56 protein-coding genes and 1 other RNA gene are annotated in these 43,477 nt (G+C 39.5%); 48 read left to right on the top strand and 9 right to left on the bottom strand.

Translation table 11 applies throughout. The features are described from left to right. The first annotated feature begins 52 nt into the window (after window positions 1–52). Complete coding sequence (locus N8M09_RS08895) at window positions 53–4,882, top strand: SIALI-17 repeat-containing surface protein (RefSeq protein ID WP_419991730.1); 4,830 nt, start codon at window positions 53–55, stop codon at window positions 4,880–4,882. A gap of 301 nt (window positions 4,883–5,183) precedes the next feature. Here N8M09_RS08895 and N8M09_RS08890 read toward each other — a convergent pair whose 3' ends face one another. Together N8M09_RS08890 and rsmG are read right to left on the bottom strand one after the other, a co-directional pair. Beyond that, complete coding sequence (locus N8M09_RS08890) at window positions 5,184–6,467, bottom strand: uracil-xanthine permease family protein (RefSeq protein WP_261064927.1); 1,284 nt, start codon at window positions 6,465–6,467, stop codon at window positions 5,184–5,186. A 204-nt stretch (window positions 6,468–6,671) separates the two neighbouring features. Next, window positions 6,672–7,385, bottom strand: coding sequence for a 16S rRNA (guanine(527)-N(7))-methyltransferase RsmG (rsmG, locus tag N8M09_RS08885; protein ID WP_261064926.1), 714 nt, complete (start codon window positions 7,383–7,385; stop codon window positions 6,672–6,674). A gap of 93 nt (window positions 7,386–7,478) precedes the next feature. Between rsmG and N8M09_RS08880 the strand changes: the two genes are divergently transcribed. After that, window positions 7,479–8,039: a LemA family protein gene (locus tag N8M09_RS08880; protein WP_000219846.1), complete on the top strand. Its 561-nt coding sequence runs from the start codon at window positions 7,479–7,481 to the stop codon at window positions 8,037–8,039. Window position 8,040: 1 nt separating this feature from the next. Further along, on the top strand, window positions 8,041–8,940 hold the full coding sequence (htpX, locus tag N8M09_RS08875; RefSeq protein WP_261064925.1) for a zinc metalloprotease HtpX: 900 nt from the start codon (window positions 8,041–8,043) through the stop codon (window positions 8,938–8,940). Window positions 8,941–9,372: 432 nt separating this feature from the next. Here htpX and rlmB read toward each other — a convergent pair whose 3' ends face one another. Next, the gene (gene rlmB, locus N8M09_RS08870) at window positions 9,373–10,101 is read right to left on the bottom strand and encodes a 23S rRNA (guanosine(2251)-2'-O)-methyltransferase RlmB (protein ID WP_000855742.1); all 729 of its coding nucleotides are present in this window, start codon (window positions 10,099–10,101) and stop codon (window positions 9,373–9,375) included. A gap of 44 nt (window positions 10,102–10,145) precedes the next feature. Next, window positions 10,146–10,757, bottom strand: a complete 612-nt coding sequence (gene def / locus N8M09_RS08865; protein ID WP_261064924.1) for a peptide deformylase — start codon at window positions 10,755–10,757, stop codon at window positions 10,146–10,148. A gap of 373 nt (window positions 10,758–11,130) precedes the next feature. Here def and N8M09_RS08860 point away from each other — a divergent pair, with 373 nt between their 5' ends. The 4 genes from N8M09_RS08860 to ssrA all read left to right on the top strand — a co-directional run bounded on the left by N8M09_RS08860 (window position 11,131) and on the right by ssrA (window position 14,345). Further along, entirely contained in the window at window positions 11,131–12,450 is a 1,320-nt protein-coding gene (locus tag N8M09_RS08860; protein WP_314726063.1) for a CapA family protein, read from the top strand. Window positions 12,451–12,471: 21 nt separating this feature from the next. After that, window positions 12,472–13,299 (top strand): HAD family hydrolase, encoded by an 828-nt coding sequence (locus N8M09_RS08855; RefSeq protein ID WP_261064923.1) that lies wholly within the window; start codon window positions 12,472–12,474, stop codon window positions 13,297–13,299. 1 nt (window position 13,300) lies between these two features. After that, window positions 13,301–13,936: an SGNH/GDSL hydrolase family protein gene (locus tag N8M09_RS08850; protein ID WP_261064922.1), complete on the top strand. Its 636-nt coding sequence runs from the start codon at window positions 13,301–13,303 to the stop codon at window positions 13,934–13,936. Between the two features lie 61 nt (window positions 13,937–13,997). Next, window positions 13,998–14,345, top strand: a transfer-messenger RNA (tmRNA) gene (gene ssrA / locus N8M09_RS08845). Window positions 14,346–14,481: 136 nt separating this feature from the next. Here ssrA and N8M09_RS08840 read toward each other — a convergent pair. From N8M09_RS08840 to N8M09_RS08830, 3 genes are all read right to left on the bottom strand, one after another. Continuing rightward, window positions 14,482–15,564 (bottom strand): tyrosine-type recombinase/integrase, encoded by a 1,083-nt coding sequence (locus N8M09_RS08840; RefSeq protein ID WP_261064921.1) that lies wholly within the window; start codon window positions 15,562–15,564, stop codon window positions 14,482–14,484. Between the two features lie 124 nt (window positions 15,565–15,688). After that, window positions 15,689–16,720 carry an Abi family protein gene (locus N8M09_RS08835; RefSeq protein ID WP_261064920.1) on the bottom strand — a complete coding sequence of 344 codons (1,032 nt, stop codon included), beginning with the start codon at window positions 16,718–16,720 and terminating at the stop codon, window positions 15,689–15,691. Window positions 16,721–16,873: 153 nt separating this feature from the next. Beyond that, window positions 16,874–17,650 (bottom strand): S24 family peptidase, encoded by a 777-nt coding sequence (locus N8M09_RS08830; RefSeq protein WP_261064919.1) that lies wholly within the window; start codon window positions 17,648–17,650, stop codon window positions 16,874–16,876. Between the two features lie 152 nt (window positions 17,651–17,802). On the opposite strand from N8M09_RS08830, the gene N8M09_RS08825 reads away from it, so the two are divergent. The 7 genes from N8M09_RS08825 to N8M09_RS08795 all read left to right on the top strand — a co-directional run bounded on the left by N8M09_RS08825 (window position 17,803) and on the right by N8M09_RS08795 (window position 19,924). Further along, entirely contained in the window at window positions 17,803–17,940 is a 138-nt protein-coding gene (locus tag N8M09_RS08825) for a hypothetical protein (RefSeq protein ID WP_153192915.1), read from the top strand. Between the two features lie 628 nt (window positions 17,941–18,568). Beyond that, complete coding sequence (locus N8M09_RS08820; protein ID WP_194282332.1) at window positions 18,569–18,712, top strand: hypothetical protein; 144 nt, start codon at window positions 18,569–18,571, stop codon at window positions 18,710–18,712. Between the two features lie 22 nt (window positions 18,713–18,734). After that, the gene (locus N8M09_RS08815) at window positions 18,735–18,941 is read left to right on the top strand and encodes a helix-turn-helix transcriptional regulator (protein ID WP_261064918.1); all 207 of its coding nucleotides are present in this window, start codon (window positions 18,735–18,737) and stop codon (window positions 18,939–18,941) included. A 119-nt stretch (window positions 18,942–19,060) separates the two neighbouring features. Continuing rightward, window positions 19,061–19,258 (top strand): hypothetical protein, encoded by a 198-nt coding sequence (locus N8M09_RS08810; RefSeq protein WP_261064917.1) that lies wholly within the window; start codon window positions 19,061–19,063, stop codon window positions 19,256–19,258. 9 nt (window positions 19,259–19,267) lie between these two features. Further along, entirely contained in the window at window positions 19,268–19,408 is a 141-nt protein-coding gene (locus N8M09_RS08805) for a hypothetical protein (RefSeq protein ID WP_261064916.1), read from the top strand. A gap of 51 nt (window positions 19,409–19,459) precedes the next feature. Then, on the top strand, window positions 19,460–19,621 hold the full coding sequence (locus N8M09_RS08800) for a hypothetical protein (RefSeq protein ID WP_261064915.1): 162 nt from the start codon (window positions 19,460–19,462) through the stop codon (window positions 19,619–19,621). Between the two features lie 33 nt (window positions 19,622–19,654). Beyond that, window positions 19,655–19,924 (top strand): hypothetical protein, encoded by a 270-nt coding sequence (locus N8M09_RS08795; RefSeq protein WP_261064931.1) that lies wholly within the window; start codon window positions 19,655–19,657, stop codon window positions 19,922–19,924. Here the strand turns inward: N8M09_RS08795 and N8M09_RS08790 are convergent. Further along, complete coding sequence (locus tag N8M09_RS08790; RefSeq protein WP_261064914.1) at window positions 19,921–20,628, bottom strand: hypothetical protein; 708 nt, start codon at window positions 20,626–20,628, stop codon at window positions 19,921–19,923. The two genes, N8M09_RS08795 and N8M09_RS08790, sit on opposite strands and share 4 nt — an antisense overlap. A 53-nt stretch (window positions 20,629–20,681) precedes the next feature. On the opposite strand from N8M09_RS08790, the gene N8M09_RS08785 reads away from it, so the two are divergent. Genes N8M09_RS08785 through N8M09_RS08775 form a run of 3 tightly spaced genes read left to right on the top strand, consistent with a single transcriptional unit; the run spans window position 20,682 to window position 21,734 of the window. After that, on the top strand, window positions 20,682–21,395 hold the full coding sequence (locus N8M09_RS08785; RefSeq protein ID WP_261064913.1) for an ORF6C domain-containing protein: 714 nt from the start codon (window positions 20,682–20,684) through the stop codon (window positions 21,393–21,395). A gap of 10 nt (window positions 21,396–21,405) precedes the next feature. Next, window positions 21,406–21,558, top strand: a complete 153-nt coding sequence (locus N8M09_RS08780; protein WP_261064912.1) for a hypothetical protein — start codon at window positions 21,406–21,408, stop codon at window positions 21,556–21,558. 5 nt (window positions 21,559–21,563) lie between these two features. Then, window positions 21,564–21,734, top strand: a complete 171-nt coding sequence (locus N8M09_RS08775) for a hypothetical protein (RefSeq protein WP_194251983.1) — start codon at window positions 21,564–21,566, stop codon at window positions 21,732–21,734. Here the strand turns inward: N8M09_RS08775 and N8M09_RS08770 are convergent. Continuing rightward, on the bottom strand, window positions 21,717–22,190 hold the full coding sequence (locus tag N8M09_RS08770) for a hypothetical protein (protein ID WP_261064911.1): 474 nt from the start codon (window positions 22,188–22,190) through the stop codon (window positions 21,717–21,719). The two genes, N8M09_RS08775 and N8M09_RS08770, sit on opposite strands and share 18 nt — an antisense overlap. A 117-nt stretch (window positions 22,191–22,307) precedes the next feature. Between N8M09_RS08770 and N8M09_RS08765 the strand changes: the two genes are divergently transcribed. The 31 genes from N8M09_RS08765 to N8M09_RS08620 form a co-directional block, all read left to right on the top strand. Further along, window positions 22,308–22,451, top strand: coding sequence for a hypothetical protein (locus N8M09_RS08765; protein WP_261064910.1), 144 nt, complete (start codon window positions 22,308–22,310; stop codon window positions 22,449–22,451). Between the two features lie 86 nt (window positions 22,452–22,537). Continuing rightward, complete coding sequence (locus N8M09_RS08760) at window positions 22,538–22,816, top strand: helix-turn-helix domain-containing protein (protein WP_261064909.1); 279 nt, start codon at window positions 22,538–22,540, stop codon at window positions 22,814–22,816. A 13-nt stretch (window positions 22,817–22,829) separates the two neighbouring features. Next, complete coding sequence (locus N8M09_RS08755) at window positions 22,830–23,144, top strand: hypothetical protein (RefSeq protein ID WP_261064908.1); 315 nt, start codon at window positions 22,830–22,832, stop codon at window positions 23,142–23,144. 12 nt (window positions 23,145–23,156) lie between these two features. Further along, complete coding sequence (locus tag N8M09_RS08750) at window positions 23,157–23,495, top strand: hypothetical protein (protein WP_261064907.1); 339 nt, start codon at window positions 23,157–23,159, stop codon at window positions 23,493–23,495. Continuing rightward, window positions 23,488–24,423 (top strand): phage replisome organizer N-terminal domain-containing protein, encoded by a 936-nt coding sequence (locus N8M09_RS08745; protein ID WP_261064906.1) that lies wholly within the window; start codon window positions 23,488–23,490, stop codon window positions 24,421–24,423. Before N8M09_RS08750 ends, N8M09_RS08745 begins: the two co-directional genes overlap by 8 nt. After that, complete coding sequence (locus N8M09_RS11260; protein ID WP_314726062.1) at window positions 24,423–24,617, top strand: hypothetical protein; 195 nt, start codon at window positions 24,423–24,425, stop codon at window positions 24,615–24,617. The genes N8M09_RS08745 and N8M09_RS11260 overlap by 1 nt, the downstream gene beginning before the upstream one ends. Next, a complete protein-coding gene (locus tag N8M09_RS08740) occupies window positions 24,617–24,844 on the top strand; it encodes a hypothetical protein (protein WP_261064905.1) in 228 nt (75 codons plus the stop codon). Before N8M09_RS11260 ends, N8M09_RS08740 begins: the two co-directional genes overlap by 1 nt. A gap of 108 nt (window positions 24,845–24,952) precedes the next feature. Then, window positions 24,953–25,633: a PcfJ domain-containing protein gene (locus tag N8M09_RS08735; protein WP_261064904.1), complete on the top strand. Its 681-nt coding sequence runs from the start codon at window positions 24,953–24,955 to the stop codon at window positions 25,631–25,633. A gap of 5 nt (window positions 25,634–25,638) precedes the next feature. Beyond that, on the top strand, window positions 25,639–25,836 hold the full coding sequence (locus tag N8M09_RS08730; RefSeq protein ID WP_261064903.1) for a hypothetical protein: 198 nt from the start codon (window positions 25,639–25,641) through the stop codon (window positions 25,834–25,836). 58 nt (window positions 25,837–25,894) lie between these two features. Further along, complete coding sequence (locus N8M09_RS08725; RefSeq protein ID WP_261064902.1) at window positions 25,895–26,758, top strand: SPFH domain-containing protein; 864 nt, start codon at window positions 25,895–25,897, stop codon at window positions 26,756–26,758. Window positions 26,759–26,788: 30 nt separating this feature from the next. Further along, entirely contained in the window at window positions 26,789–27,214 is a 426-nt protein-coding gene (locus tag N8M09_RS08720; protein ID WP_261064901.1) for an ArpU family phage packaging/lysis transcriptional regulator, read from the top strand. Between the two features lie 134 nt (window positions 27,215–27,348). Further along, on the top strand, window positions 27,349–27,918 hold the full coding sequence (locus tag N8M09_RS08715) for a site-specific integrase (protein ID WP_261064900.1): 570 nt from the start codon (window positions 27,349–27,351) through the stop codon (window positions 27,916–27,918). Window positions 27,919–28,130: 212 nt separating this feature from the next. Continuing rightward, window positions 28,131–28,475 (top strand): HNH endonuclease signature motif containing protein, encoded by a 345-nt coding sequence (locus N8M09_RS08710; RefSeq protein WP_261064899.1) that lies wholly within the window; start codon window positions 28,131–28,133, stop codon window positions 28,473–28,475. 208 nt (window positions 28,476–28,683) lie between these two features. Then, window positions 28,684–29,952, top strand: a complete 1,269-nt coding sequence (locus N8M09_RS08705) for a hypothetical protein (protein ID WP_261064898.1) — start codon at window positions 28,684–28,686, stop codon at window positions 29,950–29,952. After that, a complete protein-coding gene (locus tag N8M09_RS08700) occupies window positions 29,942–31,177 on the top strand; it encodes a hypothetical protein (RefSeq protein WP_261064897.1) in 1,236 nt (411 codons plus the stop codon). The genes N8M09_RS08705 and N8M09_RS08700 overlap by 11 nt, the downstream gene beginning before the upstream one ends. Further along, window positions 31,177–31,416, top strand: coding sequence for a hypothetical protein (locus tag N8M09_RS08695; protein ID WP_261064896.1), 240 nt, complete (start codon window positions 31,177–31,179; stop codon window positions 31,414–31,416). Before N8M09_RS08700 ends, N8M09_RS08695 begins: the two co-directional genes overlap by 1 nt. Window positions 31,417–31,467: 51 nt before the next feature. Beyond that, a complete protein-coding gene (locus N8M09_RS08690; RefSeq protein WP_261064895.1) occupies window positions 31,468–31,734 on the top strand; it encodes a hypothetical protein in 267 nt (88 codons plus the stop codon). A gap of 63 nt (window positions 31,735–31,797) precedes the next feature. Further along, entirely contained in the window at window positions 31,798–33,210 is a 1,413-nt protein-coding gene (locus tag N8M09_RS08685; protein ID WP_261064894.1) for a terminase, read from the top strand. An 80-nt stretch (window positions 33,211–33,290) separates the two neighbouring features. Continuing rightward, window positions 33,291–33,752 carry a capsid assembly scaffolding protein Gp46 family protein gene (locus N8M09_RS08680; protein ID WP_261064893.1) on the top strand — a complete coding sequence of 154 codons (462 nt, stop codon included), beginning with the start codon at window positions 33,291–33,293 and terminating at the stop codon, window positions 33,750–33,752. Window positions 33,753–33,766: 14 nt separating this feature from the next. Continuing rightward, complete coding sequence (locus N8M09_RS08675; protein ID WP_261044751.1) at window positions 33,767–34,663, top strand: phage major capsid protein; 897 nt, start codon at window positions 33,767–33,769, stop codon at window positions 34,661–34,663. A 3-nt stretch (window positions 34,664–34,666) separates the two neighbouring features. Beyond that, window positions 34,667–34,885 (top strand): hypothetical protein, encoded by a 219-nt coding sequence (locus N8M09_RS08670; RefSeq protein WP_261044752.1) that lies wholly within the window; start codon window positions 34,667–34,669, stop codon window positions 34,883–34,885. 20 nt (window positions 34,886–34,905) lie between these two features. Then, window positions 34,906–35,301, top strand: coding sequence for a phage Gp19/Gp15/Gp42 family protein (locus N8M09_RS08665; protein WP_061087429.1), 396 nt, complete (start codon window positions 34,906–34,908; stop codon window positions 35,299–35,301). Beyond that, window positions 35,288–35,626 carry a hypothetical protein gene (locus tag N8M09_RS08660; protein WP_261064892.1) on the top strand — a complete coding sequence of 113 codons (339 nt, stop codon included), beginning with the start codon at window positions 35,288–35,290 and terminating at the stop codon, window positions 35,624–35,626. Before N8M09_RS08665 ends, N8M09_RS08660 begins: the two co-directional genes overlap by 14 nt. Continuing rightward, window positions 35,619–35,855, top strand: coding sequence for a hypothetical protein (locus N8M09_RS08655; RefSeq protein ID WP_070480010.1), 237 nt, complete (start codon window positions 35,619–35,621; stop codon window positions 35,853–35,855). Before N8M09_RS08660 ends, N8M09_RS08655 begins: the two co-directional genes overlap by 8 nt. Further along, complete coding sequence (locus tag N8M09_RS08650; RefSeq protein ID WP_261064891.1) at window positions 35,856–36,191, top strand: hypothetical protein; 336 nt, start codon at window positions 35,856–35,858, stop codon at window positions 36,189–36,191. Window positions 36,192–36,205: 14 nt separating this feature from the next. Further along, complete coding sequence (locus N8M09_RS08645; protein WP_261064890.1) at window positions 36,206–36,757, top strand: phage tail tube protein; 552 nt, start codon at window positions 36,206–36,208, stop codon at window positions 36,755–36,757. Between the two features lie 2 nt (window positions 36,758–36,759). Continuing rightward, window positions 36,760–37,071 carry a hypothetical protein gene (locus N8M09_RS08640; RefSeq protein WP_419991729.1) on the top strand — a complete coding sequence of 104 codons (312 nt, stop codon included), beginning with the start codon at window positions 36,760–36,762 and terminating at the stop codon, window positions 37,069–37,071. A gap of 14 nt (window positions 37,072–37,085) precedes the next feature. Then, window positions 37,086–37,460 carry a DUF5361 domain-containing protein gene (locus N8M09_RS08635; protein ID WP_261064889.1) on the top strand — a complete coding sequence of 125 codons (375 nt, stop codon included), beginning with the start codon at window positions 37,086–37,088 and terminating at the stop codon, window positions 37,458–37,460. Beyond that, entirely contained in the window at window positions 37,460–40,483 is a 3,024-nt protein-coding gene (locus tag N8M09_RS08630; protein WP_261064888.1) for a PblA, read from the top strand. Before N8M09_RS08635 ends, N8M09_RS08630 begins: the two co-directional genes overlap by 1 nt. Continuing rightward, window positions 40,483–41,178 (top strand): phage tail protein, encoded by a 696-nt coding sequence (locus tag N8M09_RS08625; protein WP_261064887.1) that lies wholly within the window; start codon window positions 40,483–40,485, stop codon window positions 41,176–41,178. The genes N8M09_RS08630 and N8M09_RS08625 overlap by 1 nt, the downstream gene beginning before the upstream one ends. Then, window positions 41,175–43,477 (top strand): phage tail spike protein (locus N8M09_RS08620; RefSeq protein ID WP_261064886.1); only part of this gene is annotated, 2,303 nt, incomplete at its 3' end. The genes N8M09_RS08625 and N8M09_RS08620, both read left to right, overlap by 4 nt.

Genomic DNA, 43,477 nt, shown 5'->3' with positions numbered 1-43,477 from the left:
TACTGTTCCAGACGAGGCTCCTAAATCAGAGAAGCCTGACTATACGCAACCAATAGGAGCAAATCTTGTAGAGTCAGCAGTTCATGAAAAACCAGCATACACTGAACCTGTAGGTACTGTTCCAGACGAGGCTCCTAAATCAGAGAAGCCTGACTATACGCAACCAATAGGAGCAAATCTTGTAGAGTCAGAAGTTCATGAAAAACCAGCATACACTAAACCTGTAGGTACTGTTCCAGACGAGGCTCCTAAATCAGAGAAGCCTGACTATGCGCAACCAATAGGTACAAACCTTGTAGAGCCAGCAGTTCAACCGGCATTACTAGAAGCTGTTGTGACGGACAAAGGGGAACCAGAAGTTCAACCAGCATTACCAGAAGCTGTTGTGACGGACAAAGGGGAACCAGAAGTTCAACCGGCATTACCAGAAGCTGTTGTAACTGACAAAGGGGAACCAGAAGTTCAGCCAGCGTTACCAGAAGCTGTTGTGACTGAAAAAGGTGAGCCGGAAGTTCAGCCAGCGTTACCCGAAGCTGTTGTGACTGACAAAGGCGAACCAGAAGTTCAACCAGCGTTGCCGGAAGCTGTTGTGACTGACAAAGGCGAACCAGAAGTTCAACCAGCGTTGCCGGAAGCTGTTGTAACTGATAAAGGGGAACCAGAAGTTCAGCCAGCATTACCAGAAGCTGTTGTGACTGACAAAGGTGAACCAGAAGTTCAAGCTGAGTTGCCAGAATATACGTCAAAAGTTGCTCCAACTTTGACTTTAGATAAGGTTACAGAAGATGCGATGGATCGTTCAGCTACATTGGATTACACTCTTGAAAATACAGGTAATGCTGAAATCAAGAGCATTATAGCTGAGATTAAAGATGGGGACACTGTTGTTAAGCGAGTTGATTTATCTAAAGAAAAATTGACAGACGCTATTCAAGGTTTGGATTTATTCAAAGATTATAAAATTGTAACAACAATGACTTACAACCGTGGTGAAGGTGATGAAACATCTAAATTAGATGAAAAACCTTTGCGTTTGGAGTTGAAAAAGGTCGAAATTAAAAACATTTCATCTACTAATTTAGTGAAGGTGAATGATGATGGTACTGAAACACCAAGTGATTTCATGAGCGAAAAACCTTCTGATGAAGATGTGAAGAAAATGTACTTAAAAATCACTAGTCGTGATAATAAGGTAACTCGTTTAGCTGTTGACTCTATTGAAGAGGTGACAGAAGAAGGTAAAAAACTTTATAAAATCACTGCTGAAGCGCAAGATTTAATTCAACATACTGACCCAAGTAAGATACGAAATGAGTACGTTTATTACATGGAAAAACCACGACCAAAGGTTGGAAATGTATATTACAACTTCAAAGAACTCATTGAAGATATGCAGAAAAAACCTGATGGTGAGTTTAAATTGGGTGCTGACCTTAATGCCACAAATGTATCATCATTTGGTAAATCATATGTTACAAAAGATTTCAAAGGTAAGCTCTTGAGTGATGGTGATAATCACTATACCATTCATAACTTGTCACGTCCGTTATTTGGCAATGTTATCGGTGGTACAGTAACCAAAATAAATCTTGGGAATGTAAACATCGATATGCCATGGGCAGACCGAATTGCACCGATTGCCGACACTATTAAAGGTGGCGCTAAAATTGAAGATGTCAAAGTGACTGGTAACGTATTAGGTAAAAACTGGGTATCTGGATTTATTGATAAGATTGATAACCAAGGTACACTCAGAAATGTAGCCTTTATCGGAAATGTAACTGCTGTCGGTGATGGTGGACAATACTTGACAGGTATCGTTGGTGAAAACTGGAAAGGTTTAGTAGAAAAAGCATATGTGAATGCTAATCTTGTCGGTAATAAGGCAAAAGCTGCGGGAATTGCTTATAGTTCACAAAACGGTGGGGATAACGGTGCTGTAAGTCGTGATGGTGCGATTAAGAAATCAGTAGCAAAAGGAACCATTAAAGTAGCTAAACCAATTGAAAATGGTGGTGTTGTAGGAAGCCTGAAGCACCACGGTTCCGTTGAAGATTCAGTTTCTATGATGAAAGTATCTAATGGTGAAATTTTCTATGGTTCTAGTGATATTGATTATGATGATGGCTATTGGACAGGAAATAATGTGAAACGAAATTACGTTGTAGTAGATGTCAGTGAGGGGAATTCTAGCTACCAGCGTTCAAAAGATAAAAATCGTATCAAACCTATTTCTGAAGAAGAGGCAAAATCTAAGATTGAAGCTACAGGTATCACCGCAGATAAATACGAAATCAACGAACCTGTGGTCAATCGCTTAAACCGTTTAACCAGAAAAGAAGATGAGTACAAGACAACCCAAGACTATAAAGTAGATCGAGATCTGGCTTATCGTAATATTGAGAAACTTCAACCATTCTACAATAAAGAGTGGATTGTCAACCAAGGTAACAAACTTGCAGAAGATTCAAACTTAGCTAAGAAAGAAGTCCTTTCTGTTACGGGGATGAAGAATGGTCAATTCGTGACCGATTTATCGGATATCGATAAAATAATGATTCACTATGCAGATGGCACTAAAGAAGAAATGGGGGTCACACTCAAGGATTCTAAAGTCCAACAAGTGCGTGAATATAGCGTATCTGGTCTTGGTGATGTTGTCTATACACCAAATATGGTTGTTAAAAATCGAGACAAACTGATTGCGGATGTGAAAGCTCAATTATCAAGTGTAGAATTGATTTCACAAAAAGTCCGTGCCTTGATGGATAAACGAGATACATCTAGAGACCCTAATGCTAATTCGGATGAACGTAAGAATGGTTATATTAAAGATCTATTCTTTGAAGAAAGCTTTGCGGACGTGAAAGAAAATCTTGACAAACTAGTTAAAGCTATTGTTGAAAACGAAGACCATCAATTGAATGGTGATGAAGCTGCGATAAAAGCACTTCTCAAGAAAGTAGAAACCAATAAAGCTAAAATCATGATGGCTCTGACTTATCTCAATCGTTACTATGATATCAAATATGGTGACATGAGTATCAAAAACATCATGATGTTTAAACCTGACTTTTATGGTAAGACACCAAGTGTTATTGACAGACTCATCAACATCGGTTCAAGTGAAAAGAACTTGAAAGGGGATCGGACTCAGGATGCTTACCGTGAAATCATCGCAGGTAATACTGGTAAAGGTAATTTACGTAACTTCTTAGAGTACAACATGCGTTTGTTTACAGAGGATAAAGACATTAATGATTGGTTTATTCACTCAGCTAAGAATGTTTATGTTTCAGAACCTAAAACTACAAATCCTGACTTTATTAATAAACGTCATAGAGTCTTTGATGGGCTAGATAACGGCGTTCATGGTCGTATGATTTTACCATTGCTCAACTTGAAGAAAGCTCATATGTTCTTAATTTCAACCTATAATACAATGGCTTATAGCTCATTTGAGAAATATGGTAAGTTAACAGAAGAATCTCGAAACGAATTTAAGAAAGAGATTGATAAAGTTGCTAAGGGACAACAAACTTATTTAGATTTCTGGTCACGTTTATCATTATCTAATGTTCGTGATAGACTTCTTAAGAGTCAAAATATGGTACCGACACCAGTTTGGGATAACCAGACCTACAATGGTTCTCCTGTAGGTCGTCGAGGATTTGACAGTAAAGGGAACCCTATAGCTCCAATTCGTGAATTATATGGTCCAACATGGCGACACCATGATAGAGACTGGCGTATGGGCGCTATGGCATCAATATTCCCTAATCCAAATAATGATGACAAGGTCTTGTTTATGGTGACGGATATGATTAGCCCATTTGGTATTTCAGCCTTTACTCACGAAACAACACACGTAAACGATAGAATGCTTTACTTCGGTGGTCATAAGCATCGTCAAGGTACAGACGTTGAAGCCTATGCACAAGGTATGCTGCAAACACCTGACAGCTCAACGACTAATGGTGAATACGGCGCACTTGGAATTAACATGGCTTACCATCGTACAAATGATGGTAACCAATGGTACAACCCAGATCCTGACAAATTAAAGACACGTGATGACATTGACCGCTACATGAGAAACTACAATGAAGCTATGATGTTGCTTGATCATGTAGAAGCTGATGCTGTACTTCCTAAAATTAAAGGAGACAATAGTAAGTGGTTCAAGAAGATTGACAAAGAAATGCGCTCTAAGATTCAGTATAATGATCTTTTAGGTCCAAACCAATGGGATAGTGTCCGTGATTTGAAAGATGAAGAAAAGGTAATGACTTTATCTAGCGTCAATGATTTAGTGGATAATAACTTCATGACAAAACATGGAAATCCAGGTAATGGACGTTATAGACCAGAAGATTTTACACCAAACTCAGCTTACGTAAATGTCAATATGATGGCTGGTATTTATGGTGGTAATACAAGCAAAGGTGCTCCTGGTTCATTATCATTTAAACACAATGCTTTTCGTATGTGGGGTTACTTTGGATATGCAAATGGATTCATTGGATATGTCTCTAGCAAATATCAAGATGAAGCTAATAGACAAAATAATAGCTTATTAGGAGATGATTTTATCATCAAGAAAGTATCTGGAGACAAGTTCAAGACACTTGAAGAGTGGAAGAGGCATTGGTACGAGGAGGTTCTTGCTAAAGCTAAGAAAGGCTTTGAAGGTATCGATATTGATGGCGTCCATATCAGTAACTATGATGAGTTAAGGCCTTTATTTGATAAAGCAGTCGAAGAAGATTTGAAAAAAACAGATGACTTCTCTCATACTGTAGCTCTTAAATCTAAGGTATTCAAAGCCCTTCTTAAAAATACAGACGGTTTCTTTAACCAACTGTTTAAAAAAGACATTTAAATGTTTAAAATATAAAGAGGACAGTTTTTTGCTCCCTCTGAAAAGTCATCATTTGATGGCTTTCAAAAAGCACCTCAAAAAAGGTATTGCCAAGTTGCAATACCTTTTTTTGAGGCTCTTTTATCTTGTCCTTGTTTCAATTGACGATACCACATTATGTACTGTTTTGCTTCATTTTATTATAAAAGGATTTAGTCCTGTGCAGTACAGAACTAAATCCTTTCAATAATTATTTGTGCAACTTTTTGGGGTTAGTAAAGAGAAGCTCGTTTTTGTTCATTCTCTTTCTGTGTCAAGTCTCTTAATCTTTATTTTCGTATGGCAAGATCAAGTTCAAGATGATTCCTGTCATGGCTGATAGGGCAGTACCTGAAAGGGTAACTGGACCGAGTTTAAGGATAGCTCCTCCAAGTCCAAGGACCAACATAGCACTTGCGATGATTAGGTTACGCATTTGAGCAAAATCAACACGTTCTTTAATCAAGACTTTCAAACCGTTGCTGGCGATAACTCCATAGAGAAGGATTGACATACCACCAAGTACAGCATTTGGAATGGTTGAAATCAAGGCAGTAAATTTACCAAGGAAGCTAAGGGCAATCGCGATAAAGGCAGCGTTACGGATAACTGAGACAGAAGCGATACGAGTCATACCGATAACCCCTGTATTTTCTCCGTAAGTTGTATTGGCTGGTCCACCAAGGAAGGCAGAAACTGAAGTTGCGATACCGTCACCAAGAAGAGTACGGTGAAGACCTGGTTCTTTCAAGAATTGACGGCCACAGATTTGACCCAAAACAGTATGGTCTCCGATATGTTCAGAAATTGTTACGATAGCGATTGGTAAGATGGCGATGGTTTCTGGCCCAAAGTAAAGATTGTACTCTTTAAAGGCACCACCTGTGCTAAATGGCAAGTAGAAACCAGGAATTTCGAACCAGTTGGCTTTAAGAACTGGTGTAAAGTCAACTAGCCCAAGAGCTAGAGCGAAGAGGTAACCACCGATAATGGCAAAGAGGAAAGGAATGATTCGTAGGAAGCCTTTTCCTTTTGTATTGATAAAGGCAGCAATTAGGAAAGTAACAACCGCTACAAGAGCATTTTTCCAATTTCCGTCCGCTACAAGACCAGCGTTTGTAACAGCTGAACCTGCAAGTCCAAGACCGATAACGATAATCATAGGACCGATAATGATTGGTGGCAAGAGTTTATCAATCCACTTTGTACCTGCAAAACGAACACCAGCAGCAACAAGGACGTAGACCAAACCAGTCAAGATAACCCCTGTTTGAGCAGCGGATACATCCCCACCCATTTCTTTCATAGCCAGTGACATAGCTGTGATAAAAGCAAATGAAGAACCTAGATAAACTGGAACTCTAAATCCAGTTGAAATCATGTAGATGAGTGTTCCAACACCTGAAGCAAAAAGGGCAACAGATACAGGCATTCCCAAAATCAATGGTACCAAGATGGTCGCACCGAACATGGCGAAAACGTGTTGGAAACTAAGGAGAATTCCTTTTCCAGCTGAAGGACGTTGGTCAACGTCTAGTAACAAATCAACAGTTGATTCTTGTTTCATATAAACCTCACTTTTGGGCATCAAAAAAGAGCCCATTATTTTACAGCAATAGGCCCTCAGAGTAAGACTTCTTTAAAATCTAGACTTTAAAGAGTTTCAAATATTTCTGCGTCTTCGTCACCTCACGGGATGACATTAAAAACCTTTGCTTGTGATAGTATAGCAAAAATTACAAACTTTGTAAATATTTTTTTACTAAAAAGATTAAAGCGGGCGTTTATTTGGCATGCCAGCCTTACGTGGATATTTATTTGGTGTTTCCTTTTTCTTTTCTACCACTGTGATGTAACGCGGATCTCCATTTGGCAGGGCGTAGCTGAGATTGTCTTCGACCTTACTAAAAAGGAGATTGAGGGCATTCTTAGCTTCTAGCAACTCCTCAGGCGCATTACTGGCCTTGAGTGCCAATAGTTTGCCACCAACTTGCAGGTAAGGGATGGTCAATTCAGACAAGACCTGCATGCGGGCAACCGCACGAGCTGTTACAAAATCATATTGAGCACGGAAGTTTTTGTCTTGGGCAAAGTCTTCTGCACGTCCATGATAGAAATGAACTCCGTCCAAATTCAGTTCCTGAGCCAAAAGCTGAAGGAAGTTGATGCGCTTATTTAGCGAATCAATGATGGTCACATCTAGCTGAGGATAGAGGATTTTCATCGGTAGACTAGGAAATCCTGCCCCAGCACCGATATCAAGCAATTTGATATTTTCATTGGGAATCAAGCCTTGCAGAATAGGTGCAATCGAATCATAAAAATGTTTGAGATAAACTTCTTCCTTATCTGTAATAGCTGTCAAATTAATCTTTTCATTCCACTCGACCAAGAGCTCAAAATAACGTTCAAATTGTTCTTTTTGCTGGTCCGAAAGTGGAAGATTCTGTTCGGTAAGCAAGTTGTAAAATGTTTCTGGTTTCATAGTTATTTCCTTCTTTAGTATCATCTTATTTTACCACAATCATTAAAAATTTGATATACTGGTACTAATCTAAAAGTAGAAAGGACTTATATCATGACTTGGATTATTCTTGGAGTTTTGGCTCTTGTTGTTATTTTTGTGATTGTTAGCTATAACGGTTTGGTTAAAAATCGTATGCAAACCAAGGAGGCTTGGAGCCAAATTGATGTTCAGTTGAAACGTCGAAACGACCTCTTGCCAAACTTGATTGAAACTGTAAAAGGTTATGCCAAGTATGAAGGTTCTACCCTTGAAAAGGTGGCAGAACTACGTAACCAAGTGGCGGCAGCGACTTCACCAGCAGAAGCTATGAAAGCTAGTGATGCCCTCACTCGTCAGGTTTCAGGTATTTTTGCAGTTGCAGAAAGCTATCCAGATTTGAAAGCTAGTGCCAACTTTGTTAAATTGCAAGAGGAATTGACCAATACAGAAAATAAAATTTCTTACTCTCGTCAACTTTACAACAGTGTTGTTAGCAATTACAATGTAAAATTAGAAACTTTCCCAAGCAATATTATCGCTGGAATGTTTGGATTTAAAGCAGCAGATTTCCTTCAAACACCAGAAGAGGAAAAGGCAGTTCCTAAAGTTGATTTTAGCGGTTTAGGTGACTAAGATGTTGTTTGATCAAATTGCAAGCAATAAACGAAGAACCTGGATTTTGTTGCTGGTATTTTTCCTACTCTTAGCTCTGGTTGGCTATGCGGTTGGTTACCTCTTTATGAGGTCTGGGCTCGGTGGTTTGGCTATTGCACTGATTATCGGCTTTATCTATGCCTTGTCCATGATTTTTCAATCAACTGAGATTGTCATGTCCATGAATGGAGCGCGTGAGGTTGATGAGCAAATGGCACCAGACCTTTACCATGTAGTGGAAGATATGGCTATGGTGGCTCAGATTCCCATGCCTCGTGTTTTCATCATTGATGATCCAGCCTTAAATGCCTTTGCGACAGGTTCTAATCCTCAAAATGCGGCGGTTGCTGCGACTTCAGGCCTTCTAGCTATCATGAATCGTGAGGAGCTAGAAGCTGTTATGGGACATGAAGTCAGTCATATTCGTAATTACGATATCCGTATTTCGACTATTGCTGTTGCCCTTGCTAGTGCTATCACAATGCTTTCTAGTATGGCAGGTCGTATGATGTGGTGGGGTGGCGCAGGTCGCAGACGAAGTGACGATGACCGAGATGGAAATGGCTTAGAAATCATTATGCTAGTGGTTTCTTTACTAGCTATTGTACTGGCCCCTCTCGCTGCAACCTTGGTGCAACTAGCTATTTCTCGTCAGAGGGAATTCCTAGCTGATGCTTCCAGTGTCGAGTTGACGCGCAATCCTCAAGGGATGATTAACGCTCTACGTAAGTTGGATAATAGCGAGCCGATGCATCACCATGTTGATGATGCCAGTAGTGCACTTTATATCAATGATCCCAAGAAAGGTGGAGGGTTCCAAAAACTCTTTTATACCCACCCACCTATCTCGGAACGGATTGAACGTTTAAAACATATGTAAGTAAAATTTGCCTAATAGAATACTAAAAAATGAGCATTCTCGCAGTTGGATATGCTCATTTTCTTATATAATTGAACTCAGAAATCAATTTGTTACGATACAACTTAGAATTTCTTTAGGAAACTTCGTTCAGAACACATGATATATTGAAGAAAAAATCTGGAATCTATGCAAAATGTAAGATGGAAACTGATCTCGTTCTTCGCAAATTAGAGAATATTTTTGGTGAACTCAGAGTGTGTGTTAGAGACAAGTAGGCCAGCGTAGTAGAGCTAGGATTCATCTTAATGAGCATGGAGTTTACAAAATTGTCCAAGAATTCAATCTACAAATCAGCTATTTAAAAAGTACACAATGATTTCAGCTTGTTTGTGAGCAAAGCTGAAATCGCTGTGTGCTTTTAATTAGAAGTTGGTTTTTGTCCAGCCTCTTTTATAGTCTATTTCGGAAAACTTCGTACATGAGAATGGCTGCAGCAACACTGGCATTAAGACTTTGAACATGCCCATTCATGGGAATGGTAATCATTTCATCGACCTGTTTTTTGATGTTGCTAGAGATGCCTTTTCCTTCATTTCCGATGATGAGGGCGATTTTTCCTTTTGTATTCCACTTGTGGCAAGGAGTACCATTCATATCTGTTCCAAAGGTCCAGAAGCCTTCATCCTTGAGTTTGTCTAGAGTTTGACTGAGGTTGGTTACTCGGGCAATCGGAACGTGTTCAATAGCACCTGTGGCCGTTTTAGCAACGACAGGAGTAACTCCGACAGCACGGTGTTTGGGAATGATGACACCTGAAACGTTGGTCGCATCGGCTGTTCGCAAGATAGAACCCAGATTATGGGGGTCGGTTAACCCGTCCAGAATTAATAGCAAAGGATTTTCTTCTTGGCGTGTTTTGGCAAGGATGTGATCCAGCTCGCTATAGGCAAATTCAGACACTCGTAGAACAAAACCTTGGTGGACAGCACCTTCAGTCATCTCAGAGAGGGATTTTTTTGAGGTCCAAGAAATGGACACTTTCTTTTCTGTAGCCAGTTCCTTGACTTTTTCAACATTCTTACCTCGGAGATCTTCTTGGAGGTAAAGTTTGTTTCCTGTGTTTGCCAGGAGGGCTTCGGTAACGGCGTGGACGCCATAGACAATATCATTTGTTTTCATGCCTCTATTATAACACAAAACCCCGTCTTGCAACGGGATTTTCTTTATTCTAGAATCAGTAAACCATCTTTAACTGCAAATGGGTCTTTTTCATTGATACGATCGTAAAACATGATACCGTTGATGTGGTCAATTTCATGTTGAACAACGATGGAGTTGTAGCCTTTGAGTTTGATACGGTGTTTTTCGCCATCCTTGTCAAAGTAGTCAACAGTAACGCGAGCATGGCGAACTACATAGCCAGGCACGTTGCGGTCAACAGAAAGGCAACCTTCTCCTTCGCCAAGAGCAGCGTCTTGAACAGAGTGAGAGACGATTTTTGGATTGTACATAATAGCTTGCAAGTCGTAGGCTTCCTGCGGAGTTTCGCCTTCTTCAACAATATTAGGCACCAAAACAGCGATAATACGTTTGGAGATATCTAATTGGGGAGCAGCAACTCCAACCCCACCTCGTAGCCCCATCTTTTCAGCCATGACAGGATCTTGGGAATGTTTGAGGAATTGCATCATCTTTTCTCCGAGAATGATTTCCTGGTCAGATAGGGGGAAAGTGACTTCCTCAGCAACTGCGCGAAGAGTCGGATTCCCCTCGCGGATAATATCTTTCATATCAATTAAGTGAGCAGCTTTTGTAATACGTTCTATAGCAGACATTTTCTCTCCTTTCATTACCTCTACATGATAACACAAAATGACAAGGATTGAAAGCATTACAGCCTTTATGATTTATAGAAAATGGATAGGAAGTTCAATTCATACTCAATGAAAATCAAAGAGCAAACTAGGAAGCTAGTCGCAGGTTGCTCAAAGCACTGCTTTGAGGTTGTAGATAGAACTGACGAAGTCAGCTCAAAACACTGTTTTGAGGTTGTGGATAGAACTGACGAAGTCAGTTACATATATATACGGTAAGGCGACGTTGACGCGGTTTGAATTTGATTTTCGAAGAGTATCAATTGTGAAAGAATTACTTATCTGTGATATAATAAAAAGAAAAGGCTTGCATTAGAAAGTAGGGAGAATGAAGATGCAAAGAAGACAGGATAGACATAAACGTGGACCAGTTTTTCATTTTGTGAGAGGCTTTGTAAACTTTTTTAGGAGTTATCGCAAGTGGAGTAATAAGGGATTTGTGGCAATACTCTTGCTAGCAGTTGCTTTATCAATGGGCTTGGTCTTGTTGTTTGAAAGTTTCCAAGGCATGCCTCTGACCAGTCAAAAAAAGGATACCATTTCTCAAGAAGGGACTAAGCAAAAGTCTCAGGAGCAGGAAGAGGAAAAAACTGCCAGAATTATGGCTCACGGGGATTTGCTCTACCACGATGGACTTTTCTTTTCAGCTAAAAAAGAAGACGGTACCTATGACTTTCATGAGAATTTTGAATATGTGACACCTTGGCTTAAGCAAGCAGACTTAGCTATTGGTGATTTTGAAGGAACCATTAATAAGGATCATTATTTAGCAGGTTATCCTCTCTTTAATGCTCCTGCTGAAGTTATGGATGCCATTAAGGATGCAGGTTATCATGTTCTAGATTTGGCTCATAATCACATTTTGGATTCGCAAATTGAGGGAGTTATTTCAACGGCCGATATTATTGAGAAAGCTGGAATCACTCCAATCGGAGTTTATACGCACGAGCCACGGGATCAGGCTCCGCTGGTCATTAAGGAAGTGAATGGTATCAAGGTTGCACTGTTAGCCTATTCCTATGGTTTCAATGGCATTGAGCAGTATATTTCTCAGGAAGACTATAATCGTTATCTTTCAGATTTAAACGAAGATAAGATGAAGGCTGAAATTGAACGGGCGGAAAAGGAAGCGGATATCACCATTATCATGCCTCAAATGGGTGTTGAGTATCAATTGGAACCAACTGAAGAACAAAAAGCTCTTTATCACAAGATGATTGATTGGGGAGCGGATATCATCTTTGGAGGGCATCCTCACGTTGTTGAACCATCTGAAACGGTTGAAAAAGATGGAGATAAGAAACTCATTATCTATTCAATGGGGAACTTCATTTCCAATCAACGGATTGAATCTATGGGAGATGAAGAAAATGCTAAGTGGACTGAACGTGGTGTTCTCATGGACGTGACCATTAAGAAGAAGGATGGAAAAACAACTATCGGAACAGCTAAAGCTCATCCTACTTGGGTCAATCGAACACCAAAGGGAACCTTTTCACCAGAAGGCTATCCTTTATATCATTATCAAACCTATATCTTAGAAGACTTCATCGAGGGTGGCAGTCATCGTGACCAGTTAGATGAAGCGACTAAGGAACGAATTGATACAGCCTACAAAGAAATGAACGAACATGTAGGATTGAAGTGGGACTAGCTTGAATCCAGAGGAAAGTAAATGACGATTAAAGTAATTGCGACAGATATGGATGGGACCTTGCTGGATGCTAGAGGCCAGCTGGATCTTCCACGCTTGGAAAAGATTTTAGATCAGTTGGATAAAAGGGGCATTCGTTTTGTCATTGCGACGGGCAATGAGATTCACCGCATGAGACAACTACTGGGCCACTTGGTGGATCGAGTGGTTTTGGTTGTTGCCAATGGTGCTCGTATTTTTGAAAACAACGAATTGATTCAAGCTCAGACATGGGATGACGCCATTGTCGACAAGGCTTTGGCTCATTTTAAGGGGCGAGCATGTCAAGATCAGTTTGTTGTAACGGGGATGAAGGGTGGTTTTGTCAAGGAAGGTACGATTTTTACAGATCTTGAAAGTTTTATGACTCCAGAAATGATTGAAAAATTCTACCAACGGATGCAGTTTGTGGATGAGTTAACCTCTGATCTCTTTGGTGGGGTTCTCAAGATGAGCATGGTTGTTGGTGAGGAGCGTTTGAGTTCGGTCTTGGCAGAGATTAATGACCTTTTTGATGGCCGTGTTCGGGCTGTTTCGAGTGGCTATGGTTGTATTGATATTCTCCAAGCTGGGATTCATAAAGCATGGGGCTTGGAAGAATTACTCAAGCGCTGGGACTTGACCCCCAAACAAATCATGGCTTTTGGTGACAGTGAAAATGATGTTGAGATGCTTGAAATGGCTGGGATTGCCTATGCGATGGAAAATGCTGATGATAAAGCCAAAGCTGTGGCGACGGCTCTAGCGCCAGCCAACAGCCAAGGAGGAGTTTACCAAGTCTTGGAAAATTGGTTAGAAAAAGGAGAATGAAGTGGCAGTACAGTTATTAGAAAATTGGCTCCTAAAGGAACAGGGTAAAATCCAAACCAAGTATCGTCACTTAAATCAGGTTTCAGTTGTAGAGCCAGATATTCTTTTCATTGGGGACTCCATTGTCGAATATTATCCTCTGCAGGAGTTGCTTGGGACTGCAAAGACGATTGTCAATCGAGGCATTCGAGGATATCAGACAGGGCTGTTACGAGATAACCTTGATGTGCATCTATACGGTGGGGCGGTAGATAAAATTGTCCTTCTGATTGGGACAAACGATATCGGAAAGGATGTGCCTTCGAATGAGGCTCTCAATAATCTCGAAGCGATCATTCAATCCATTGCTCGCGATTATCCACTGACTGAGATTAAATTGCTTTCCATTTTGCCTGTCAATGAGGGAGAAGAGTACAAGCAGACGGTTTATATCCGCACGAATGAAAAAATTCAGAACTGGAATCAAGCCTATCAAGAGCTTGCTTCTGCCTATATGCAGGTGGAATTTGTGCCAGTTTTTGATATTTTGACAGACCAAGCAGGCCAACTCAAAAAAGACTATACTACTGATGGATTGCACCTCAGTATTGCCGGTTATCAGGTTTTGTCAAAAGCCTTGAAAGACTATCTTTTTTAGTTAGTTGATTTCCCTTTTGCATTTTTGACTTAGATAAGGTATAATGGTTTTATTGTCTTTTGGGGTCGTTACGGATTCGACAGGCATTATGAGGCATATTTTGCGACTCGTGTGGCGACGTAAACGCTCAGTTAAATATAACTGCAAAAAATAACACTTCTTACGCTCTAGCTGCCTAAAAACCAGCAGGCGTGACCCGATTTGGATTGCTCGTGTTCAATGACAGGTCTTATTATTAGCGAGATACGATTAAGTCTTGTCTAGCGGCTTGATAAGAGATTGATAGACTCGCAGTTTCTAGGCTTGAGTTATGTGTCGAGGGACTGTTAAACTAATACATAACCTATGGTTGTAGACAAATATGTTGGCAGGTGTTTGGACGTGGGTTCGACTCCCACCGGCTCCATTATTCCTTTGCATTCTTTTGCATTCCTTGGTAAAACGTTGTTAAATCAACGTTTTTTGTTTTTGTCTTTGGTATTCCTTGGTATTCTTTTGTAAAAAAGGGAGTCACAAAAGGAGTCACAAAAAGGAGGCGAACCTCCTTAAAAATCAATATAATTTGCAAAGCGTTCTCCGATGTCGTCCTTAGCTTGCTTGGTTATGTGGGTATAAACGTTCATGGTCGTTTTCAAATCAGAATGCCCTAGACGATGTTGGACTTGCTTCAAGGTCATACCAGCATCGAAACATAGACTGGCATGTGTATGTCTGAACCCGTGGATTTTAATCGGACGCAGGTCGCTACCCTCCACAATTTTAATAAGCCATTTTCTAGGCAAGGTGCTTGGAATTGGCTTTTTAAATTCATTTTCAAAGATATATTTTGTATTTGGATTTTGCTTTTTCCATTTTTTCAAAATATTTTTTGTCTTTTTGTCTAGACTGATTAGTCGATTACTACTGACCGTTTTAGTGTTGCCTATCTCTTCGCCTGCGAAACCTCTCGTAATAGCCTTGTTTATGTCTAGAGTATTATCTGTCCAGTCTTTCCATTCAAGGGCCAAAATCTCCCCTTTTCGTGCCCCTGTGAAGGCCAGAAGACGAAATAGAGTTATCTTTTCTAGATCCTTTGTTTTGGAGACAAGTTTCAAGAATTTTTGAAGTTCGTCTTTGTTGTAAAAGTCGCTTTTGCCATCTGATTTCTTTCTTGTTGAAGCAATCACGCTATCAACTGGATTCGTATCAATATATCCATGCCTAATTGCGTATTTAAAAACATTATTCATCAATCCTTTTAATTTACGACCATAGACTAATTTTCTAGACCATTCATTGGCCTGCTCTTGCATTTGAAGAGGAGTGATACTAGCTATTTTTCTATTGCCGAAAACTGGATAGATGTGATTCTTGAAATTTCTAGAAGTCTTGATATAGGTGCTGTCTTGTACGGTTTCAGAATAATCTTTGAGCCATTTTTTAGCAATCTCCTCAACCGTGATTTCTTTCCTGCTTTGCTCACCACTCTCAATATCGTCCTGAAGCTGAAGTAGTGCTGCTCTTGCTTTTGCTTTCGTTTCAAATCCACGTCGAGTAGCGTATTGACTATATCCGTTAATTTTCCCGATATAAGCACGGAACATGTAAGCAGTCTCACCGTTTTTCTTTTTATAAGACTTTATTTCCATTGATTTTTACCTCATTTCCTGATAAAATGGGTATAGTAAAGAGGGCTTTTTAATGCCTTTTACTATACTACCTAATCCTCACACTCTCCTCGACCAAAATTTGAGTGTGGGGATTTTTTGTTTTCTATTTTTTAAATATATTTTTTATAGCATGCCACAGGTATCTCCAACGGTAATTTTTGTGGAAATTACGATGCCTTTGTAAATCTGTTTTTAGAACATCTTTTGGATATCCCATTTCGCTGGCTAAAACTAGCCAATCTGAGGGGTATGATGCGTCATGCTCCTTTATAGAATAGAGACATAGTTCTAATAAGTTAAAGCCTTCTTTGTTATCAAATAAAGCTAAAGAATGGAAGAAAGTATATAAATCTCTTTGCCCTTTACCATTTCGGTAATCAGCCGGTGTTATCTTTATTTGGTTATGAAACTTTTTGTGGTAACTTAGACTCGTACTTGCTTTATAATTAAACATGCGTCCGCCATGAGCAGCACGATTTCTGAATGCTAATATTAAATCTAGTATTTCTATAAATAAAGTTTTATCTGCTGGTGTTAGTTGAGAGCTAGAAAGACCTGTACAAAGAGAAATAATCTTGTCTTTTTGTGGACCTTTTAGGATTTTAATAAAATTGGTGATATTTCCTAGTGTTGTTTCTTTAAAAAGTATCCACGGAGGTATGTGCTTATGTTTGATTCGATAAGAGTTTAAAGGCTCTACAGGTCTATTGGCTGCGATGTCTTTAAGCATATCCAGAAGAAAATCTCTTTGATATTTTTTGTGTTTACGTTGAAATTTCCCTTTATTGTAATTTTTTCTATCCAGATAATCTGATTCTAAAATACCAAAATCTTCTGCTAGAGTATAAGCTAGGGCTGTTCTTAGAGATAACTCTACTTCCAAAGTCGCTTGCATGACCAAACTTCTGATTTGTTTGTCAAGATTATAAAGTGAAACAAGGTGTTCAAATGTTTCCTTTTCTAAAAATGTTTCAACTTTTTTGGATGAATCAAGTAAAAAAATCTTGTATCCATTTACTATTTCGTAATAACCGTAGTTTCTGAGAGCAAAGTTAGCAGCTTTTCTATCTAAAATAGTTAAGTTTCTATTTTCTAATATTTTAATTTGTTTATTAAAATCGGAAAAAGGTTTCATTTTTTCTCCTATAAAGCACGAAAGAGCCTCAATAATGTATTGAGACTCTTTCGGTAGGATGCATCGGGCATCCGGACCAATTCGTATAAATACATTATAGAGTCTTTTGTTATTTTTGTCAAGCAACTATTTCCAAAATGGAAACAGTTGGTTTTATTCCCCTCTATACACCCCGACAACTGCATAGATCTTGATGTGTGTGTCTTCGGCTGGTGGGAAGTCTAGGATGATGTCTTCGTACTTGTCATTGAGTGATACGAGGCGTAAGCGTCCGTTTTCGGTATATATCTTCTTAAAGTAAGAACGGTCTCCGTATGCGATAACTGCTAGGTCTCCGTTGTAGGTGGTCAGTCCTTTGTCTACCAAATAGAGAATATCTCCGTCTTGATAGTCAGGTTGCATGGAGTCTCCACTGACCTTGGTAGCAATATCGTGGCGTGGCGGTTGCTCGTCAACCTCTATAGTCTCTCTGTCTGTATCGTCGTAACCAAATCCATAGTTAAATCCACAAGCTGCTGCCGTCTCAGATACAACCTCAACTTGGTACAAGCTGATAACCTCCGATACTTCGTTTATCTTCGTTTCTTCTTCGTTTTTCTGCTCTTTCAGAAGATCCTCAGACGTTCGTAGAACGATTTTTTTATTTTCAGGGGATAATTTTCGAGCGGTGTTTGTAATTTCTTCTAAAAGGGAGTCTGACGGTTGAGCAGTAGAAATTTTGTTTTCGATAAGGTCAGATTTATTTATATTAAAATAGTTTGCCAAAAGTTCAATTTTACCAATCCGAGGATAAGTTATTCCTTTTAGCCAGTCACGAACTGTAGTGTATTTCAAATCCAAGTCTGCACATAATGTATTTCTGTCTACTCCTTTTTGCTCCATGTAAAAACTTAGATTATTGGCAAAAATTTCTTTGTTTTCGACTTTCATTTCCGCCCCTCCTTACATAGTATATTTTACGGCAAAAACGCAAAAAAGTAAAGAATAAAAAAAAAATTGCGAAAAAAACGCAAAAAATACTTGACATTGCGGTTTAACCGCAGTATAATATAATCAAGCTTAAGGAAAAGGAGGTAAGGCAAATGATGGAACACATCATAAAAAGCCTAGCAACCAAGGACACTGCAACCGTCATCTTGGCACTAGGCTTAGTCAGAGAAGCACGTTTGTGGCACAAACAAATTTTAGAACACAAACGTAAGCTTCAAAACAAAAAGTAGAGAGAGGGGCAGAAGCCCCAACCTCTACTTGATAGTGTACCATCATTTGCCATGAAAAGCAATGGATGAAAATACAGGATTGATAATCCTAGCAGGATTTGTGATTGTATCTTTCACTATTCGTCAGATAGTGAAGTACCGATGTGATAAAAAAAGTAAGGAGTAGGAAGGAGAAATAATGTGAGACTAAAATAAAATGCATATATCAAAAAACGTACTCCAGCTGCTATCTGAAGTACGCTACGGAAATTGTTCTGCTCAAACTAATAGCAGTAGTCAACAACACTTCGCTGGTATCGTCCCCAGCACTGTAGTTGAAATAAACTCTGATTCTCGATTTTAGAGTCTAGCTTTTTCGCCACTTTATAAGTGACAGCTTGTTTAAACTTTTTTTGGTCGTCTAGCTAAGACGCCCTGAAAAAGCTAACTCTCCCTATTGAACCCTGCTAGCCAGGTGCGGTAGGCAAAAGGTAAACCTACAAATGAATCCAGAAGTTTACTGAGACACAGTCCCCTTCAAAAATTTTGCCAATTTGCATCAGCTCCTTTCTTGTTAAGGATAATATAACTATAAACAATTTTTGAAGAGGTTACATCGGTCTTAAGACCGATTTTTTTGGAGAAAATCATGGAAGATAAAATCATCGAACTTGCTGATTACTTCATCAGCGAGAACACAACGTACAGAGAAGCTAAAATAGCGTGTGAGAAGCTATTGAAACAAGTCAGCCATGAGATAGAACTCAGGGCGATGGAAAGTCAGATTAGATGAATTAAGATAAGGAGGTGGTAATGTGAAAAAAATGACTTTAAAAACACTAAGAACACTCAAAAATTGGAGGCAAAGTGATGCAGCAGAAGCTGTAAATGTTTCGGTTGATACATGGGGGAATTGGGAACGTGGAATAACAGAGCCAAGTGTTTCAAAAGCGTATCAAATTGCTAATATTTTTGAAGTATCAGTGGATGATATTATTTTTTTGCCTGACATTGCGGTTTAACCGTAACAATGTAATTAAAACCAAAAAAAGCACCTGACGGCAATCAGGCGCATATCAAAAATTACTAATTGAATTATAACACAGATGGGAAAATAAGCGAAGAGAAAGTAGGAAATAGTATGAACAATGCAGCGCAAAAAGTAACATGGATTGACAGAGATGCCTGGGAGATTGCTACGGAGCTGGCGAACGAGTACGTCGTTTCTATTTGTCACATCATCAGCGAGAGCGTCCGCTACTGTGCAGAGAATGCCGAATTTAAGGAGATGGACGTTGTCGTTAAACGATTGGTAGTCGGCAGTAAGGTGCTGGAGTAGGAGGGGAAGATGAATGAACTAAAAATAAGAGCAGATGGTATTTATTTGAATAACCAAAAATTAAAAGGTGTGCAAGCAATCAAAACAAAAAGCACGGCTGAAAGCAACCATGCTACTGTCTACTTAAAATTTATTGCCAAGCTGATTTGAAATGAGGTTGGTATTTGATTTCGTTATATCACAAGCAGAAAGGAGAACGGAATGAACGAACTAGTATGGTTTTATTTCACTATAATTATCAACATAGTCATTGGTTTTGCCACGTACTACGCTAGCAAAAGAGATAGAAAAAAGCGCATCAACGAGTATAAAAAAATACAAGATGATGAGCTTGAAAGAATTAGAAATAAATTTAATTTATGATTTTTTAGAAGTCTTTACTTAGAAAGGAACATTATGAACGAACTAGAAAGAACAGCCCTCAACGAGATATTGAGGACCGTGACATATATTGCTGAGAAGTTGGATAAAATTGAAAAAATTTTAGAACCACAAGCAGAGATTAAAGACGAGATCATTGGAGCTTTATCTGCTGGCAAAGGAATCGTTGATTATGGTATAGGCTCTGCAAAAGGTGCTGTTGGCCCAAGGGCGCTCAACAACGACGAACGTCTTGCTGTGGGTTTGCCAGTGAATGAGCTTATTATAGGGGATTTAGGTGTTTAACAAAAAATTTCAATTATCTTTTGAACGGCTGGTTTATTTTCACGCTCAACAGCATCATGCCATGCGTTTAAAAATAGTTCAAAATCGGGTATTCCATATAGATTTGCTAATTTAGGTAATTCTGTAAAGAGTGCCGGAAACTCTCTAAAAATAGGGAGTAGCAGTGTTGCTAAGTATCTATTTTTAGGGCGGTCTGTAGAATTTCGGATAAGATGAATGATTTCGTCGGATTGATATTTTATTAATCTTTTGTGATTGAAGACTTCAATATCAAGTAGGCTTTCTTGACTGTATTGCAAATATGGCATACTCCTTGAATGTTTATCCCATATGTTTTGATTTGAATATTCTTCTAAAAAATAATGAGCTGTCATTTCACAAATCACTTCCTCGAACCAAAACATCGTCCGCTGCTTAGCACTGGTATTGATGTAAAAATGGCACAACTCATGAGCTACTTGGTAAACGTTTCTGGCGTAGAGGTCTGAACCTTCGGTTGATAAAAAAATGATGTGATTATCTGCAAATGTCATCGGTGCATCGACAATCTCAGCATCAACAATATATAATTTCTTATCAACAATACCAGGGAAAATCTTATTTGCTATATGAGGTAGATTAAGCATTACGAGTGGGTGGACACTCCTAGAGACACCATAGAAATAAAACCAATCTTTAGCATTAGGTAATTGAAATCTAAACATAATTTTTCTCCAATCGTTTTATTTTCATTATACCAAATTTAGAAAGGAACATTATGAACGAAATTTTTAACTTTCACGGGCAGGAAGTCCGTACTTTGACAATTGATGACGAGCCTTGGTTCGTTGGGAAGGATGTTGCAGACATCCTAGGATATAGCAAGGCTAGAAATGCGATTGCTCTTCACGTTGATGAAGATGACGCCCTAAAACAGGGCCTCACAGATAATTTAGGAAGGGTCCAAGAAACTATCATCATCAACGAATCTGGTCTCTACTCTCTTATCTTATCCAGCAAGTTGCCTCAAGCAAAAGAGTTCAAGCGCTGGGTAACATCAGAGGTCTTACCAGCTATTCACAAGCAGGGTGGATTTATCCGTGAGGATTTGGATGAGGATGCCTTCATCGCTCTATTTACTGGACAGAAGAAATTACGTGAGCAACAGACTAGCATGCTGGAAGATATTGACTATCTGAAGAGTGAGCAACCGATTCATCCAAGCTATGCTCAGTCGCTCCTGAAGAAGCGTAAGGCTAGGGTTGTGGCATGCCTGGGTGGTATTGATAGTCCAGCTTATGCTGATAAGATTTTTGCTCAGTCGGTATTTAGACAAGCTGAGATTGATTTCAAGGATCATTTTAATATTAGTCGCTATGACTTGCTACCGAAAAAGTTTGCAGAAGCAGCATTGGCCTACTGGATGACGTGGGAACCAAGCACTAATACTAAGATGAAGATCATGGAAATGAACGCATTTAGCCAAGCGTAGGAGGAATAAAATGAGACCAAAACGATATCCGTATAGCGGAAAAAAAGAATCCACCTTTGTAAAGGTGGACCCTGAGTTGGTATTGAATATCAATAAGATTAATACTGGAAATATACAAGCGAAAAATATATTTGGAAAAATTTTAGATAAAGAAAGTAGGTAAGAAGAATGGCTAAAAATTCAATGAACCTTGAAGTTAAAGTAAATGTTACGAATATGGAGAAATTTAATGAGCTTGTCAAAGAGTTCAATAAAAAAGCTCACGAGCTTGAAGAGCTTGCTCATGAGCTGAATTGGTTTCGTTTTGAAGCAGATATCCTATCAAATGATGGCAACTAGTTCAAAATTAGCATTTTCTGGAAACAAATAAATTGGATATGATTCTTTTGTTTCGAGATTACGGAACTGGTAACCAAAATAATCTTTTTTTGCATTTGAATTTTTTTCAGTTAGTATTTCAAGATTAGCTTGTGATAGTAGTTTAAAAATCTGAATACGAGCTTGTTCTAAATCGGATATGCTGTTTAAAACTCTTAATTCATGTTCGCTTTGGAATAATACATCTATCAAATCTTCTCTAGCATCTATATTAGTTATGGAACCATGCAGAGAATCAAATTTTAATTTGTAATCGGTAAATGATAAATTCATGTATTCTTGATAGGTTACAAAGGTAATATTTTTATCTTGGAATCGGTAGATGAGGGAATCATTTTGTAATTCATCCTTAAATTCCGTAAGACCAATTAAAAATTTATGACAAGCTTCTAAAATACGAATTTGATTGAGATTCATTCTCTTCTCCTCATTTCTATTGAATTTTTGACTAAAACGCGAGAGGTCCTAGTTAAGAATATTATAGCAATTTGGGAAGGAATCACATCAGTCTTGAGACTGATATAGGAGGTATTGATGGAAGATAAAATCATCGAACTTGCTGATTACTTCATCAGTGAAAATACAACGTACAGAGAAGCAAAAATAGCGTGTGAGAAGCTATTTAGACAAGTCAGCCATGAGATAGAACTCAGGGCGATGGAAAGTAAGACAGTTTGACAACAACACAAAAAAGCACCTGACCGCAATCAGGCGCATACTAATATAACTAACTGAATTATAACACGAAAGAGAGGAAATTGCCAATGGCTTTGGAAGTGTTTGGAGAAGATTTCAAAAATGAACTGTTGGAAGAGCTTGTACAGTTGAATGTGAAAGCTATGACTGAAGCAAAACTACGAGTATCAAGAGGTACGAACTGGGCTTCAATCAAAGATGTCCAAGAGAAAACAGGTTGGGGGCGTAAGAAAATTGAAGATTTCAGAGACGCAGGGAAATTCCGCTACCAGCAAAATGCCAAAGGCGGTAAATATTTATATGACATGAACGATGTACTTCGGTTTCAAAGTCAGTTAGCACAATAAAGGAGATTAAAAAATGTTTGAACCACCGATTATAGACCAGCTGATGGGGGTTGGAGCCTTGCTGATTGGATTTGCAGGGGCTTGCCGTCATATCAAATTGCAGGAAAAACGCAAGGAAGAAGAAAGACGAGAAGAGCAAGAATTTGCGTCTATGATTATCAAAGGGTACAACCATGCATACGAACGTGGTAGAGAGGCAGAACGTCAAGAAATCCGCAAGAATATCCGTAGAGAGTTCAAAGGATTCACATATGACAACGAACCGCCTCAAGGCTTACGCCCAGAACCTCTGGCATTGCCAGAGCCTAAAATGCACATCTTGAAGTGAGGAGGTCAGGAAATGGAAAGATTGATTCAATGGCTGGATGACCAGATTATGTATATCAAAGAAGCGATAGAAAAGGGATCAGATAAAAGACATTTTATTACGATTTGGGAATATGATCACAAAAATCTATTATTAGTCAAAGAATACATAACTGACTATGAAAAATTAACCAAGGACTATGAAAAAATTGTTAAGGACTTTGAAAAACTAACAAAAGACTATCATGATGTGGTCTCTCAAAATCGTCTGATCAAGCTTGAAAAACTAGAGTTAGAAAGCAGGTATATCTATGAGGATATGCGGATGAAGTACCGTGCGAACCGTAGGAAGTGGGGTGCTCGGTATGTCTGAAATCAAGTGGATTAAAATCACAACCGATATTTTTGACGATGAAAAAATGTGCCTGATTGATGCCTTGCCTGATCGTGATGCAATTATTGTAATCTGGATCAAACTTATAACGCTAGCAGGCAAATTGAATAGAAAAGGCGTACTAGCCATTTCTAAAAACATTGTATACACTGATGAAATGCTTGCACAAACGTTCCACCGTCCGCTGAATACAGTTCGTATGGCTCTTGAGGTTTTTGAAAATTTTGGAATGGTTGAAAAAATAGATGGAGTGATAATGTTACCCAATTGGGAGAAACATCAGAACATTGACGGCATGGAAAAAATAAAAGAGCAAAATCGAAATAGAGCCGCACGTCACCGACAAAAACAGAAATTACTTGCACAGAACAACGAAAGTAACGTTACTGATAACGTTATGGATAACGTTACAGTAACGCACAGTAACGCATTAGATAAAGAATTAGATAAAGAATTAGATAAAGAATTAGATAAAGATATAGAGATAATTAATAATAAGGTGATGACTAGTTCCAGCCTTTCTGAAAATTTGAAAAATAGCGGAATCCATCTAACTGATAAGTCACATCAACAGTTACTTGATTATGTAGGACTTGATGGAATGAGCTTTGATATGTTGAACCGTGCAATCGAGAAAACTTCAGGGTCACACAAACCAAGTTTCAATTATCTAATTGCCATTCTTGAAAATTGGAAAAAGAAGGGTTTCACAACGATTGAACAGGTAGATGAGGACGATCGTAAATATAAAGAGGGTAAGAACTACAACCGCCCAGCACAAGGAAAATCCAATGTTCCTGAATGGTCTCAACCTAACTATGTGAATACTACGAGCGAGGAAGACAAGGAAGAGCTTGAAAAACGGAAACGTGAATTACTTGAAAGGCTTGAGAATGGAGGTGGCTGATGTTTATTTTAAAACATGGGACAAGAGAGGATAAGCCGTTTCTGAGATCCGTCGTTATCGGCGTGACTGGCTTGGACATTTCATGTTCTGAGGAGAAGAAAGCTTTGCGGTTTGTTTCTCGGGCGGCCGCCGTACAGGTCGGCAAGGCATTGAGGGGTTCCTTTGGGAACTTTTACCCAATTGAGGTGGAGTGATGTTAAATCTTTACTTCGTCTACAACGGGCACTGCAAGTTTTACCTTGGAACGTTTGACAATGTCGATGAGCTCATTGAGCATATGGAAGACCATCAGTGGACTTTCTCAGGTATTACCAGACCAAAATTCAAGAAACACATCGGAAAAGACGATGTGAGGTTTGATTATGGTGCGGTAGATTGCTATTACTTAGTGACAAAATCAACGTGCCGCGAACCACGTTAAAAGCGAGCTAGAATATGCGTCAGTAAAGGTTATGTGACCTTGGACGAGCGACTGCCCGTATTTAGCCAAGCACACAAAGGCAGTCGCATTTTTTGGAAAATGATATGAATGAAATCAAATCGTAGTTTTAATGAATTTGAGTTGAGCCGTCGATTAAAAGAACGGAACGGCCAGCTAGTACCTAGCATTGAGTCTTATCTGACTTACCACGATATCAAGCATATACCGAAAGGTGTCGGGATCAATAAGTTTCAGAATTGGGTTATCAAGAATCATATTGACTTCAATGAATACCTTGACTATCTCACAATGCTACGAGAAATGGGCATTGAGCCTGAAGGTGATGCTATGCTTGTGCCAAAGGATTTCACGGCCATGCATAACCACACAGTCGGATTATACAATCAATTCGTCGAAGAAAAACAAAAACTGGAAGATAAGAAGAAACGCAAGCAGCTTGAAGCTGAGTTTAAACTTAGAGAAGGAATGGATAAGACAATCAATGGATACACATTCCATGTCCCTAGAAAAGTGGCTGAGCTGATCTATGAGGGTAAGAAACTACATCATTGCGTAAGCTCATACACAGACAAGCATTTTAAAGGTAATACCTTAATAGTGTTTGTCCGCCTGTCAAATCAACCTAAAACACCTCTTTACACACTTGAAGTAAGGCAGGGGAAGATAGCCCAATTTCGTGGCAAGTATAACCAAGATGTACCAGCTGAAGTCTGGAACATAGCCAAGGAATGGATGAAACAAACGAAATTAGTACAAAAATCAGCGTAGGAGGTGTGAAGGATGAAAAGAAAAAATTATATTATTTTTATCAGGCACTTGTTGCTTACATAGAACATTGTTTTTATAAAAACAATTTTATTAGAGAGTGTATAAAAAATAAGTGGTGTTCAAGAGAACATTTTGAAGACGTTGTTGATATTAGAAAAATTGAAAGCGAGGAGTTTGAGAATGAACATACAGGGACTAATTGAACGATATGAAAAATTTAAATTTTTGATGGGAAAATAATTTAAAAAAGGAGTAAAATCAATGTTTACACAATACAATCATGAAACAGGAAAAACAACACTTACAAAACTTGCTAAAGGCGGTATCATTACAGTCGCAGCTGTTGCTTCACTTGGGATTTTTCGTCTCACGGCTGTGAAACGTATCCCAGCTAATACAGTTGGGGTTAAGGTTAGCGCAATTGGAGGTGTGCAAGAAAACACCCTACAAACAGGCTATCATCTAAAAATGCCATTTATTGACAAAGTCTACACTTTATCTACATCTGTTCAAACAAAAACAATGGAGAAAATCACGACTCAAACTAAAGATGGTCAATGGCTGAATACTAACATTGATGTGAAGTATCGTGTTAATAAAGAAAAGGCTATGACGATATTTTCAAACTACACAACGCTAGAAAATGTGAATGAGAGTGTCATTGCGCCAGCAGTTCAACGCGCTATAGAATCGGTAACAGGTAATTATGATATCTATGATGTGCTGGGTGACAAGCGTACTGAAGTCTATGAGGCGATTGATAAGGCTCTTAAAGAAAAATTTGAGTCTTACGATTTGGAGTTTGTTTCTTTTACAATTACAGATCAGGATGCTGGGGATGAAATTGAAGCAGCAATCAAAAATGAATCGGTCAAACAAAAGGAAATCGATACAGCTAAACAGGAACAGGAGAAAGCTAAGGTTGAAGCCGATACCAAGAAAGTTCAAGCTCAAGCAGAAGCAGACGCAGGTATCATTAAAGCAGAAGGTGAAGCCAAAGCAAATAAAGCTAAGTCAGATTCAATCACAGATAATCTTATCCGGATGAAAGAAGCAGAAGCCAGAGAGAAGCATGGCTGGGTTACTGTTAATGGAGCTGGTGGCGTGATTACAAATCATGAATAAAATATAAACGGCATAGAAACGAGGTGAGTGATGCCTTTCTTTCCTGATATAAATGAAACCAAAACAAAAGAAAATGCCAAGAAAATTTTAAAAGGATATCCTCGATGGCGTCGTGTTGCCAATGACACTGAAGGTCAGAAAGTGACTACTACCTATTCATTTATGCCACGAAATCCATCAAGCGGGAGAGATAGTCAAGTTGAAAAATTGGCTATACGAAAAGTTGATGCAGAGATTGAGCTGGATGCAATTGAGCAAGCTGTCAGTAGATTACATGATCCCCTCTATCGTAGGATACTTTTTGAGAAGTATCTTCAGTGGAATTGCAAGAAGGATGAAACAATCGCAATGGGGTTGTCTCTTTCAGAAAGTTCATATTACGACATCTTAGATAAGTCTCTGATGGCATTTGCAGAGTTATACCGCAATGGTGAACAGGTTGAAATTTTGGAGTAAACTTGGAGTTTTTTTGGAGTAAATTCGGAGTAAGTTCGGAGTGGATGTATGATTTTATGTGCTAAAATTATATTATGAAATAATTGTAAAGGCAGGCACACCCTGTCTTTTTCTTTGAGTTTGGAGGTGATATCGTGAAAAAAGTAGAACCAATCCGTGATCTAGACGATATCGAACGAATCAAAGATTACTTGAAAAACAAAAGTGACAGAAACTATGTTTTGTTTATGTTTGGAATCTACTCTGGTCTAAGAGTGAGCGATATAGTACCTCTTCAAGTTAAGCAAGTGATTGCAGACAGGATTGAACTAAGAGAGAAGAAGACTGGGAAGATAAGGTATTTTCCAATCAGTCCCCCTTTAAGAAAAGAAATAAATAGATACATAAAAGATAATCAATTAGCAGAGTACGATTATCTATTCCCAAGTAAAAAGAAAAAACGAACAGATGGTGTTCGTATCACTCATATAGGAAGAGTAGCAGTATATCAAATACTACAGGATGCAGCTAAGTATGTCGGATTGAACCATATAGGTACTCATTCAATGAGGAAGACTTTTGGTTATCATCACTACAAAAAGAATGGTAATGTAGCTATTCTGCAAAAGATTTTCAACCACTCTACACCAGACATCACGCTTGGTTATATAGGTTATAGTCAGGACGAATTGGATGAAAGTATACTATCATTTGACTACTACTAAATAGCCCATCTATTTTACATAATGAGAAAATGTAAATTTGTTTTTAGAAAAACATAGTGAAAGCCTTGGTACTCTTGACTTTAAAGTTGTTTAATTTTATTTAACAGAATATAAGATATGTTAAATAAACGAGGGTGTCAGAGGTTGAAAAACTCCCCCCTACATCATAAAATTTTAGCCCCTCCCTACTAAAAAGAAAGGCCCCTCCCTAAATGAATACCCCCCAGGATAGACCGGACCGGAGCGGTCCTCACAGAGTTGCTTTTGAAAAGAATAAAAATATTATTCTCAAAACAAGAAATACTTGTGGGATTTGTGGATTACCAGTTGACAAATCCTTGAGGTACCCACATCCATTAAGTCCGGTCATTGACCACATTATTCCAATCAATCGCAACGGTCATCCATCAGATATTCAAAACTTGCAGTTAGCCCACTGGCAATGCAACAGACAGAAGTCTGATAAGTTATATGCTGACGATAGATCAGCGAATGCTACTGTTGTAGGCAATCGCAATCTGCCACAGTCAAGAGATTGGACAAAGTATAGAGCTTGAAGAAACCAAAAAAGAAAAATTATATTATTTTTTAAAAATATCAAAATAATAATGAATGCTTAAATTTTGAAAAAATAACAGATATGTGTGAAGTAAGTCCTAGCTAAAGTATAGGGGGGTATCCCCCTCCCACTAGGCGCTCGCGAGCTTCACGCCGTCACTGTACATTTTTTCTCGCGCCAAATCATCACAACGAAAGGAGAACGGTTTGGAATTAAGAGGGATTGAATATCTCAGGAAAAAGTTGAATCTCTATCAGAGTAGAGTTAATCTGAGGTATAAATACTATGCAATGCAACATTACAGAGCACCTATCGGAATTACAATTCCTGCTCATGTGAGAGCTAAATATAGAGCTACTCTTGGATGGACTGCAAAAGGGGTAGATTGCCTTGCGGATCGTTTAGTATTTCGTGAATTTACAAATGATGATTTTAATGTTACAGAAATCTTTGATCGCAACAACCCTGATATCTTATTTGATAGTGCTATTCTAGCTGCACTGATTGGTTCGTGTTGCTTTATCTATATTTCAAAAGGTGAAGATGATGAGGTGAGGTTACAAGTTATTGAGGCTAGCAATGCGACTGGTGTCATTGATCCTATCACTGGATTGCTTGTAGAAGGTTATGCAGTATTGGCTCGTGATGATTACAATCGACCAACACTTGAAGCATACTTTGAACCTAATGCTACACACTTTATTCCAAAAAATGGAAATCCGTACTCGATATCGAATGAAGTGGGCATTCCATTACTTGTCCCAGTAATTCATCGACCTGATGCAGTTCGTCCATTTGGTAGATCAAGAATTACAAGAGCTGGCATGTACTATCAAAAGGAAGCTGAACAAACATTTGAACGTGCTAATATTACTGCAGAGTTTTATTCATGGCCACAAAAATATATTATTGGATTAGATCCTGATGCAGAGCAGTTGGAAACTTATAAAGCTACTGTATCAAGTTTATTGACAATTTCTGCCAGTGACAGTGGAGAAAAACCAAGTATTGGTCAATTTACTACAGCGAGTATGTCTCCTTTTACAGAGCAACTGAGAACGGCTGCTGCTGGATTTGCTGGAGAGATGGGGTTGACCTTGGATGACATGGGGTTTGTGTCTGACAATCCATCATCTGTTGAAGCTATCAAGGCTAGTCACGAAAATCTTCGTCTCGCAGGTAGAAAGGCTCAGCGCTCACTAGGAGCTGGATTGCTAAATGTCGCTTATGTTGCAGCTTGCTTGCGTGATGAGTTTCATTATGCCAGAAGTCAATTCGTAAGAACCACAGTTAAGTGGGAGCCATTGTTTGAAGCGGATGCGAATACGATGACCATGATTGGTGACGGTGTTGTCAAATTAAATCAGGCATTACCTGGTTACATCAACGCAGAAACCATTCGAGATCTTACTGGTATCGCTGGAGACATGTCAGCTAAACCAGTGGTAAGCGAGGGTGGTTCAAATGGAGAATGATGTTTTACCTAGTATCTTGCAAGAGGTTCAGGAGAGGTTTGAACGAGATTTTGGTAAGAGTGAGATTGTCAGAAATGCTTTTGCTGCATTAAAGGGGAAAAAAGCCACTTACAAAACAGCAAATGAGTTTGCGATTGAAGTTGGAGAAATTCTCTCTAAGGCTCTAGGAGCGTCTCTGAGCGCCGATAAATTACCAGACGGTAAAATGTATTATAACATCGCCCAGCGTTTGCTGACGGACGTGCTAGGACGAAATCACGAGCTTGTGAGTGGTTATACTAGTGAGGTTCAGAAGAATTTGAACCAGGAAGCGAAAATCGGTCTGAAAGTTCAAGTTCCTGAATTAAATCTGGATCGAATAGCTGGCATTGTCAATCGCTTTTCGTCTGAGGAGAATTTTGAGGATGTCAGTTGGTTAATCGGTGAACCTATTGTGAACTTCACACAGTCCATAATTGATGATAGTATCCAGAAAAATGCGGAGTTTCATCATCGGTCTGGATTGCAACCTGAGATTGTCCGAAAGTCGTATTTTCATTGTTGTGAGTGGTGTCAGGAAGTTCAAGGGAATTATAAATATCCAAGAGTTCCGAAGGACGTTTATAGAAGACATCAGCATTGTCGTTGTATTGTAGACTATGATCCGAAAAGCGGAAAAACTCAAAATGTCTGGACGAAGAAATGGAATTCTATAGACAAAGAGAGAGTTGAGCGTAGGAAGTTAATTGGCGTAGTATCTGTTGACGAGCGTGAGCAAAAGCGCTATAATAGGGTTATGAAGAGTAGTGGTGCTGTGTATGGCGCTTGGAATGATAGAAATGATCCATATAATAAAGAGCGTGATCGGCATGCTCAAGAATTTTATGAGAGTGTACGAAATCGAAATAAGCAACATGAAATAGTGAAGGTATCTAACAATAGCGGTCTTTCACAAGCAGATGTTGAGAAGATTTACAACCATATTTTTATTAATGAGTATGATTTAGAAGATGGTCGGAAACGTTTCGACCCTAGCTATGACATGGCTGAGAGTTGGCGACGACTTTCAGAGATTGGTGGTAAGAATATTCAACCTCACGACCTTGTAATGTTAAATCATGAGTTGATGGAACATGATTTGATGGCAAAGGGGATGAAGTATGATGAAGCACACGAACTTACTAATAAAACCTATAACTACCAAAAAGCATGGATTGCTTGGATGAAGGAGAAAGGAGACCTATAATGCTTAAACTTATTAAAATTTTCAATTCAAAAAGTAAGGGTTATTGGTATATTCCTGAAAACCGTGACCCAGGTATGATTGAGATTGATGAGAGTACTGGTGAAGTTACAGTTGTCATTGAGTCGAATTATGATAAAGAACTAGGTTATCCTTACTATGCGAACAAGGCTCGTGGAGCAGTGAAGCAGATGTGGGATAGAGGAGAACTACCAAACGAGAAATCTTTCGCTTGGGGATAAGCACTTAGAAAATTCTAGGTGCTTTTATTATGCTTTGAAAGGAGTCAGAAAATGAAGTACAGAAAGAAACCTGTTGTGGTTGAGGCAGTTCTTTGGAACGGGAATAACTATAAAGAAGTAATTGACTTTGCAGAAAATAAGATTTGGTTTGATGCACTTGGGAATATATGCATTGATACACTTGAAGGTGATATGATAGCCAAAAAAGGGGATTATATTATCAAAGGAGTTCAAGGTGAATTTTATCCATGCAAACCAGATATTTTTGCAGAAACATACGAAGAAGTAGAGTATTTGAATATTTTAGACAGTATCTAGGAGGTGATCCGATATCTCCCAGCGATAGGGTTATCATGCGATGACGATTGAAAGGAAATTAGAATGGCGAGGAAGAAACTTGGCAATCAGAATCCTACTCAATCGGTGATTTTAAAATACGTCAAGAAAAATTCAAAAGCTAAAGAAGCGATTGAACTTTACGAGCGGACTGGTCTTTCTTGTTATGCTTGGCAGAAGAATCTTTTGTTGCCTATGATGGCTGTTGACAAGAACGGGCTTTGGGTGCATCAGAAGTTTGGTTACTCTATTCCTCGTCGTAACGGGAAAACTGAAATCGTTTATATCGCTGAAATTTGGGGGCTACATGAAGGATTGAATATCTTGCATACTGCTCACAGGATTTCTACCTCTCATGCCTCTTTTGAAAAGGTTAAACGATACCTTGAAAAAATGGGATATGTGGATGGAGAGGATTTCAATTCTATTCGAGCGAAGGGACAGGAGAGGATTGAACTTTATTCAACAGGTGGTGTTATCCAATTTCGTACTAGGACATCAAACGGTGGTCTTGGTGAAGGGTTCGACATGCTGATCATTGACGAGGCTCAAGAGTATACGACCGAGCAAGAATCTGCTTTGAAATACACGGTTACGGATAGTGAGAATCCTATCACAATCATGTGTGGGACACCTCCAACCCCTGTATCAAGCGGTACGGTCTTTACTAAGTATCGTGAGACTTGTCTCTTTGGGAAAGGGAAGTATTCTGGCTGGGCTGAGTGGTCGGTTTCTGACGAAAAGGAAATTGACGATGTGGAAGCTTGGTATAATTCCAATCCATCCATGGGCTACCACTTAAATGAGCGTAAGATTGAAGCAGAGCTTGGTGAGGATAAGCTGGACCATAATATTCAACGTTTGGGATTTTGGCCAACTTACAACCAAAAATCTGCTATTTCTGAAACTGAGTGGAACGAGCTCAAGGTGGATGACATGCCAGAATTGTCTGGCAAGTTGTCTGTTGGTATCAAGTATGGCCAAGATGGAACGAACGTGGCTTTGAGCATTGCTGCACGTACCAAGGATGGCCGTTTCTTTGTGGAAACAGTCGATTGTCAATCCGTTCGTAATGGGAATGAGTGGATGGTTGCTTTCTTGCGTCAATCCGACGTGGCTCAAATCGTCATTGATGGCGCAAGTGGGCAAAAGATTCTGGACGAAGAGTTGAAGGACTACAGAATCAAGAATGTGATTCTACCAACGGTGAAAGAAATCATCGTGGCCAACGCTCTTTGGGAACAGGGGATTTACCAGAAAACCATCTGTCACGCTGGACAACCATCATTGTCTAAAGTAGCTACTAACTGCGATAAGCGGAATATTGGCTCCAACGGTGGCTTTGGTTATCGATCGCACTTTGACGATATGGATATTTCTTTGATGGACAGCGCTCTGCTTGCGCACTGGGCTTGTGCTACGACCAAGCCTAAGAAAAAGCAAAAAATCAGTTATTAAAATAAGCGGTCTTGTGACTGCTTTTTTTGATGCTAAAAATTACCGAACTGCCGGGGAAGCAGGAGAAAGGAGACATGAGAATGTCAGAATTTAAACCAATCACTACACAAGAAGAATTTGATGCTGCTATTAAGGAGCGTTTATCTCGTGAGAAAGCGAAGTACAGCGACTATGACCAGCTCAAATCTCGAGTTACAGAATTGGAAACAGAAAATGTTGGCTTGAAGTCAACAATTGAAGCTAATCGTCAAAGTAAGGCAGATGCTGACAAGCAACTTGAAGATTTGCAGAAGCAAATCTCTAATTATGAGACAGCTAGTCTGAAAACTCGTGTGGCTTTGCAACATGGATTGCCTTACGACCTTGCAGACCGTTTGCAGGGAACTGATGAAGAGAGCTTCAAAGCAGATGCAGAGCGCTTGGCATCTTTCGTGAAACATACTGAACATGTCGCACCAATGCGAACTCTAGAGCCTACTCTAGAAAAAACTGAAAATACATCTTATAAAAACCTAGTACAAGGTTTAGTTTTTGAAGATTAAAGGAGTAATAATATATGACAGATCAACTATCAAGAGGAACATTATTTGACCCAATGCTTGTGACAGACCTTATCAACAAAGTTAAGGGTCACAGCTCACTGGCTAAATTGTCTAATCAACAAGTTATCCCGTTTAATGGATTGCGGGAATTTACATTCTCATTGGATTCTGATGTTGACATCGTTGCAGAAAATGGTAAGAAAACCCATGGTGGTGTTAGCTTAGAACCAGTCACTATTGTGCCAATTAAAATTGAGTATGGTGCTCGTGTATCTGATGAATTTATCTATGCATCAGAAGAGGCTAAAATTGACACATTAAAATCATTTAACGAAGGATTTGCCGTTAAAGTAGCTCGTGGTGTTGATCTGATGTCATTTCACGGAGTCAATCCACGTACGAAACAAGAGTCTGCGGTTATCGGAGATAACTGTTTTGATAAAGCCGTTACTCAAACCGTTAATTTTACAGCCAATGATCCAGATGCAAATGTTGAAGATGCAGTGAAAATGATTCAAGGGGCCGATAATATTGTTAGCGGTATGGCTATTGATACTACATTTTCAAGCGCACTTGCAAGTATGAAAAATGCAGCAAATGAGCGCCTTTATCCTGAATTGGCATGGGGAGCAAATCCAGGGGCCATTAATGGTCTACCTGTAGATGTAAATACAACGGTTGGTCTCAATGTCGGAACTAACAAAGATGTTGCTATTGTTGGTGACTTTGCTAACATGGTTAAATGGGGATATGCTAAGCAGATTCCACTCGAAGTCATTCGATATGGTGATCCAGACAATTCTGGAAAAGACTTGAAAGGTTATAACCAAGTCTATCTTCGTGCAGAAATTTATCTCGGATGGGGAATTTTGGACAAAAACAGCTTTGCTCGTATTGTGAAAGCGGGGTAGTATATGGAATACATTAATGTAAAAACGGGGGCTACTATCGTTACTGAAAATGCAATTAGTGGAGGCGATTGGGTTCCAAGTGAAGCATACAAACCTTTGGACTCATTGACTAATGCAGCATTGAAAAAAATCCTTGATGAAAAAGGTATTATTTATGATAACCGTGCCACAAAACCTGAATTGATTTCGCTGATTGAACAAACTGACACTGAAGTTCAGTAGTCGCTTGGCTGGAGGTAGAAATGGAAAACTTTGCAACAGTAGAAGATTTGAAAAAATTGTGGCGAGCGTTGAAATTCGATGAGGAAAAACGAGCCGAGGCGCTGTTGGAAGTTGTTTCTCATTCTCTTCGTGTTGAAGCTAAAAAAGTTGGCAAGGATTTAGATGGGTTGGTGGCTACTGACCCATCTTTTGCTATGGTGGTCAAGTCCGTCACGGTTGATGTGGTAGCTCGCACGTTGATGACCTCAACTGATCAGGAACCAATGACTCAGGTGGCTGAGTCTGCTTTAGGTTATTCCTTCAGTGGTTCTTATCTAGTTCCTGGCGGTGGTCTCTTTATCAAGGATTCAGAATTGAAACGTCTGGGCCTCAAAAAGCAAAGATATGGGGTGATTGATATCTATGGGACGGATTAAAGGAATTACTGTAACATTGATTGGAAAAACCAAGAATGGAACGGATGACTTTGGTCATCCTATCTATGAGAATAAAGAAATTCAAGTAGATAATGTTCTGGTTGTTCCAGCTTCAACAGAAGATGTCACGAATCAGCTCAATCTGACCGGAAAGAAGGCTTCTTATACGCTAGGAATCCCAAAAGGTGACCAGAACGAGTGGAAAGACCGTGAAGTTCGTTTCTTTGGTCGAAAATGGCGGACAATTGGCATTCCTTTGGAAGGCATTGAAGCCATGATGCCTCTGGAATGGAATAAGAAAGTGATGGTTGAAGCGTATGAGTAATACAAAAGTCAAGCTTATCGGTGCGGGTGTAGGAGCTCTTTTGAAATCCAAAGAGATTCAGGATATTCTGAACAAAGAAGCAACGGTCATTAAAAAAAGATGTGGTCCTGGCTATGAACAAGATAGCCACGTTGGTAAGACAAGGGCCAATGCTATGATTTATCCAGCTACGCGAAAAGCAAAAAGGGATAATTTGAAAAATAACACATTGTTGAAGGCGGTGCATTAGATGATTGAAATTATTATCAAGAAATATCTTGACGGTCATTTAGATGTACCGTCATTTTTTGAGCATGAAGCTGAAGCTCCCGATAGCTTTGTCATTATTCAAAAAACTGGTGGTAAGGAGCGAAATCATTCTGGTAGTGCGACATTTGCTTTTCAAAGCTATGCCCCTACTATGCAGAAGGCTGCAGAGCTTAATGTGAAAGTGAAAAGTGCTGTGAAGGGATTGATTGAATTAGATTCAATCTGTGGTGTCCACTTAAACAGCGATTACAACTTTACGGACACTGAAACGAAACAATATCGATATCAAGCTGTATTTGATATTAATTATTTTTAAAAAGGAGAAATTAAATGGCTACAGAAGCAAATGTAACGACTGCAAAACCTAAAATTGGAGGTGCGGTTTATTCTGCACCTCTTGGAACAGCACTTCCAACAGACGCAACTACAAAATTAGATGATGCGTTTAAAGCGCTTGGTTATATTTCAGAAGATGGTATGACCAATAGCAACTCCCCAGAATCAGAAAATATTAAGGCGTGGGGTGGCGTCGTTGTAAGTTCGGTTCAAAAGGAAAAGACAGACACTTTCAAATATATGCTGATTGAAGCATTGAATGTGGAAGTTTTGAAGGAAGTTTATGGATCAGATAATGTATCTGGGGACTTGTCATCAGGAATTACCATTAAGGCAAATTCAAAAGAATTGCCACATCATTGCCTTGTAATCGAAACGGTTCTAAAAGGTGGTGTACTTAAACGTATTGTTATCCCTTCAGGAAAAGTAACTGCCATTGATGAAATCACTTATAACGATGGAAGTGTTCTAGGCTATGGTACGACTGTAACTGCGTTTCCTAATGCTGCTGATGATACACACTATGAATACATCAAAGGAGCTTAATTATGTCAAAACAAAATCGCAAAAAGAAAAATAAAGGAGCTGCGTCACAGATTAAAACAATCCGTGGAGTAACTTCGACCGGATTTCCTTTTGAAATCACAAAAGAGCGCTTGGAAAACTATGAGTTGCTTGAAGCAATCTCTGAAGTAGATACAAATCCAGCAGTTTTACCAAAAGTGGTCAATCTTATGCTTGGCAACAAATCGGAAGATTTGAAAAATCATGTGCGAACTGCGGATGGAATTGTTCCTTTAGACAAGATGGGAGCAGAAATTAGTGAGATCTTTTCAAGTCAGAACCAGTTAAAAAAATAGCGCTCCTTGCTAGAATGATTCAAACAGATGAAGATGCTCTTATTTGTGATTTAGCTGAAACATATGGGATTTTTGATTACAGACAGTTACCTGCTGACCAGGTAGCTGTTTTTGCTTTTGGTTTGAGAGATGATTCACGGATCAAACTAGCAATGACCAATAGCAAAGTTCCTTTTGAAACCTTTTTGCTTGCAGGCGTGCTTGATAGGCTTTCTGCTCTTGTGTGGTTTAAAACAACAGACGGTCAGAAAGGAATCAACAAACCATTAATGGTTGCAGAGGAGCTGACAGGTAAAGCTAAAGAAAGTAAGGAGATGATCTTTGATTCTGGTGAGGACTTTGAAGAATATCGTCAGCAAATTCTAGAAAAGATAGGAGGTGAGGATTAGTGGCGACAGAAATAGCACAAGCTTATGTACAATTGATACCATCAGCCAGAGGTATTGCTGGTAAAATCCAATCAATCCTCGATCCTGAAGCGAGTTCAGCAGGACAAAGCGCTGGACAGTCATTGGGTTCTAGTCTTGTTAGCGTTATGACGAAAGTTATTGCAGCGGCAGGGATTGGCAAGGCCTTTTCAGCTGCTATCAGTGAAGGTGCAGCGCTTCAGCAATCTCTCGGAGGTATCGAAACTCTATTCAAAGGTTCTGCTGACAAGGTTAAGGGATATGCTAATGAGGCCTACAAGACGACAGGTTTGTCAGCTAATGCCTACATGGAGAATGTGACAGGCTTCTCAGCGAGTCTCTTGCAGTCTTTGGGCGGCGATACAAACAAAGCTGCTGAAACAGCCAACATGGCCATGATTGATATGTCAGATAATGCGAACAAGATGGGGACATCGATGGAGAGCATTCAGATGGCATATCAAGGCTTTGCTAAGCAAAACTACACTATGCTGGACAACCTGAAGCTTGGTTACGGTGGTACAAAGCAAGAGATGGAGCGTCTTTTGAATGACGCTCAGAAATTGACTGGTGTCAAGTACGACATTAACAATCTTTCAGATGTTTATAATGCTATCCACGCTATCCAAGAAAATCTTGACATCACTGGTACAACTGCCAAAGAGGCAGCATCTACTTTTAGTGGCTCCTTTGAATCCATGAAAGCTGCAGCTCAGAATGTACTTGGAAAGTTAGCGCTAGGGGAGAATATCCTACCTTCTCTGCATGCTTTGCTTAAGACAACATCTACCTTTCTTTTTGATAATTTTTTACCAATGGTTGGAAATATTTTTTCTGGCCTTGGCTTAGTTTTGACTGAAGGAATTAGTCAGATTGCATCTCAGCTTTTTGGGGATGCCTTTGGAAGTGCAGTCTATAGTCAACTGTCGAGAGTAACAGGTGTCTTTCAAACCTTCTTTGATATGATCTTTGGTTCATTGAGCAAGCAAGATAACATTGATATCCTGACCATGCTTGGATTTAGCGAGGGTGCTGCTAATCAAATTGTCAACATCGCAGACAATATCCGAGTAACTTTTGAGAATATCGGGGTTGTTGCTGGTAATGTTGCAAGTATTGTTGTTGATTTCGTTGGAGATCTTTTAGGAATCAAAGACGGAGAGCAGGGAGTGAATTTGCTAGGCATTGCCTTTGAAAGTATCACAGGTTTTATCAGAGATGCCTCTGAAAGTCTTAGCAAATTTACATCTTGGTTAAAAGATTCACCTCTTGCATTAGATGCCTTAAAATCGGCTGTTGTAGGCATTACAAGTGCATGGGCAGGATATAAAGCTGTCTTAGCGGTAATAAAAGGAATTGAAACAATCAGGAATGCAACTCTAGCTATCACGAATGGCTTAATGCTAGCTCAGTTCGTAAGAACCGGTGCACTCACTACCGCAGAAGCTGCGAATGCGGCGGCAACTATGGGAGCAAGTGGAGCGTTCGGTATCTTTAATGCTGTTTTATCTGCCAACCCGATTGGCTTAATCGTAACGGCAGTCGCAGCATTGACTGCAGGTCTTGTATGGTTTTTCACTCAAACAGAAACTGGTCAGCAAATTTGGTCATCTTTTGTGGATTGGATTAAGCAGGCTTGGCAGGGGATTGCTGATTTCTTTGTTGGTATTTGGTCTGGTATCTCTGAAGGTGCTAGCACTTTGTGGGATGGAGTTGTTACAATCTGGAACGCTTACATTGAGTCTTTGAAGGCGATGTGGAATGCTGTTGTAACATTCTTTTCAGATTTATGGATAAGCATTCAAGAGGCCGCATCTTTGGCCTGGACAGCTATCACGACAGCAGTGATGACGATTGTTCAAACGTTTATAGATGGATTTATGAATGTTTGGAACAACATTTCAGCTGGTCTTACTCAAATTTGGGAAGGTATTAAGATGATTTTTCAAGGCGCTTGGGAATTTATCAAATCGATTTTCTTGGGTACTATTCTCATCATCATCGACCTTGTGACAGGTAACTTCAGCCAGCTAGGAGCTGATCTTTCTCTAATTTGGGAAGGTATTCAGAATGGCATTTCTCTAGTCTGGGAAGGTATCAAAACCTTCTTTTTTGGTATTGTAGATGCTATTGTCGGATTTGGTAAAGTTGCTTTTGAAAACTTTTCAATTGGTCTCTCTACTAACTGGGAATTTATCAAGTCTGCTGCTTCAGCGGCTTGGGAATGGATAAAGTCTACTGTAACAAGTCTGATAACAGGTCTGGTGCAGGGAGCTCAAAATATCTGGGATGGCTTTATGAACTTCCTATCAAGTTTGTGGGAAGGTATTAAGTCAACGGCAAGCAATGCTTGGAGTTCTCTAGCGTCTAGCGTTCTAAGTATTATCAATGGTCTCGTATCCGGGGCGCAAAATGCCTGGAACAACATGTCTAATGCGGTATCTAGTCTTGTAAGTAATGTAACTGGATTCTTCAATCAATTGTGGAATATTGATTTGTATAGTGCAGGACAAGCAATCTTACAAGGTTTCTTGAATGGTTTGCAGTCTATGTGGTCTTCTGTAACTGACTTCGTCGGTGGTATCGCTGGTTGGATCCGTGACCATAAAGGACCTATTGAGTATGACCGTAAGCTTTTGATTCCAGCAGGTAATGCAATTATGGGAAGTTTAGACAATGGATTAAAAGATGGGTTTAAAGACGTCAAGAAAACGGTCGGAGGTATGGCTGGTGAGATTTCGGATGTATTTTCAGGAGACAGTCTGGATCTGAACTCATCTGCGTCCGTGACCAAAAGTCTTGAGGCACAGTTGGCTATGCCGTCGTCTCAATTTGAAGCGCATGAAAATAAAACCGTGTCTGAGATAGCGATTCTGAGAGCAAGTATGGAGAGAATCCTTACTGCTATCCTTGAAAAATCGTCAGACGTTTATCTGGATAATGACATTATCTCAATCAAAACCTATGAACAACACGGTGCTATTTATGCGAGGGGAGGAATTTAATGGATTATATGATCATCAACGGTTTTAATACATCAAGCCTTCCTGGTTGTGTTGTGACCGATTTTGGGAAGGTGGAGGCTGCTAAGCCAAAAGGAGAGAAGGCAACTCTTTATGGAGTCAATGGTAGTTACCGTGTGTTAGACGGTTCTTTCGACAGTTACGAAAGGACCTTCACTCTCCACGTTAAAAAAATGGTTGAGATTTCAAGCATTCTTGATAAGTTTCAATCGAATGATAATGTTTTGGAATTTAGCTATCAGCTTAGCTCATTGTTTTATGCTAACTTTGTGACTGCTAGTTTTGAACCTTTTGGGAATCATGCTTGGAAGTTAGAGATCAAGTTAGACATGCAACCCTTCAGATATCAGAAGAGCGTAGAACCTGTTGTTCTTACTGCATCTGGTACAATCAATAATCTTGGGACGGTTTATTCTGAACCAATCATCGAGGTTGAGGGGGATGGTGATATCTCCCTTACTATTGGCCGTAAGACCATGTATCTTGCTATTAAGACCAAGGTCACGATTGATTGCAGGCAAGGCAAGCAAAACATCTACAATGCTACTGGAGTGGTTCAGAACACACTTCGGAAGCGTGGAGGGTTCCTCGAAATCCCGACAGGAAAAGTTGGTGTTTCATTTACTGGAACCGTCCGAAAAATTACTATTCGACCTAATTGGAGGTATAAGATTTGATTTATTTAACAAATGGGAATATGCCTCTGAACGCTGCCTATGCTGATGAGATTGTTCAAGAGGCTAATAGCACCTATCAATTGACCTTCCGATTTCCGACTTCGGATTCATTATGGGAGAAGCTGAAGGAAGAGACTTTCTTAACAGCTGATGATCTTCATGGCGAGCAGGATTTTGTCGTCTTTGAGGTAGAGAAGAAGCACGGCTATATTCAAGTCTATGCCAACCAAGCGTTTACCTTGTTGAATAACTATCTGGTCAATCCAATCTCTTTGGATAGACAGACTGGTTCAACTGCTTTAAGTCGCTTCGCTGGAAGCATCACTCGTGACAATCCATTCTCATTTTTCTCTGATATTGAAGATAGACACACCTTCAATGTTGGATCTAAGAATGCCATGGAGGCATTTGCGAAAGATAAGCACTCTATTATTGGCCAATGGGGTGGCGACCTTGTACGGCATGGTTACCAGGTTCGCTTGTTAAAAAATGGCGGTTCGGAAAACGAATCGCTCTTTATGTACAAAAAGAATCTGTCTAGCTATCAACACAAGACATCTACTAAGTCTTTGAAGACTCGAATTACCTTTACGGCGACTGTCAAAGGTGGGGGAGAGAAGGCGCCTGACCGCAAGTTTTCTGTAGTTGTGGATAGTCCGCTCATTAACAAGTACAGTCAAATCTACGAAGATGTGATTGAGGTTAATGATCGGGATGTGAATGATGAAGCAAGCCTTCGAAAATATGGTGAGCAGTATTATCGAACTTCGCTCTGTGACATGATGGAAGATAGCCTTGAGCTTGAGGTTGTCGGCCAGAGTGATGTGCCTGTCCAGATGTTTGATATTGTGAGTTTATTTCACGATGTCTACAATCTTGACGTGCGCAAGAAGATTACTAAGTACACTTACTCACCAATGGGCAAAAAATTGAAGACAATTGGTTTTGGGCAGTTCAAGTCAGGCCTTGCGAATGCGATTGGTAACGCAGTGAGTGATGCAGTTAAGGATGAAGCTCAACAACTTCAAAGTGATTTTGAAAGGCAGTTAGCAAGAGAACTCAAGAATGCTAGTCTTGCTTTTGACAGGAAGAAAGAAGAGTTTGTCAATCAATTCACAGACGGTCTTAATGCTGCTAAAGCCAGAGCCGAAGAAGTCAAGAGGGAACTCTCTGATACTATCAATCAGCGTTTCGACAGCTTTGATAATGCTTCAATCCAAGAAGCTAGACGAAAGGCAGAAGAAGCCTTGAGAAATGCTGGCGCAAGCAGCATACTCGCTCAAGAAGCGAAACGAATTAGTGAGCGAGCAAGAGCAGACATTACTAATCTACAGAACTCTTCTCAAAATGCGCTTAATCAGATTGAGTCGTTCAAGACTCAGTACGGCACTAAGCTAAATAAAGTTAAGAGCACTGCAGATAGTCTGTTTACTAAAATGGGAGCTGTTGAAACTTACATCAGCAAGGATGGTCAGCGACAAGAGAGTTTGCAACGTTATGCTCGAGACGAGAGCGCTCGTCAAGTCAGCGCAGTACGTGAGCAGATATCCAGAGATTACGTTGGGAAATCAGCTTATCAAGAGGATGTGAGAGGTCTAGAACGTCGATTTAGTGCGATGAGCACGCAGACGAACAACGATATCGCTACGAAAATAGCTCAGTACAAGCAGACAGTAGATGGTCAATTTGCAAGTATCACATCTCAGATAGCTGGCAAAGCTAACCAAGTCGATTTCCAGCGTGTCAAAGAAACCAGCCAACTCTATGAGCGTATTATTGGCAGTAATGAGAACGACATCTCTAACAAGGTCGCTCGCATGGCTATGACCAATCAGCTGTTCCAGGTTGAGGTGTCTAAGAATGAAGGTCTGAAAACCGTTCAAAGACAGTTGGCCGGCTCATGGTCCGTTCAAAACATCAATAGCGCAGGTGATTTGATTTCAGGAATTAATCTTGGTTCAAATGGACAAAATCGTATCACTGGTAAGGCTACTCACATCACCGGCGAAACTCTGATTGATAAGGCAGTTATCAAGTCGGCCATGATTGATAAGCTGAAAACGGCCAATTTTGAAGCAGGTTCGGTGACTACTACGATATTAGACACTGAAGCAGTGACTGCTGATAAAGTGTTGATGGACCAAGCATTTGCAAACAAGCTAGTAGCAAGTAACATCTTCACAGATATGCTTGCTGCTAAAGAGGCTTTCATCAACAAACTTCGGTCAGTGGTAGTCACTGCGACATTTCTAGAAGGTTTTCAAGGTAAAATTGGAGGCTTCAGATTTGGTCAATACAC

The organism is Streptococcus mitis, assembly GCF_946190375.1.
Classification (GTDB): Bacteria; Bacillota; Bacilli; order Lactobacillales; family Streptococcaceae; genus Streptococcus; species Streptococcus mitis_CJ.
Note: the sequence above shows the minus strand (reverse complement) of the source record. Positions and strands in the feature narration are given on the sequence as shown.

Coding starts and splice junctions, on each gene's coding strand:
- N8M09_RS08780 (WP_261064912.1), top strand. CDS start 21,406: ATGAGACCAAAACGATATCCGTATAGCGGAAAAAAAGAATCCACCTTT.
- N8M09_RS08680 (WP_261064893.1), top strand. CDS start 33,291: ATGTCAGAATTTAAACCAATCACTACACAAGAAGAATTTGATGCTGCT.
- N8M09_RS11260 (WP_314726062.1), top strand. CDS start 24,423: ATGTTTATTTTAAAACATGGGACAAGAGAGGATAAGCCGTTTCTGAGA.
- N8M09_RS08640 (WP_419991729.1), top strand. CDS start 36,760: ATGTCAAAACAAAATCGCAAAAAGAAAAATAAAGGAGCTGCGTCACAG.
- N8M09_RS08890 (WP_261064927.1), bottom strand. CDS start 6,467: ATGAAACAAGAATCAACTGTTGATTTGTTACTAGACGTTGACCAACGT.
- N8M09_RS08760 (WP_261064909.1), top strand. CDS start 22,538: ATGGCTTTGGAAGTGTTTGGAGAAGATTTCAAAAATGAACTGTTGGAA.
- N8M09_RS08800 (WP_261064915.1), top strand. CDS start 19,460: ATGAACGAACTAGTATGGTTTTATTTCACTATAATTATCAACATAGTC.
- N8M09_RS08775 (WP_194251983.1), top strand. CDS start 21,564: ATGGCTAAAAATTCAATGAACCTTGAAGTTAAAGTAAATGTTACGAAT.
- N8M09_RS08655 (WP_070480010.1), top strand. CDS start 35,619: ATGAGTAATACAAAAGTCAAGCTTATCGGTGCGGGTGTAGGAGCTCTT.
- N8M09_RS08795 (WP_261064931.1), top strand. CDS start 19,655: ATGAACGAACTAGAAAGAACAGCCCTCAACGAGATATTGAGGACCGTG.
- N8M09_RS08840 (WP_261064921.1), bottom strand. CDS start 15,564: ATGGAAATAAAGTCTTATAAAAAGAAAAACGGTGAGACTGCTTACATG.
- N8M09_RS08625 (WP_261064887.1), top strand. CDS start 40,483: ATGGATTATATGATCATCAACGGTTTTAATACATCAAGCCTTCCTGGT.
- N8M09_RS08710 (WP_261064899.1), top strand. CDS start 28,131: ATGAATACCCCCCAGGATAGACCGGACCGGAGCGGTCCTCACAGAGTT.
- N8M09_RS08810 (WP_261064917.1), top strand. CDS start 19,061: ATGAACAATGCAGCGCAAAAAGTAACATGGATTGACAGAGATGCCTGG.
- N8M09_RS08805 (WP_261064916.1), top strand. CDS start 19,268: ATGAATGAACTAAAAATAAGAGCAGATGGTATTTATTTGAATAACCAA.
- N8M09_RS08765 (WP_261064910.1), top strand. CDS start 22,308: ATGGAAGATAAAATCATCGAACTTGCTGATTACTTCATCAGTGAAAAT.
- N8M09_RS08830 (WP_261064919.1), bottom strand. CDS start 17,650: ATGAAAGTCGAAAACAAAGAAATTTTTGCCAATAATCTAAGTTTTTAC.
- N8M09_RS08735 (WP_261064904.1), top strand. CDS start 24,953: ATGAAATCAAATCGTAGTTTTAATGAATTTGAGTTGAGCCGTCGATTA.
- N8M09_RS08675 (WP_261044751.1), top strand. CDS start 33,767: ATGACAGATCAACTATCAAGAGGAACATTATTTGACCCAATGCTTGTG.
- N8M09_RS08635 (WP_261064889.1), top strand. CDS start 37,086: ATGATTCAAACAGATGAAGATGCTCTTATTTGTGATTTAGCTGAAACA.
- N8M09_RS08660 (WP_261064892.1), top strand. CDS start 35,288: ATGGGACGGATTAAAGGAATTACTGTAACATTGATTGGAAAAACCAAG.
- N8M09_RS08745 (WP_261064906.1), top strand. CDS start 23,488: ATGTCTGAAATCAAGTGGATTAAAATCACAACCGATATTTTTGACGAT.
- N8M09_RS08725 (WP_261064902.1), top strand. CDS start 25,895: ATGTTTACACAATACAATCATGAAACAGGAAAAACAACACTTACAAAA.
- N8M09_RS08650 (WP_261064891.1), top strand. CDS start 35,856: ATGATTGAAATTATTATCAAGAAATATCTTGACGGTCATTTAGATGTA.
- N8M09_RS08665 (WP_061087429.1), top strand. CDS start 34,906: ATGGAAAACTTTGCAACAGTAGAAGATTTGAAAAAATTGTGGCGAGCG.
- N8M09_RS08690 (WP_261064895.1), top strand. CDS start 31,468: ATGAAGTACAGAAAGAAACCTGTTGTGGTTGAGGCAGTTCTTTGGAAC.
- rlmB (WP_000855742.1), bottom strand. CDS start 10,101: ATGAAAACAAATGATATTGTCTATGGCGTCCACGCCGTTACCGAAGCC.
- N8M09_RS08740 (WP_261064905.1), top strand. CDS start 24,617: ATGTTAAATCTTTACTTCGTCTACAACGGGCACTGCAAGTTTTACCTT.
- N8M09_RS08820 (WP_194282332.1), top strand. CDS start 18,569: ATGGAAGATAAAATCATCGAACTTGCTGATTACTTCATCAGCGAGAAC.
- N8M09_RS08685 (WP_261064894.1), top strand. CDS start 31,798: ATGGCGAGGAAGAAACTTGGCAATCAGAATCCTACTCAATCGGTGATT.
- N8M09_RS08860 (WP_314726063.1), top strand. CDS start 11,131: ATGCAAAGAAGACAGGATAGACATAAACGTGGACCAGTTTTTCATTTT.
- N8M09_RS08645 (WP_261064890.1), top strand. CDS start 36,206: ATGGCTACAGAAGCAAATGTAACGACTGCAAAACCTAAAATTGGAGGT.
- N8M09_RS08825 (WP_153192915.1), top strand. CDS start 17,803: ATGATGGAACACATCATAAAAAGCCTAGCAACCAAGGACACTGCAACC.
- N8M09_RS08770 (WP_261064911.1), bottom strand. CDS start 22,190: ATGAATCTCAATCAAATTCGTATTTTAGAAGCTTGTCATAAATTTTTA.
- N8M09_RS08785 (WP_261064913.1), top strand. CDS start 20,682: ATGAACGAAATTTTTAACTTTCACGGGCAGGAAGTCCGTACTTTGACA.
- N8M09_RS08855 (WP_261064923.1), top strand. CDS start 12,472: ATGACGATTAAAGTAATTGCGACAGATATGGATGGGACCTTGCTGGAT.
- N8M09_RS08750 (WP_261064907.1), top strand. CDS start 23,157: ATGGAAAGATTGATTCAATGGCTGGATGACCAGATTATGTATATCAAA.
- N8M09_RS08670 (WP_261044752.1), top strand. CDS start 34,667: ATGGAATACATTAATGTAAAAACGGGGGCTACTATCGTTACTGAAAAT.
- N8M09_RS08790 (WP_261064914.1), bottom strand. CDS start 20,628: ATGTTTAGATTTCAATTACCTAATGCTAAAGATTGGTTTTATTTCTAT.
- N8M09_RS08835 (WP_261064920.1), bottom strand. CDS start 16,720: ATGAAACCTTTTTCCGATTTTAATAAACAAATTAAAATATTAGAAAAT.
- N8M09_RS08695 (WP_261064896.1), top strand. CDS start 31,177: ATGCTTAAACTTATTAAAATTTTCAATTCAAAAAGTAAGGGTTATTGG.
- rsmG (WP_261064926.1), bottom strand. CDS start 7,385: ATGAAACCAGAAACATTTTACAACTTGCTTACCGAACAGAATCTTCCA.
- N8M09_RS08720 (WP_261064901.1), top strand. CDS start 26,789: ATGCCTTTCTTTCCTGATATAAATGAAACCAAAACAAAAGAAAATGCC.
- N8M09_RS08755 (WP_261064908.1), top strand. CDS start 22,830: ATGTTTGAACCACCGATTATAGACCAGCTGATGGGGGTTGGAGCCTTG.
- N8M09_RS08880 (WP_000219846.1), top strand. CDS start 7,479: ATGACTTGGATTATTCTTGGAGTTTTGGCTCTTGTTGTTATTTTTGTG.
- N8M09_RS08700 (WP_261064897.1), top strand. CDS start 29,942: ATGGAGAATGATGTTTTACCTAGTATCTTGCAAGAGGTTCAGGAGAGG.
- htpX (WP_261064925.1), top strand. CDS start 8,041: ATGTTGTTTGATCAAATTGCAAGCAATAAACGAAGAACCTGGATTTTG.
- def (WP_261064924.1), bottom strand. CDS start 10,757: ATGTCTGCTATAGAACGTATTACAAAAGCTGCTCACTTAATTGATATG.